Here is a 57,671-nt window from a genome sequence, read left to right on the forward strand (position 1 = left end):
TGACAGCGGCGAGGCCAGTTTTACGGCCGAGACCATCACCGGCACTTATGGTTCACTGACCATTGATGGCAGCGGGAACTGGAGCTATTCCGCCAGTAACAGCCAGGCCGCCATTCAGGCCTTGGGCAATGGCGACAGCCTGACCGAGACCGTGACGGTGAAGTCTCTGGATGGGACTACTCACGATATCGTTATTACCCTCAACGGTACCAATGACGCTCCCACCGCAGCGGACAACAACCTCAGTCTTAGTGAGGCGGGACAGCATACCTTTACGAACGCTGAATTCGGGTTCAGCGATGTGGATTCCAGTGATAGCCTGGCTTCCATTACATTGACGTCTCTGCCCGCTACGGGAAGCCTGACGTTGAATGGCAGTGCTGTCACTGTTAACCAGGTGGTCAGCGCTAGTGATATTCCCAACCTGGTATTTACCGCCGATGCCAGTATCAGTGGTAGTCACCACGGTAGTCTGGGCTTTAAGGTGAGTGATGGTGCGCTGGAGAGCAGCATCCATAGCATTGACTTCTATACACCGCCCAAAATCGACTCGGTTGTGCTGGATGGCAGTTTTCAGCCTGTGATGACCGGTACCGGTCAGCCGGATGCCACTCTCAATTTCACTATTAATAACAACAGCTACAGTGCAACGGTCGGCAGCGATGGTAACTGGAGCTTTACGCCCTCGCTGACGTTGAATAACGGTGATCCGCTGAATATCAGTGTTACCTCGACGGATGCAGGGGGGGTTGCGAGCTCAGCGACCACTTACAGCGCGGATGTCAGCCGGGGAGATGCACAGGGCAATACGGTAACCGGCGGTAATGGTACTGACTTTATCTACGGTGAAGCAGGTGCCGATGTTCTGACTGGTGGCAAGGGTGATGATTGGTTAACGGGTGGCAGCGGTCAGGATCGGCTGGTCTGGCAGGCTGGCGATGGTGGTAGTGCTGCTGCTCCAGCCGTTGATCGCATTACGGACTTTTCCGTAGGTGCCGGTGGCGATATTCTTGATTTGCACGCTCTGCTCAGTGGTGAGGAAAGTACGACAGCCGATCAGTTTATTCAGTTCCGTACAGAAGGTAGTGACACCATTATTGATATCAGCATCGTTGCCGGTGGCGATGTCGTTCAGCAGATCATTCTGGAAAACACAGATCTCTCGCCTTTGGGCAATACCGATCAGGAAATTATTGAGCAGCTGCAGAGCGATGGGCAGCTGATCCTGACCCGCACCCTTGCCATTGATGACACTATAATGGGCGACGACCAGATCAGTGCCGCTGAAGAGGGTGCTGTTCTGGTTTCTGGTGTGGGCGAGCCCGGAGCTTCGATTCAGGTCAATATTGAGGATTCGTCGGCTGCCACCGTCTCTGCGACTGTCACGGTTGGTGTGGATGGCACCTGGAGTCTGGCAGGCAATGAGTTGGATGTCAGTACCCTGTCTGATGGCGAGTTGGATATCACGGTGACCCAGACCGACATTGCGGGTAATGTCACAACGGACACTTCAACTGTCACTTTCTCTGGTACTGCTCCCACACTGTCTTCCGCTGAAATTGTGGCTAATACCCAGAATCTGGTTCTGACTTTCAGTGAAAACATGGACAGGGACAATATTCCGGATCTGGCTGACTTTGATGTGGCCATCGACGGTAGTGCCGTCAATGTTCTTAATGTCTCCTACCTTAATGATACCCAGATACGTCTCAGTCTGGATACGGTGGTCAGTCCCTCGGGCACTGTTTCGCTTGATTACACACCGGGCAGTAGTCCCCTTCAGGAAGAGGTGGGGATTAACCCGTTTGCGGCATTAAGTGGTTTTTCTGCTACAGTGACGCCCGATGTTTCCGCAGCGGTCCGCCAGAATATGACCGTAGAGGGCGACCAGCTGATTATTGATTATAACGAAGCGCTCGACCCTGGTAGTATTCCTGATACCAGTGCCTTCAGTCTTTCTCTGGTGGGTGGTGGCAGCCGCACGGTATCAAGTGTCAGTATTTCTGGCAGTCGGATGACCCTGACCCTGGACAGCCCGGTCGGCGATGCAGATATTGTCCAACTGTCTTACAGCGTGGTGGATGCCAGCAATAATGGGGGGGGCCCCATTCAGGATGACCAGGGTAATGACAGCAGCGGTTTTAGTAGCGCTCTGGTAGAGAATAATACCGATACTTCAGTACCCACTCTCAACAGTGCCGTGGTGGACGGTGACACCCTGACCCTGACTTATTCGGAGGACCTGAATGACAGTGTCAGCCTCAATGGCATTCTGAATGTTGAGGTGGCGGGTGCCAGCAGATCGGTCAGCAGTGCCTCGGTCAGTGGTAACCAGGTGACGGTTCAGCTGGCCAGTGCGGTGGCCGATGGGGAGTCGGTGACGTTCAGCTACAGTCCGGCAAGTGCGGATAGCAGCACTAACAACGACCGGATCGAAGACCTGCGGGGATTTGATGCCGTTGCCCTGAACCATGGCGATGTGACCGTCAACAATATCACTGACACTATCTCTCCCACCCTGTCCACTGCCGAGGTGGATGGCAATACTGTGACATTAACCTTCAGTGAGGAGCTGAATAGTAATGCCACCATCAATCCTTCCCTGTTCAGTATTACTGTGGACGGGCAGGTTGAGCCGGTCAGCAGTCTTGCCATCAATGGCCAGCAACTGACCCTGACGCTCTCCAGCTCCATCACGGATGGTCAACAGGTCACCATGGATTACACCCCGCCTGCTGCAGGCGCCGCCCTCGACAATGATCGTCTGGAAGACCTTATCGGCAATGACACGGCTGCGCTATCCGGGTTCTCGGTCAACAACCTGACTAACAGTGGTGGTAATCCCGAAGTCTTGCGTCTTTATAGCGATGATGCCAACCAGTGGTACAAGGATGGTGATAGTATTACCGTGAAGGTAGAGTTTTCCGAGCCAGTTCAGGTGACAGGGAGTCCTACTCTGCAACTGGAAACCGGTATCATTGATCGCTTTGCCACTTACAGCGGTGGTTCAGGAACTAATGTACTGTCGTTTACTTATACGGTGGCTAACCCCGATGAGTCTGCCGACCTCAATGCGTTATCCACCTCCGCACTCGATCTTGATGGTGGCACAATCACTGACCTGTTGGGCAATAATGCTGATTTGCTGCTTCCGGATCTGAATGAAGCCGGTTCTCTGGCTCAACAAAATGATATCAGGATTGACACAGTATCACCTACCGTAGGACTCAGCAGCAGTTCCGCCAGTGCAGCGGGTATTCTGACGCTCTCCGGTAATGGTTTCAGCTCCTTGCTGTCACCGGGTGAGACAACCGATACCGATCTGACTGGCAGACTGGACTGGTCAAAACTTTCATGGCGCGTTGTTGATAACAGTGGCAGCAACACGGACATCAGCTTCAGTGCTGCCGATATTGAATCTGCCCTGGCCGTGAACGATCAACAATTGAACATCAAGATCAGCAGTAGCAAGCTGTCCAGCATGCGTGCCACTTCCGGTTTTGGTAATGAGGAAGGTCAGGACTTGATCCGGATTACCAGCGATGGCTTCTTCCAGGATGCCGCTGGTAATACGATGACCGATGGTAATAGTGCTGGCGTTGAGATTTTTATCCTGCCCCCTGACGGTATTGCACCTTCGATTACCACTATCACCAGCCTGACAGCCGATGGTGAGTATGCGACGGGTTCGGTTATCCGTTTGCAGGTGAGTTTTGACGAAGCGGTGGAGGTGACGGGCACGCCGGTACTGTTGCTGGGCACCGGTGGCAACATCTCTGCTGCCCGATTCAGCTCCGGGTCTGGTACCCAGGATCTGGTGTTTGAGTATACCGTGCGGTCTGGTGATGAGGCTCCGGATCTTGATGTACTCAGTGCCAGTGCCTTACAGCTCAATGGCGGCAGCATCAAAGACTTGTCGGGCAATACCGCTGTGCTGACGGTTCCTGTTGCTGCTAACAGCGACTCACTGGCCAGCACAGCCGATCTCATGATTGATGGTTCCGCCCCTGATGTTTCTATTACGGGTGTCAGCCTGGCTCCTGAAGGCGCCAATGATCAAAAGCTGACCATCAATGGCAGTGGTTTTGATGGCTTGTTGGGTAGCGGCGAGTCTGCTGGCCTGACCCTGACGGGAGACGACCTGTCACGCTTTGACTGGGGCAAGCTGTCTATAGAGCTGAAACAACCCGATGGCAGTTTTGACAGCGTTAGTCTTGACGCCTCCGACATTGGTTCAGTAGCCATTCACAACAACCGGGTTGAGATTGTCATTGATGAAGGGGTCAACAAGGTACTGGACAACAATGGCTTCAGCACTACATCGGGTGATCTAACTCTCGATATCAGTCAAGGCTTTATGGCTGACCGGGCGGGCAACCGATCCACTACCGATGCGCTCGCTGATGAGGTGATTAATGTCACCAGTAGCGGTGCTACGGTTGTTAATGTTTCTGCCGACACCGTGGACGGAAGCTATCAGGCCGGTGACGAGATTCTGATTCGGGTACGGTTCAGTGAAAAGGTCTCGTTGCAAAACTACGATCCCAGCGGTGACCCCCTTTTATTATTGCTGAATGACCGGCAACCCACCCAGGCTGATCCGCATGGGGGTAATGCGGTTTATGTGTCCGGTGATGGCACCAGAGAGTTTGTGTTCCGTCATACTATCAGTGCCGGGGAAAACATTGATGACCTTAACTATCGTGACACCAGTTCCCTGACATTCAATAACGGCGTGTTGGGGTTGCCGGCTACTAGCGCGCTGGTTAACGGCGCGGGCAGTAGCGTCAGCCTGACGTTGCCCGGCACAGCCAGTGCTGAGTCGCTGGCAGGCAGCAGCGAAATTGTGGTGGACACGGATGCCCCTACGACCACAATTACCAGTGCGGCCTACGATGAAAACAACAACCAGCTGCTGCTCAAGGGAGCTGATTTTGACCAGCTGCTGAACAACAGTGAAAGTGCCACCGCTGATCTTTCGAGTCGACTGGACTGGAGCAAGCTGGTTATTGATATTGACAAGGATGATGGCATCACACAGAACGTCAGCTTCACTGCCGGTGATGTCACGGTCGCTCGTTTGGCAGGAACGGATACCTTATCGATCCTGCTGTCTGATGCCAAAGCTGCCGAACTTGAGGGCATTTTTGGTTATAAAGGCTCAGAGGATGGCGTTGATATCCAGGCGGGATTCCTGAGAGATCTGGCGGGTAACGAAGGTACAGCGACCACCAGTGACCTGACTCTGGATTATTCCGACATTGCCGCACCGACGGTATTGCAGGTTCGCCTTGAAGACCCCGGTCGATTCATTAATGGCGATGAGGTGGTCATTCTTGTCCAGCTCAGTGAGTCCGTCAACGTGAGTGGTATTGATGTCTCTGATGCCAGCACCTACCCAACCCTGGCATTGGATAACGGTGCCGTGGCCACCTACGACAGTGGTGCAGGTAGCGATACCTTAAGGTTTGTTTATACCGTCGGTTCAGGCAACAGTGAAAACACCCTGGGACTCAACTACGCCTCTGATACGGCACTGACCATACCTGCCGGAGTCATGATTTTTGATTCCGCAGGGAATAACATGCTGCCCACGCTGCCTCCGGTTAACAGTAATGATGCCCTGGCCCAGACGGGCAATGCCATTATTGATGTCAACGCCCCGGAAATTACTGCAATCAACAGTCTGACCTCGGATGGCCCTTACAATGAGGGCAAAGTGATCCAGCTTGAGGTGTCTTTTAGTGAAGCTGTCGATATAACAGGAACGCCGGTACTCAATCTGGATACCGGCGGTCAGGCCACGTACTCCAGTGGTGCGGGGACGGACAAACTGGTGTTTAGTTATACGGTGGGCAGTGGTGAAGACAGCGCAGATCTGGATGTCAGTAGTCTGGATCTGTCAAGTGGCAACATTACCGATCTAGCCGGTAATTCGGTTGATGTCAGCACTTTACCGACGGGAGCGCAGGCTAACTCCCTGGCTACCAATGCGGCACTTGAAATTGATACGACAGGTCCTTCATTACCGGGTCTGGGCGCGGTTAACTTCTGGGTTGGCAACAGCAGTGAAAATACGCCGGGTCGGATATTTATTTATTCAGATGGTCAGCAAGCACTGAATGCCAGCGAAGTTAACCAAATGACACCGGACTGGAGCAAGCTGTACGTTGAAAATACAGAAACCGGTGACCGGCACTACTTTAAGTCCGATGACTTCTCGGTCAGCAGCTTTGAACGGCATCCAACCATAGCTCACGAGATGAAAATAGATCTCAACCAGAGCGGGGCTGATGCGTTTGAAAAAGAGTTCCGGGGATACAGTGACTGGCCAGATATCATGGTTGTTCACGTTGAAGAAGGGTTTCTGGTAGACCGTGCTGGTAACGGATATGCCTTTTCATCATCTTCAAGCGGTTTGGATATGGAAATTCTCTCACCTACGGATCCGATAAGCGCATTTGGGAGGCAAGGCAATAAAATCACGGATGTTCGTGTTGTTTCTGTGAATGACACCTATAAAGCGGGTGAAGAGTTGCTGATTCAGGTGGATTTCAACCATGTGGTGAAACTGGATTACAGTACAACACCTGAACTTCGGTTTGACATTGGTGGCACGCAACAGACAGCAGTATTGGACACGGCTGCTCATTCGTCCGGTGAGTATAACAACAGCTTTTTATACCGTTATACGATTCAGAGTGGCGATAATGTTACCGGCAGCATCTCACTTGCGGCGTCCAACCCTATTGATACCGTATTTAAGGAGCCTGCAACCTCCTCATGGTCTAACGGCGCTATTACCGTCAATTCGGAGCAGAATATCACTCTGACAGCACCCACAGGAGCTGGCTCTCTGGATAACAGCAGCTCGGATCTGATTATTGATACAACCGCTCCGCTCACCACCATTGCTTCGGCCAATTATGACCCCGATACCAATCAACTGGAATTAACGGGTACAAACTTCAATGATATTTTGAGTGGCAACACCGCTGCCGACAGTGCTGAGTTAAGGCTGGTGCTGGACTGGAGCAAGCTCAGCTACAAGGTCAACGGCTCACTGACTGAGAGCTTCAGTGAAGATGATGTCCTGTCCGTCAAAGTGATTGACAATAACAAACTCATGATTGAACTGGCGGCGGCGAAGGCTGACAGTATCGAGGCCAGCTCCGGTGGTGATTATAGCGATGATGAGCTGGATATTTCTGCCGGGTTTATCAAGGATCTTGCAGGGAACGCTTCAACCACTGATTCACTCTCTGCAGGTAGCGTGAGCCAGTCGGACCTGAAGGCGCCTGATTTAACCTCATCTCTGGCTGCCAATAATGAACTGGTGCTGGGCTTCTCCGAAACTCTTTCTGGCTCGCCTTCCACTTCTGACTTTACGGTTCAGGTTGATGGCAGTGCCCGTCTGGTAACTGGTGTGGCTGTGAATGGACAAGAAGTCACCGTCACCTTTGACGGAGCCCAGATTGACAGCTCAGAACAGTTACTCTTCAGCTATACCGGCAGTAGTCTGAGCGATAGCAGTGGTAATGATGTGGTTAGCATCAGTGACCGGGTAGTAGGCTTTGACCATAGTTCCAGTGCTGGTTTGGATACTCTGATTGGAGATATTGGGGACGATATTTTCACCATTGACCATGATGACGTCACCGCTTCTGGCGGCCTGGGGGCTGATATCTTCGATTTCAATGCCAGCGGCACGGCGCAAAACCCTGCCGAGCTTATCATTACCGACTTCAGCACTGATGAAGGTGACATGCTGAAGCTGGATGATATTCTGGTGGATCCCAGCGACAATCTGGACGAGCATTTCCATTTTGTTGCCAGCGGCAATGATACGGTGATGGAGATCAGTGAAACTGCCAGTGGCGATGTTACGAAGAAAGTGACCTTTAAGGATGTTGACCTGTTTGCCCTGGGTGGCAGTGATGCTGATATCCTTAATAACCTGATGGATAACAATAATCTGGATCATGGTACCGGTATTTAGGAGGTTATTGTCGTGTCGAACACTTTTACGAATCTAAACAATGATTCTTTCCCATTTCCGGGTCTGCCAGACCATAACAAAAGCCAGTGAGCTGATCAGTCTCTGTAAAGCCTGAACGAGCCAGATGGCAGTCAAACCCAGACCCAGCACAGGCCCAACCAGCCAGCACAGTGGTAGCAGGATTAGCCATTGTCCGGCAGCTCTGATACCCAGTACCGTGCGATTGGCACCGGCACCCAGAAGAGCCTGTGTGAATACGAGGGAAGCTGCATCAAGGAAGATACTCATACCGGTCAGCTGAAGAGGAATCTTTCCCATCTCGACAAGAGGTTCCTGATGAAGAAAGAGACTCAGCAGGAACTCGGGAGTAAAAAGTAAAGGGAGACTCAGAAATAGCAGCACAGTGGCTGCCACCATGACAATATCCCAGCCCCAGCGCCAGGCTTTATGAGGTTTTCCGGCTCCCAGGCTCTGACTCACCAAGGTATTAGCGGCCATACCCATACCCATACCCGGCAAAATCAACAACAGAGAAATATTCATTAGAACATGGGCTACGGCCAGCTCACTGGTTCCCATCCGGGCAATGATGGCAAATAGCACCATAAAGCCAAGAGAGAACAGGATCTGTTGAAGAGAATCGGGAACAGCCAGTCGAATCAGTCGAATGGTCTGGCTGAAGTCAAGTTTCATAAAAAACTTGAAGTCCATGAACCCCTGTTTTTTGGCGACCCCCAAAAGGCTGAACAAATTTAGCATGGCGGCGAGGTACATAGCCAGGAAGGTGCCAAGCGCTGCTCCGGCAACACCCATTGCAGGTAATGGGCCTACGCCATAGATAAGGCAGAAACTCACCAATGCGTTGAACAGATGGGAGATGATCAAAATACGAAGAAATCCTGAAGGTCTACCGGTGCCATTCCAGTAGCCTCTGAAAGATAGGCAAAGAGCCGCTGCAGCCAGAGACATGACACGAATTCGAAAATAGATAACGGCAGTGTCGTGCACCAATTCACCCTGGTTAAAAATTTGCAATATCCAGGGGGCCAACAACATCAGTATCAGACTGACGGGCAAGGCAAAGAAAAGCGAGATGATGATGCCATGGTTGACGGGTGTCGCACATAGAAGGCTATGACCAGCCCCCAATCTTCGAGCTACCTGAGCCTGTACTCCGGCAGAGAGTCCTGCAACAAGGGAGAGGGCGACAAAGTTTGCGTAACTGGCGGCACCCACTGCGGCAAGTGCTTCTTTTCCGAGAGGGCCTACAAGGGCAGCATCGACAAGGTTGAGGAGGCTTTGAGACAGCATCGCGATGATGATGGGGGTGCTCAATTTCAGTATAGTTGTAACGCGCTGTTTCAAGCAAACCTCAGGCTTTATAGATGGTTATATTAGATTGTATGCGTACAGAAGTGTCTGTGTCACCTGTCAAAACCGGAAGTTTTTTCTTGCTCAAGTGATCCGAGGCTGGGTTCTCACGATAATATGTCTGGGCTGAAGACTGACAGTAAAAATGATGTAATGGATTAAACATTTCGGTGACAGGAACGGATCCCTGAAAACATAGACCTGTCCCTGCTGATTCAAAAGAACCGGATTATTCAAGATTTGGGCGCAACCAGCGTTCGGCTTCTTCCAAACTCATACCTTTTCGTTCGGCGTAAGAAGCAAGCTGATCTCTGGCAATCTTACCCAGACCAAAGTATTTGGACTCCGGGTGAGAGAAGTACCAACCACTGACACTCGCTGCCGGCATCATGGCAAAGTGTTCTGTCAGATTGACACCGGTATTTTCCTCTCCATTCAGCAGTTCAAACAGTACTGCTTTTTCTGTGTGGTCAGGACAGGCAGGGTAGCCGGGGGCAGGACGGATGCCTGTGTACTTCTCCTTGATCAGTTCTTCGTTACTCAATACTTCATCCGGCGCGTAGCACCAGAATTCTTTACGTACTTTCTCGTGCATATACTCAGCAAAGGCTTCAGCCAGCCGGTCAGCAAGTGCTTTCACCATGATGCTGTTATAGTCATCACCTTTATCTTCATAGGTTTTGGCCAGCTCATCCGCACCAATACCCGCCGTAGTGATAAAACCGCCCACATAGTCTTTCAGTCCAGTCGCTTTTGGAGCCACAAAGTCTGACAGGCAGTAGTTTGGTTTATCATCCGGTCTTGGGTTCTGCTGACGAAGATGATGCAGCACGGTTTTGATGTCAGAACGATCTTCGTCGGTGTAAATTTCAAGGTCATCGTTGTTTACCTGGACCGCTGGCCAGAAGCCAATAGCCGCACGAGCAGCAATCTTTTTGTTCTCAACAAGATCTTTCAACATGACCCGGGCATCATTGAAAAGGTTGGTGGCTGCTTCACCGACCACTTCATCTTCCAGAATATTTGGGTATTTGCCTGCCAGATCCCAGGTGATGAAGAAAGGAGTCCAGTCGATGTAATCCACCAGTTTTTCCAGCGGGTAATCATTAAACACTTTTACACCCGTAAAGGTTGGAACGGGCGGTTGATAGTTGTTCCAGCCTGCATCAAAACGATTATCAACAGCTTCCTCATAAGTCAGTAGTTGTCGCTTATTGCTGCGTTTCTCGTGGCGTACCCGAATTTTTTCGTACTCGGCACGGGTCTCCTCGACCAGTCTTGGTTTGAGTTCCTTACTCATCAGTCGAGTGGCAATACCAACACTGCGTGATGCATCGGTCACATAAAGTGCCAGATCATTTTGAAACTGTGGCTCTATTTTGACAGCCGTATGGGCTCTTGAAGTCGTTGCACCGCCAATTAACAGGGGGAGGTGCATGTCCTGTCGCTGCATCTCGCTGGCGACATGCACCATTTCATCCAGTGACGGAGTGATTAAACCACTGAGGCCAATGATGTCAACGTTTTCTTCCTTAGCTGCCTGCAAGATTTTTTCACAGGGCACCATAACACCCAGGTCGATCACCTCGAAATTGTTACAAGCCAGTACGACGCCGACAATATTTTTGCCAATGTCGTGTACATCGCCTTTAACGGTAGCCATCAAGATCTTGCCATTAGACTGTACGTCGCCGTCTTTCTCTTCTTCAATGAAGGGAATCAGGTGGGCAACGGCCTGTTTCATCACACGGGCACTTTTGACGACCTGGGGTAGAAACATTTTACCGGCTCCAAACAGGTCGCCGACCACGTTCATACCATCCATTAATGGACCTTCGATGACGTGAATGGGGCGCTCTGCCCGTTGGCGGGCTTCTTCGGTGTCTTCAACAATGAAGGTGGTTATTCCCTTCACGAGAGCGTGTTCAAGACGTTTGTTGACATCCTGCTCACGCCAGGAAAGGTCTTCTACTTTCTTTTGTCCCGTGCTGCCACCGCGATAGTTTTCTGCAATGGCCAGCAATGCTTCTGTGGCTTCGTTGTTGCGATTAAGAATGACATCCTCAACCCGTTCACGAAGCGCTTCGGGAATTTCTTCGTAAATTTCCAGCTGTCCGGCATTGACGATACCCATGGTCAAACCATCTTTGATGGCGTGATACAGAAAGACTGCGTGAATGGCCTCCCTGACCGGGTTATTACCACGGAATGAGAAGGAGACATTGCTGACGCCACCCGAGATCATTGCATGGGGCAGGTTTTCCTTGATGTAGCGAGTCGCATTGATGAAGTCCACTGCATAATTGTTGTGCTCATCAATACCGGTAGCGACAGCGAAGATATTCGGATCAAAAATGATGTCCTGGGGGGGGAAGCCCACTTCATTAACCAGAATATCGTAAGAACGCTTGCAGATTTCGATTTTACGGGCTTCGGTGTCTGCCTGGCCGGTTTCGTCAAAAGCCATGACAACGACAGCTGCGCCGTAATTACGGCAAAGCCTTGCCTGATGGCGAAAAGCCTCCTCACCTTCTTTCAGGCTGATGGAGTTAACAATACCTTTGCCCTGAATGCATTGCAGTCCGGCTTCGATGACCTCCCATTTAGATGAGTCCACCATGACAGGTACTCTCGAGATGTCAGGTTCAGAGGCAACCAGATTCAAAAAGGTGGTGATGGCCTTTTTGGCATCCAGCATCCCTTCATCCATGTTGATGTCGATGACCTGGGCACCGTTCTCAACCTGTTGACGGGCTACGTCGAGCGCTGTGTCGTAATCTTCTTCAATAATCAGGCGTTTGAATCGGGCAGAGCCAGTTACATTACAACGCTCACCGACATTGATGAACAGAGAGTCTGCAAAAATATTAAAGGGCTCAAGGCCGCTGAGACGACAGGCGACAGGGATTTCAGGAATCTGACGTCTTTCAATGGACGTCATCTTTTCAGCAATCGCTCTGATATGAGCAGGAGTACTGCCGCAACAACCACCGATAATGTTCACCAGGCCGGATTCGGCAAACTCGGCAACAATGTCTGCCATTTCATCCGGAGCCTGATCGTACTCTCCAAATGCATTGGGCAGGCCGGCATTAGGGTGTGCGCTGATATAGGTGTTGGCAATGTTGGAAAGTTCTTCCAGGTAGGGTCGCAGTTCACTGGCACCCAGGGCGCAATTCAGGCCTACAGAGATGGGGTTGGCATGCTGAACAGAGTTCCAGAAAGCTTCCGTGGTCTGTCCTGAAAGGGTGCGGCCGGAGGCATCGGTAATGGTGCCTGAAATCATGATGGGCAATTCATAGCCAAGTTCGTCAAAAAGTTCTTTTACGGCAAAGATGGCGGCTTTGGCATTCAGGGTATCGAAGATGGTTTCAATCAGGAGGATATCGGAGCCGCCCTCAATCAGGGCAAGAGCTGCTTCCTTGTAGGCAACAGCCAGTGCTTCAAAGCTGGTGTTGCGATAGCCTGGATTGTTGACGTCAGGTGAGATGGAAGCTGTTCTGTTTGTTGGGCCCAGCACCCCAGCTACGAAACGTGGCTTATCAGGGTTCTGAGTGGTCGCTGCATCGGCGACCTCTCTGGCTAAACGAGCTGATTCCCGGTTGATCTCCGGTACCAGATGTTCCATCTCGTAGTCAGCCATGGCAATGGTTGTGGCGTTAAAGGTATTGGTTTCCAGAATGTCCGCACCGGCATCCAGATAAGACTGGTATATCTCCTTGATGATCTCAGGACGTGTCAGAGAGAGAAGGTCATTATTGCCTTTGAGGTCGCAGTCGTGATCAGCAAACCGTTCACCACGGTAGTCTTCCTCATCCAGTTTGTAGCCTTGAATCATGGTGCCCATGGCACCGTCGAGCACCAGAATCCGTTTCTCCAATTGCTTTTTAAGAAGGTTTGCTCTTGGAAAGTGTGCTCTTTCTTGACTGTTAGGCATGGGTACAGATTCCGGGCCAGTTCTCTCTATAGCCATGAAACAGGTTGTCAGGCTTTTAGTTTGACGATTCATGACTGCTTGAAGGTATTGTCAGGAGAGCGATGGTATCAGAAATACGCCTTGGAGTGTCTACTTCAAATTGCACATATCTACTGGAAAAATAAGAGAGTGGCACATAAGAGTAGACTTAAGCAATCTCGGTGGATTTGCAAAAAGAGACTGGAGCTTCTTTTGTTGTTTTGAAAGTCAGGCTGCTTATACTGAAGCCTGAATATTTTCACGGGTATTTTTGCGAAGACAAAATCCTGCAACCAGGGTGGCTATCATCGTTACGCTGGCAAGCGTCAGTGTTCCCATCTCAGGCAGTGAACTCATCAGTCCACTGACCACTGTAGCCAGCAACATTTCTATGAAGAAAATCAGGCCAGCGGCGGTGCCTGTATGTTTACTCATGCGCTCGATGGCTCTGGCCTGACATAGAGGCATAAAGAGACCCAGACCCAGCTCAAAGACAATGATGCCTACCATGTAACCCAGTATAGAACTGCCATGACTCCACCAGGCAGTGGCAAAGGAAACGTTTGCGCCTGCAGCCAGAGTGATCCAGGCCAGTCGAGTACTTTTTTCACGCCCTAACCGGTCATTCAATTTAGGGCCAAATGATGCGCTAAAAAGGAAGCCTGCAATGGCCAACGAAAAAAGAAATCCATAAAATTTTGGAGCCAGACCTAATTGGCTGATCATGACAAAAGGCCCACCGGCGACAAATACAAAAGCGCCAGAGAATGCCGTGCCAGTTGCGATTGTGAACCGCAGATAACGCCAGTCAGTTAATACCTCTTTGTAGTCTGAAAGAATAGGGTAGCCAGAACGCTCGGAGGCTTGATGTTTTTCAGGGATAAGCAGCAGGCTGAACATCGCCATAACGGCCATTGCACCCATGGCCAGAAAGTTGCACCTCCAGCCTGCATATTCTTGAATAAATCCACCCGCGACGGGAGCCAGCAGAGGGGCTATGGTCAGGCAGGCGCTGATGTAGGACAGCATCCGTACTTCCATTTGGTCTTGGAAGTAATCTCTGGCCAGGATTCGGGCAACGGCAGTGCCAAAACAACCAAACAGGGCCTGAACAAAGCGTGCGGCTATGAACAGAGCAATGTTGTTGGTCTGCAAAGTGACGGCAGTGGCAAACAAGTAAAGGGTATAACCTAGCATCAAGGTTCTTTTTCGACCCAGGCGATCAGCCAGTGGACCTACTATCAGCATGGATAGCGAAAAACCCAGCATAAAGATACCGACACTCCATTGGGCCGTTGCACTGTTACTGCCAAAGTACTCTGTAATAGCCGGCAGCGATGGTGAGAATATATCGATAGAGACCGGACCAACTACGGCAAACAGTGTCAGTATCACCAAGACAGCATTGGAGTGTTTTTCTGTATCTAATGCGCTCATGGCTGCGACTCGTTCCACTGAAATTTATGCTTGAAGGGATAAGTTTGACAGGCTCACAGGAGTCAATTGATCTCTGTTACAGGGCAAAATCCGCCTGTACCTCAGAAAAAGAGCGCAAAGGGTACAGGCTTGTGAAAAGGGTAGCAATGGTACAATTCCACATCTGGCTGAGGACTCGCGAAGTATCAGGCAGGCATCGACCGCAATGGGGTATAACCCTCCGAAGTTCAAGTACATGTCTTTAATACCTGACTGGCCTGCTGGGGATTTCAACATAGCGCCTAATGGCATAGAATATCGGCAGAATGACAAGAGGGTTCTTGAGTTGAATATTACATTCACGGAAGCAGCACAAAAGTACCTGGTCACGCTGTTGGAGAAACAGAATGTCGAGGGTATTGGTGTGCGCCTGTTCGTTACCCAGCCTGGTACTCCTTACGCGGAAACCTGCCTTGCCTACTGTAAGCCGGGTGAGGAGAAGGAAGGGGATCTGATTCTTGAGCTGGAATACTTTAACTGCCGTGTGGAAGGAAAAAGTGAGCAGTACCTGGAAGACGCCGTTGTTGATTTTTCCGAAGACAAGCTGGGTGGCCAATTGACCATCAAGGCACCGAATGCCAAGCTGCCTCAAGTCAGCGAAGATAGCCCGCTGGACGAGAAGATCAATTATTTCCTGCAGACCGAAATCAATCCGGGGTTGGCTTCACATGGTGGTGTGGTTTCCCTGGTTGAGATTGATGAAGGTGTCGCTGTCTTGCAGTTTGGTGGTGGTTGCCAAGGATGCAGCGCAGTCGATTTAACGTTGAAAGATGGTGTAGAAAAAACTTTGATTGAGCGAATTCCTGAGCTTAAAGGTGTCAGGGATGTGACAGATCACAGCATTACCGAGAATGCCTACTTCAAGTAATATTATCTTCAAGGCCGGTTTATAGGCTGATATTACTCTGTTTCAGAAAGAGTGTATTAGCCCGTAAGCCGGTTTTTTTGTGCACTGGATATGAGCGAAGGTCTAAGTCGTATCATCTGGTATTTATTTATATTATACAATCATATTTGGCTTTTTGGTTATTGTTTGCAAAACTCATTTCAAATTTTGAGATTGAATAAAAACGAATGATTAGTTGTTAATTAGCTCGGATTTATCACTGAGGATATGACTTTTTTTTGCTTAAGTTGTTCAATTAACTCATTATTTTCGCTGGAAATTTACGGATTGGTATTCAATGAAATCGAATCTTATTACTCAGGCTGGCAAAGAAAAGCTTAAAAAAGAATTGCATTACCTCTGGCGGGATAAGAGACCTAAAGTAACTCAGGCGGTTTCTGAAGCAGCGGCATTAGGTGACCGAAGTGAGAATGCTGAGTATAAGGAAGGTAAAAGGCTGTTGAGAGAAATTGATCGAAGAATTCGCTTTCTCACCAAGCGGCTCGACATTGTAAAAGTAGTGCATTATTCACCGGAACAGGAAGGTAAAGCCTTTTTTGGTGCCTGGATAGAGCTTGAAAATGAGGAAGGAGAGATTCTTCATTGCCGGATTGTGGGGTCTGATGAAATTGACGTCAAGCGTGGGCACATAACCGTGGACTCGCCAATGGCAAGGGCTTTAATCGGCAGGCAGGTTGATGATGAGGTTATGGTCAGGACGCCGGAAGGAAATAAAGTCTGGTATATCAATAAGATACAATATGAACCTTTCCATTCACTTTGATGGCTTTGTCGGCTCCTGACCTTGTAATCAGGGTGAAAAACCTGTTGCCGTATTTTTACCTAAGATGGTTTTTGGGTGTATAACGGTCGGCCATAAACGTATAACATAATACGCCATTTTTTCTTGGTGTTTCTGGCTTTTCCAGTAGATAAAAGACCTGTGAAGCGGTACAAACAAGCCATACTGTCAAATTTTTTCGTTGCTCAGATTATCAAACCCTGTGGCTCCCAGTATATGCATTTGGTAGAAGCCAATCTTGATATTGAGTCTCGCTCTGACCGGACACTGTGTACAGAAGTATTACACGGTGCGTATCGTTACGAAGTGTTAACCAATCAACTGCTATCGGAAATATGCCCCATATGTGCTGCTATTTTAGATAGAAGAATCAGTAATATGCCAAAAAGCCGGAAGGTTTCTTCCGGCTTTCTCGGTGAAGTGGGTATGGAAGCGCCAGAGTCGCAGATGGATCTGTTATCTGTTTTGAAAGTAGAGAGTGGAGAATCTGAGACTGACGAGGTGACGCAAGGGTATCAATTTGATTTATTTTAAAGGTTTCTGACACAGTCATAACCTGACCATGTCAGACTGTTTATTATTCTGCAATTCTCGCAGGAAGCACGTTTTTCAGCTTTTCTCTCATATCACGCAGGGTTTTCTCCGTCGTTTCCCAGTCAATGCAAGCATCAGTGATGGATACACCGTATTCCAGATCTTCCAGATTTGCAGGCACCTTCTGGGCACCCCAGCCAATGTTACTCTCAATCATTAGCCCTACAACAGACTTGTTGCCTTCGATAAGCTGGTTGGTGACGTTTTCCATAACCAGAGGCTGAAGCGCTGGATCTTTGTTAGAGTTAGCATGAGAACAATCTACCATAATGTTTGGCATAATGTCGGCATTCTCAAGTTCCTGCTCGCACAGGGTTACGCTGACAGAGTCATAGTTGGGCTTGCCGTTACCACCACGGAGAACGATATGACCATACTTGTTCCCCTTGGTACGGGTAACAGCTACCTGACCATTGCCATCAATGCCCAGAAAACGATGAGGGTTAGCTACGGAGTTCAGAGCGTTAATCGCTACTTCCAGACCACCGTCTGTACCGTTTTTGAAACCCACAGCTGAAGACAGGCCACTGGCCATTTCACGATGAGTCTGAGATTCAGTGGTACGAGCGCCAATGGCAGACCAGGACACCAGATCCTGCAAATATTGAGGGGAAATAGGGTCCAGGGCTTCGGTGGCAGAAGGCATACCCAGCTCAGCGACATCCATCAGCAGGCGACGGCCAATGTGCAGGCCTTCTTCAATCTTGAAGGAATCATTGAGGTGTGGGTCGTTAATCAGGCCTTTCCAGCCAATAGTGGTTCGTGGCTTTTCAAAATAGACGCGCATGACCAGATAGAGAGTATCGCTTAGCTCGTCTGCCAGTTTCTTCAGACGCCCGGCATAATCCATGGCAGCTTCAACATCGTGGATAGAGCAGGGACCTACCACTACAAACAGACGATGATCCTTGCCATCGAGAATGTTGCGGATAACTTCACGGCCTTCGGAAACGGTACGCTCAGCAGCTTCGCTCAAGGGAATTTCACTTTTCAGCTGCTCTGGAGTGACCAGTAAGTCCTGAGATTCAATGTTCAGGTTTTCAATTGGTAATATGGCCATTGATTGCGCTCTCAATTTTGATTGTTGCTCCCTCACGGGTTTGCGCCTGAGATTGCCTGCCCGGGTAAGGATAAGTCGGACTTGCAGGGATCAGCGACGGTCGTCCACTCTAATCAAGAACCATGGTTGCTACAACCCCATGAATAATAATTTTGCTTAATTTTAAGTCGTTGCAATTATTGTAGAATCTTGTTGGCTCATATCAGATAGTGAATACCCAGTACCAGCAGAATAATAGCAAGAATCATGCGCATGACTTTTTCTGGCAGGTACTTGCCAATTTTAGTGCCAAAATAAATGGCCGGTACAGAGCCGATCATCAGGCTTCCCAGGAGGTTAAAGTCCACATTGCCCAAGAGTGTATGACCGAGACCAGCGACAAGGGTCAGTGGTACTGCGTGGGCCAGTTCAGTGCCGACTACTCGCACAGGAACCAGTGTGGGGTATATCAGTAAGAGAATCGCTGTGCCAAGTGCCCCGGCTCCTACAGATGACAGAGTGACCAATACGCCAAGCACCATCCCCATTAACACTGTAAAGTATTTCAGCCTGTTTCCGGACAGGATTTTGCGGTTGTAAAACTGCAATTTGCTGAGTTTGTTGCTAAATATAAGCACCAGCGCTGTCAAAGTGAGCATAAAGCCAAGGCAGGTAGTAAGTATCGGGCTATAATGATCGCTTCCGGTGAAAAGATATTTCAACAGGAATACTGTAGCCAAAGTGGCTGGAATACTTCCCAGGCACAGGAGCTTTACGAGTTGCCAGTTAACACTTTTTTGTTGGTGATGAACCCAGACGCCGCTGACTTTGGTCAGGGCGGCATACAACAGGTCCGTTCCTATTGCTATGTGGGTCGGAAATCCGAATAAAAGGAGCAGTGGAGTCATCAGAGACCCGCCTCCTATGCCGGTTAAGCCAACGGCAAAACCCACGCTGGCACCCGCTGAAATGTAGAGCAATGTGTCCATCAAATATGGTCTAAAGTTATAAGTAGCTCAGGCGATGTTTGAAATCATGATTAAAGCTGCATGATTCGCTGGTAACTGTAGCGACCGGCTTGTATTCTTGGAAGTAATTAAATGATATTCTCTTATGCCGCTATGAACTAAGAGTACTCATATTTTTTTCACACTATGGGTAGACGTTAGCTCGACCGGAGGCCATCAATGAAGCTGCAACAACTGCGCTATATCTGGGAGGTCGCTCACCATGATCTCAATGTATCCGCCACAGCGCAGAGTCTATATACCTCGCAACCCGGTATCAGCAAACAGATCCGCCTGCTGGAGGATGAACTGGGTGTAGAGGTGTTTGCCCGCAGCGGCAAGCATCTGACCCGAATCACCCCGGCTGGTGAAAAAATTATAGAGACTGCAGGTGAGATTCTCAGAAAAGTCGAAAGCATCAAACAGGTGGCACAAGAGTTCAGTGATGAGCGTAAAGGTTCCCTGTCTATTGCAACGACGCATACCCAGGCTCGCTATGCACTGCCTGATATCATCAACAAATTTATTTCTCAGTATCCAGATGTGTCCCTGCACATGCATCAGGGAGCGCCCATCCAGATTGCTGAGATGGCTGCAGACGGCGTGGTTGATTTTGCCATTGCAACAGAAGCGCTCGAACTTTTTAACGATCTGGTCATGATGCCCTGCTATCGCTGGAATCGCTGTGTGCTCGTTCCGAAGGATCATCCGCTGGCACAAATATCTGAGTTGACACTGCAGGATGTTGCCCGGTATCCCCTGGTGACTTACGTCTTTGGCTTTACTGGCCGTTCCAAACTGGACGAAGCTTTTATGAATGAAGGTTTGTCACCCAGAGTTGTATTCACCGCAACCGATGCTGATGTCATCAAAACCTATGTAAGATTGAAGCTGGGTGTGGGTATTGTTGCGAAGATGGCTTACGATCCGGAACTGGATTCTGATCTGGTTCCTCTGAATGCAGACCATCTGTTTGAGCCCAGTGTCACTAAGATTGGTTTCAGAAGAGGGACCTTCTTGCGCGGATTTATGTACGACTTCATTCAGCACTTTGCACCACATTTGTCTAAAGAAGTCGTGCAGGAAGCGATTTCAAGACATAACAAAGTAGAAGTGGATGAGTTGTTTTCTGGTATTCAGCTCCCCGATCACTGACTTTTCTATCCTTTGAAGCGGCAGCTGCATCACGCAGCTTGCCGGTTCAGTACTTCCTTGACCAGCTTGAAGTAAACTGTGTAAATTTTCGGTTCCTGACCTTCTTCCTCGACCACAAAGAAGGGGGCCTTGTTCACTTTGTAGAATTCGGCCAGACGAGCCCCTTCGCTTGAAGCATCACCTTCTTTGGCGATCAGTACCTGGTCAATTTTCCCAAAGTGGCCGGAGCTTTCGAGCCGCTCCAAAACTTCGCTGCATTTTTTGCAGGGGCTGCCATCTGCCATTATTTTTTTGACCATGGTGATCTTCATCAAGAGTCTCCTGTAGGTGGCTTGCGGTTTATTTTATTACGAAAATGCTGTTTTTTCTTCGCCCATAGTTCTTTACCTGCAGAAAGTCTCGAGAGCTGTCATCAGGTTTTTAACCTTGGTTATGGATTCCTGATACTCTTGATGGCAGTCTGAATCTGCAACAATGGCTCCTCCACCCCAGCAGTGAAGTTTTTGATTCTGGGCAACCAGAGTTCGGATGGTAATGCTGGTATCCATCCTGTCGTTGCAGCTGATATAGCCTATTGCTCCGCAGTATACATTCCTGGCAACAGCTTCAAGTTCACGAATGATTTCCATGGATCTGATTTTAGGTGCACCGGTGACTGAACCGCCCGGGAAGGCAGATTCCATCAACTCAAGAATGCTGTGTTCCTGACTGAGTTCACCGGTCACTGTGCTGACCAAATGATGGACATTAGCATAACTTTCCAGTTCAAACAGTCTTGGAACGTTAATGCTTCCGGGTTTGCAGACTTTACCAAGATCATTTCTCAGAAGGTCAACAATCATCAGGTTCTCAGAGCGATCTTTTTCGCTGGCCAGTAATTCTTCAGCGTGGGCGAGATCTTCTTCAGGTGTTTTACCACGAGGTCTTGTACCTTTTATGGGGCGAGTTTCTACCTTGGAATCAGTCACTTTTATAAATCGCTCCGGCGAGTGACTCAGGACAGTAACATCAAGATGGGAGAGGTAAGCAGAATAGGGCGCGGGACTGACTTTTCTGAGATATTTGTAGGCCTGCCAGCAATCGCCATGATATCGACTGGTGAATTCCTGAGTCAAATTGACTTCATAGGTATCACCGGCAAGTATGTAGTCCTGCACTTTCTTAAAGGCCGATTCATACTCTGCTTCATTGATGGTGGTAGAAAATTTTTCCTGCAGTTGGAATGGCGCCGCACTCTCGGGCTTTGCTTTGTTATGAATGCGAGCAACAATGCTTTTCCGGTCATTGTCTGGCATATCAGGGTGACTGAAAAAAATGGTTTTTTGCTGTTGGTGATCGGAAATAATGGCCCAGTGGTAGAGGCCTACACTCATTAAAGGCACTTCCAGCTGTCGCGGCTGAATTTTTTCTGGCTCGGTCAAGCCACATAGTTCATAACCCCAGAATCCCAGTGCACCACCCGTGAAGGGTAAATCAGGATGCTCCACTTTTGACATGGTGGCCAGTAAATCATTCAGAATCTTGAACGGGGATTGATCACTCTGAATCCGACTTTCGCCGGATAGACGATTGATGGTCTTAGTGTGGTAATTGCCGTCAACAGTAACAACGGCCCAGGGGTCAGCCGTGATAATGTCATAGCGATTGTGTTGCTCTTTTGTGAAAGAGGGAGAACAGCTGTCAAGATAACAGGCCCAGGGTTGCGCGGTAAAAAGCTCGAAATAAGGGCTGGAGTCACTCATGTACTCCAGTTCAACGATGAATAGCTCTTTCATAGAAGGCATGAAAATCCCGGGTCAGATCAGACGCGCATTCTACCTTCAGAGTGTTGTCGGCGCTACGGACTTTTCTGCTGTTTTATTGTTCAGGAGTGCTTTTAAGAGGCGAGTCGGGCTCTCAGAAAGCAGTTTTAGTTGATTTAGAAGCAATTTCTCTGGCAAGAATATTTGCCAATTACTGGATTGTTAACAATAGTCTGTATATTAAAGCTTGACTGATGTATAAATGGCTTTAAAAAAGAATATTGTAAACAATTATCATGACTGAAACGCTCAGAAACAACGACCCGGTTCGTGTCGGCACTCAGGCGCAAGAAGTTGCGGGCCTGCTGATCGGAGATATTATTTCGGGTCGCTTAAGTCAGGGCTGCCGGATCTCTGAGCCAGAGCTCTCAAGAAAGTACGGAGTCGGGCGTGGTCCTCTTCGTGAGGCTATTTTGAAGCTTGAAGGTACCGGTCTTGTTGTTCGTGCGCCTCATGTCGGCGCCACGGTAGTCACCCTTAACCAGAGTGACTTGTCAGAAATATTTGCCATTCGGGAGGCGCTTGAGGGAATGGCTGCTCGTCTGGCAGCGATCCATATGTCTGATCAGCAGCTGCTGGATCTCGAATCTCTGCTGAAAACACACGCCAGCCATATTCATGAGCAGAATGGTCAGTCATACATTGATCAAGAAGGCGATCTGGATTTTCATTATCGTGTGATCAACGGCTCCTGCAACCAAAGGCTGATACGGTCGCTCTGTGATGAGCTCTATTATCTGATTCAAATGTACCGGAAAACGTCAGGTCGTCCTGCTCGTCCTGAGGAAGCGTTGACTGAGCATCAGATGATCTTCAGGGCTCTGAAAGAGCGTGATGGTGAACTGGCCGAAATATTAATGCGCCGTCATATTGCCCGGGCCAGAAAAGAAATTGAACAATGCATCGACTCCGGTCACCAGCATTAGCAAATGAAGTAACCCTGACCTCAGGGGGGCGAAACGTTTTTCTGGATAAGAAGAGGAAGTCAAATGACTGATAAAAACAACGCGCTCAATCAACTGATTGCTAAAGAAGGCATTGTTACCGCACCCGGCGTATACGATGGTATCTCTGCCCGCCTGGGTGAGGAGGCGGGTTTCTCTGCCTTATACGGAAGTGGTGGTGCTATAGCGAGAAGCACAGGTGTGCCTGATATTGGTCTGCTGACGTTAACTGAAGTGGTCGATCGTGTTCGTCAAATCTGTGAAGCCACTTCACTTCCTGTGATTGCCGATGCGGATACCGGTTTTGGAAACGAAGTTAATGTCAAGCGCACCGTAAAACTGTTCAGAAACGCCGGCGTGTGTGGCTTTCATCTGGAAGATCAGGAGTTTCCAAAGCGCTGCGGGCATCTGGATGGCAAATCCCTGGTTTCCATTGAGGAGATGTGCAAGAAAGTGTCCGTTGCTGCCAGGTACGCCGGTAATGTCACTGTCATAGCAAGAACGGATGCTATTGCTGTAACCGGCTTTGGCGATGCGATCGAACGAGCCAAGGCGTATGTTGAAGCTGGAGCGGATATGTTGTTTGTTGAAGCGCCCCAGACTATTAAGCAGATTGAAGAGATTGCCAAACAGGTTACTGGTCCGAAACTGATCAATATGTTTTACAGTGGCAAGACCCCATTGGTACCTACAGAAGCTCTGAAGGCAATGGGTTATCAGCTCATCATCATTCCGTCTGATCTTCAGCGAGCGGCAGTGACCGCGATGCGTGAAGTGCTTGAAGTCATCAAGCGCGATGGCAACAGTGGTGCGATTGCCGATGGCATGATGACGTTTCAGGAACGTGAGCGTCTGGTTAAGACCCAAGAGTTTCTTAATCCTTAACCGTAACACTCATTCAATAAGAAAAACGGAGAACGATCATGGCAGAAAAGATGCTTTCCAATAAGAAACCGGGCGGCGCCGGCCTGCGTGGTCAGTCTGCTGGTGAAACCGCACTGTGTACCGTTGGTAAAACCGGTTCTGGTCTGACTTATCGTGGCTATGATATCAAGGAGCTGGCTGATAAAGCACAGTTTGAAGAAGTCGCTTATCTGTTACTTTATGGCAAGCTGCCGAATCAGACCGAGCTTGATGCTTACAAAAACCGTCTGAAAAGTATGCGTTCACTGCCCGATGCCCTGAAGGTCGTTTTGGAAGAGATTCCTGCCGGTGCACACCCAATGGACGTTATGCGCACCGGTTGTTCAATGCTGGGTAATCTGGAAACTGAGCAGGATTTCTCCGAACAGCTGGATCACATCGACCGTATGCTGGCCCTCTTCCCGGGCATGATTAATTACTGGTTCAACTTCAGTCACAACGGCATTCGAATTAATGTTGATACTGAAGCAGACTCCATTGCTGAGCAGTTTCTGTGGACCTTGCATAACAGGAAGCCGAAACCTCTGCATGTAGAGGTAATGCATGCCTCCCTGATCCTTTATGCTGAGCATGAATTTAATGCTTCTACCTTCACCGGCCGTGTTTGTGCTTCCACTCTCTCTGATGTTCACAGCTGTGTAACCGCTGCAATCGGCTCACTGCGTGGACCTTTACATGGCGGTGCAAACGAGGCAGCTATGGCAATGATTGAGAACTGGCGCTCTGCCGATGAAGCGGAGCAGAACATTATGACCATGCTGGCTCGTAAAGAAAAAATTATGGGCTTCGGTCACGCGATTTACCGTGAGTCTGACCCTCGTAACGATATTATTAAAGAGTGGTCAAAGAAACTGTCTGAGCATTCAGTTGATGAATACCTGTATGCTGTTTCCGAACGTGTTGAGGCGGTCATGTGGCGTGAGAAGAAATTGTTCTGTAATGCTGATTTCTTCCACGCTTCTGCCTATCACTTCATGGGCATTCCAACCAAACTGTTTACACCGATCTTTGTTTGTTCACGTGTTTCTGGTTGGACTGCACACGTCATGGAGCAGCGTGCTAATAATCGTATTATTCGTCCTTCTGCGGACTACACCGGTCCAGAAAGTGTTGACTGGGTGGCGATCAAAGATCGTCCATAAAACTGAAGGACTGATGTTATGAACAGTGCATATCGCAAACCATTACCGGGCACCCGACTGGACTATTTCGACACTCGTGCAGCCATCGAAGCCATTCAGACTGGTGCCTACGCAAGGCTGCCTTACACCTCTCGCGTTCTGGCTGAGCAGCTCGTTCGTCGCTGTAATCCTGCAATCTTGACAGAGGCCCTCAAGCAGATCATAGAACGCAAGCGCGATCAGGACTTTCCCTGGTATCCTGCTCGTGTCGTGTGTCATGATATTCTCGGTCAAACAGCTCTGGTTGATCTGGCTGGCCTGCGTGATGCGATTGCTGAGCAGGGGGGTGACCCTTCCGAGGTCAATCCAGTTGTTCCAACACAGTTGATTGTTGATCACTCACTGGCTGTAGAGTCCGGTGGTTCTGACCCTCTGGCTTTTGAAAAGAACCGTGCCATTGAAAATCGTCGTAATGAGGATCGTTTTCACTTTATTGAGTGGACCAAAACGGCCTTTAAAAATGTTGATGTTATCCCGGCGGGTAACGGTATCATGCACCAGATTAATCTGGAGAAAATGTCTCCGGTTATTCAGGTCCGTGAAGGTGTCGCTTATCCGGATACTTGTGTAGGCACTGACAGCCATACGCCCCATATCGATGCGCTGGGTGTTATTGCGATGGGTGTAGGTGGGCTGGAAGCTGAAACGGTTATGCTTGGGCGTCCTTCCATGATGCGTCTTCCAGAGATTATTGGTGTTGAGCTGGTAGGCAAGTGTCAACCTGGTATGACAGCAACCGATATTGTTCTGGCCATTACAGAGTTTTTGCGAAAAGAAGGTGTTGTTTCTTCTTACCTCGAGTTCTTTGGTGAAGGTGCTGTAGATCTGACCATTGGTGACCGTGCCACTATTTCCAACATGACACCGGAATTTGGTGCTTCCGCGGGCATGTTTTACATTGATGAACAAACCATCGATTATCTGAAGCTGACTGGGCGCAAGCCGGAGCAGGTGGCGCTGGTTGAAAATTATGCCAAGGTCAGCGGCCTCTGGGCAGATGATCTGAAAACGGCTGAGTACGAGCGTGTTCTCACATTTGATTTGTCCACTGTTGTTCGAAACATGGCGGGGCCATCCAGCCCGCATCGTCGTTTGCCCACCTCGGAACTGGCTCAGCGTGGCATTGCTGTCGATCTGGATAAAGCTCAGACCCAAGAAAAAGCAGGTCTTCTACCCGATGGTGCTGTGATTATTGCTGCCATCACCAGCTGTACCAATACCAGTAATCCTCGAAATGTTGTGGCTGCAGGCCTTATTGCTCGCAAGGCCAATAAGCTCGGTCTGGTTCGTAAGCCCTGGGTTAAATCCTCTTTTGCGCCAGGCTCCAAAGTTGCGAGGCTTTACCTTCAAGCCTCAGGATTATTACCTGAGTTGGAGAAACTGGGTTTTGGGATTGTCGGTTATGCCTGTACGACTTGTAACGGTATGAGTGGTGCCCTGGACCCGGACATTCAGAAAGAATTGATTGATCGCGACCTCTATTCTACAGCAGTATTATCCGGTAACCGCAACTTTGACGGCCGTATTCACCCTTATGCCAAGCAGGCTTTCCTTGCTTCTCCGCCTCTGGTAGTCGCTTATGCCATTGCCGGTACCGTACGTTTTGATATAGAAAAAGATATACTCGGTACGGATAAAGAGGGTAATGCTGTCACACTGAAAGACATTTGGCCAAGTGATGAAGAGATCGATGAGATCGTTGCTGAGTATGTGAAACCTGAGCAGTTCAACGAAGTTTACATCCCCATGTTTGACTTGGGTATGACAGAAGAAGCCAAGAGTCCTCTTTACGACTGGCGTCCAATGAGTACCTACATACGGCGTCCTCCATACTGGGAAGGAGCTCTGGCCGGAGAGCGAACTTTGAAAGGCATGCGCCTTCTGGCTCTCCTGGGTGACAACATTACTACCGATCACCTGTCACCATCAAATGCCATCCTGGCAACTTCTGCTGCGGGTGAATATCTTTCGAAAATGGGATTGCCTGAAGAGGATTTCAACTCTTATGCCACACATCGTGGTGACCATCTAACCGCACAGCGAGCGACTTTTGCCAACCCTAAACTGCTGAACGAAATGTGCCTCGATGACAGGGGAGCAGTGAAACAGGGTTCTCTGGCCCGTATTGAGCCTGAAGGTAAAGAAACCCGAATGTGGGAAGCGATTGAAACCTACATGAACCGCAAGCAGCCACTGATTATTGTTGCAGGTGCCGATTATGGTCAGGGGTCATCCCGTGATTGGGCTGCGAAAGGTGTACGTCTAGCCGGTGTTGAAGTCATCGTGGCTGAAGGTTTTGAACGTATCCATAGAACCAATCTGGTGGGTATGGGGGTTCTGCCGCTGGAATTCAAGGATGGCACCACCCGAAAGACTCTGGGTCTGGATGGTACTGAAACCTATGATGTAGTCGGCAGGCGTAGGCCACTAGCGAACCTGACGCTGCTGATTCACCGTGCCAATGGAAAAAGGTTGGAAGTGCCCGTCATTTGTCGTCTTGATACGGAAGAAGAAGTGTCTGTATACGCTGCTGGTGGTGTACTGCAACGATTTGCCAAGGACTTTCTGGAGGGCAAATAAGAATGTCGCATGAGCCTCAGATCAAGGTGCCCGCTAGTTATATTAGAGGCGGCACCAGTAAAGGCGTTTTCTTTAGTCTGGAAGATCTGCCTGAGCGCGCACAGGTTGCCGGCGAAGTCCGGGACAACCTGTTGTTGCGTGTGATTGGTAGCCCTGACCCCTACGGGAAGCATACTGACGGTATGGGGGGGGCTACTTCAAGCACCAGTAAAACTGTCATTTTGTCGAAAAGCAGCCAGCCGGATCACGATGTTGATTACCTGTTTGGTCAGGTTTCCATTGATAAGCCCTTTGTAGACTGGAGTGGTAATTGTGGCAACCTGACCGCTGCTGTCGGTGCGTTTGCAATCAGTAAAGGTCTGGTTGATCCCGTTCGTGTACCTGTAAATGGTGTTTCTGTAGTGCGCATCTGGCAGGCCAACATCAAAAAGACCATCGTTGCTTATGTGCCCATCACTAACGGAGAGGTCCAGGAAACTGGAGACTTTGAGCTGGATGGTGTCACTTTCCCGGCGGCAGAAGTTCAGGTGGAGTTTCTTGATCCAGCAGACGACGAAGGGGCTATGTTTCCAACGGGTAACCTGATCGATGATCTGGAAGTTCCTACTCATGTTGTGGAGTGTGCGAGGCTAAAAGTGACGCTGATTAATGCGGGTATTCCAACTGTTTTCCTGAATGCGCAGGAGTTGGGCTATACCGGAACCGAGTTGCAGGAGGCCATAAATGGCGACCAAGAGGCGCTGGCTCGTTTTGAAACTATTCGCGCTCATGCTGCGGTTAAGATGGGGCTCATTGACCATATAGATGAAGCTGCGCAACGTCAGCACACTCCCAAGATAGCCTTTGTGGCTAAGCCCACCCCTTATACCGCATCCAGTGGTAAAGAGATCAAAATGGATGATATTGATCTGTTAGTGAGAGCCTTGTCTATGGGTAAGCTTCACCACGCGATGATGGGTACCGCTGCGGTAGCCATCGGTATTGCTGCTGCTATTCCCGGAACACTGGTGAACCTGGCGGCAGGTGGCGGTGAACATAAAAGGGTTCGTTTCGGACACCCTTCCGGAATTCTGCGTGTTGGAGCCGAACCTGTCTTGGAAAACGGAGAGTGGAGGGCGAAAAAAGCCATTATGAGTCGCAGTGCCCGAGTTCTCATGGAAGGCTGGGTAAAGATCCCCGGAGATTCTTTTTAAATTCGTGAGTCCGTTAAATACTACTTCAGTCGTCGTTTCAGTTGAGCAAGATCCATGATACGAGTAGAAATTTCTTCAACGGAGTAATCAGTACTGTTGATATAGGGAATACGCTCCTTGCGATAAATCCGCTCAATCGTGTGGATTTCAAACTGACATTGCTGACTGGACGAATAACGTGAGTTCGGGCGTCTCTCGTTACGAATACCAGCCAGTCGGCCGGGGTGTATCGTCAGTCCGAATAGTTTGTCCCTGTGTGGTTGCAAGGGTTTGGGAAGCCTGAGTGGTTCATCCAGATCTTCTTCTGTGATGGGATAGTTCGCTGCAAAGATACCAAACTGCAGACCCAGGTAAATGCAGGACGGAGTTTTGCCACTTCTGGATGCTCCCAGCAGAATAATATCCGCTTTGTCATAATTTCTTGTTTTTGCTCCGTCATCATTATCAAGAGCAAATTGAACGGCTTCTATACGTCGGTGGTAACTGTGGCTGTGAGTTGTGGAACGTTTCTTGCCTGTTCTATAGAGAGGGTGTTGACCAAACTCATGCTCAAGGCCCGGTAGAAAAGTTTGGAAGAGGTCTATTATATAGGCACCACTCGTGTGGAGTATGCGACTAACGTCTTCATTCAGTACTGTCATGAAGACGACAGGTCTAATTTGTTCTTCTTTGTGAATACTGTGAATCTTCTCAATCAGCTGAATGGTTTTTTCAGTTGAATCTATATAAGGGAAGGTAACGTGTTGAAACTCATGACCTTCAAATTGCGCGAGGAGGCTCTGTCCGAACGACTCTGCAGTGATTCCGGTACCGTCTGAAACAAAAATTGCCGTTCTTTTCACTTTTTTTCCTTCAAGGTATTTCATTTTATAACAAAATCTAACATAGTGTACCTGCCGAAACACGGAAGCGATAGGCTGGACTGAATTTGGTATATCAGACGGTTGTCTTTTGTACAAGAAAGCCAAGCGCCGGCCATAAGCATACAAGCGCACCTGGCTAGCCGAAACAGCCATAAGCAGATAGAAAAGAGCGGGGAATGCTGCTTTGAATAATTTTGTAGTGGGCCTGGAAACTCTGGGCATGGGTGACGTCGAAAAAGTAGGCGGGAAGAACGCCTCTCTGGGCGAGATGATCAGTGGTTTGAGCAAAGTCGGGGTAAAAGTCCCTGGTGGTTTTGCAACAACGGCAGAGGCTTATCGGGACTTTCTCGATGGCAATGGACTGTATCAAAGAATTCATAGCCTTCTGGATGACCTGGATATCAATGATATCAGGGCACTGACCACGGCTGGTGCAAAAATACGTCGCTGGATTATGGATGAGCCTTTCAGGCCGGAACTGGAAGAGTCCATTATCAAAGCTTACCAGTCTCTTTCCGGAGATGATGATCTGCCAGTGGCGGTTCGCTCCTCGGCAACGGCGGAAGACCTTCCAGACGCCTCTTTTGCTGGTCAACAAGAGACTTTCCTGAATATTCGCGGCGCAGAAAACGTATTGGTAGCTGTTCGCGAAGTGTTTGCTTCACTTTTTAATGACCGAGCTATTGCTTACCGTGTTCATCAGGGCTTTGATCACAGGAATGTGGCGCTGTCTGCCGGTATTCAGAGAATGGTACGCAGCGAGACCGGTTCTTCCGGGGTTCTCTTTACTCTGGATACTGAGTCTGGTTTTGATCAGGCTGTATTTATTACGGCTTCTTACGGTTTGGGGGAGACGGTCGTACAGGGTGCCGTCAATCCGGATGAATTTTATGTCTACAAGCCTGCAGTCAAAGCCGGACGCCCTGGTGTTTTGAGGCGTACCCTGGGCAGCAAGGCGATTAAGATGGTATACGGCCGGGGCAGTTCTGCAGGGCGTTCGGTAGAAACAGTTGATGTGGATCTGGATGCCAGAGGGCAGTTTTCTATCAGCGATGAGGACGCCACCGAATTGTGCCGTCAGGCCATGGCTATTGAAGCGCATTACGGCTGCCCAATGGATGTCGAGTGGGCTAAAGATGGTGATGATCAGCAACTCTATATTGTACAGGCTCGCCCTGAAACCGTGCAAAGCCAGAATAGTGGCAGAAAACTGGAAAGTTACATCCTTAGAGAGAAGGGGGAATTGCTGGTTGAAGGTCGCAGTATTGGTCAGAAAATCGGTCAGGGCAAGGTTCGCCTGATTGAAGATATTGATGAGATGGACAAGGTTCAGCAAGGCGATGTGCTGGTTACTGACATGACTGATCCTGATTGGGAGCCGGTGATGAAACGGGCATCTGCCATCGTGACGAATCGGGGTGGCAGAACCTGTCATGCGGCTATCATTGCGCGTGAGCTGGGCATTCCTGCTGTTGTGGGTTGCGGCGATGCGACTTACAGGCTCAGGGAAGGTGCTTTGGTAACGGTCTCCTGTGCAGAAGGTGATACGGGTTTTATTTATGAGGGCTTGTTGAACTTTGAACATAAGGTCAGAGATCTGGATGTTATGCCGGAACTGCCTTTTAAGCTGATGATGAACGTGGGAAATCCAGACCGTGCTTTCAGCTTCTCTCGACTGCCAAATAAGGGAGTAGGTCTGGCCAGGCTTGAATTCATCATCAACAAGATGATTGGTGTGCATCCCAAAGCCCTGCTGAATTTTGAGCGGCTGCCTGCGGATGTGAAGCGTCAGGTGGGGGAGCGCATTTCAGGCTATGGCAGTCCGGTAGACTTTTATGTTGATAAGCTGGTGGAAGGCGTCTCTACCATTGCCGCAGCCTTTGCTCCGGAAAAAGTCATTGTTCGCTTATCTGACTTCAAGTCCAATGAGTACTTCAATCTGTTGGGTGGCCATCTCTATGAGCCCCATGAAGAAAACCCGATGCTGGGCTTCCGGGGAGCGTCACGTTATATCTCTGAAGATTTTCAGGATTGTTTTGAACTGGAATGCCGGGCCATGAAGCGGGTTCGTGATGAAATGGGGCTGGCCAATGTTGAGCTGATGGTGCCATTTGTTAGAACGCCGAACGAAGCAGCTCAGGTGACTACCATCATGGAAAAGTTGGGTCTGAAACGAGGTGAAAACGGTCTGCGAGTCATCATGATGTGCGAGCTGCCTTCCAATGCGTTGATGGCAGAGGACTTCCTTCAGTACTTTGATGGTTACTCCATTGGTTCCAATGATATGACTCAGCTAACTCTGGGTCTGGACCGGGATTCTGGCTTGATTGCCCATCTCTTTGATGAACGTAATCCGGCCATCAAGCAGTTATTGTCGATGGCTATTCAGGCTTGTAGAAAGCAAGGTAAGTACATAGGTATTTGCGGTCAGGGCCCCAGTGACCACCCTGATTTCGCCAAGTGGCTGATGGAGGAGGGTATTGAGACAGTATCCCTGAATCCGGACTCTGTGCTGGAAACCTGGTTGTACCTTGCTGATAATGGATCTCAATAGTTTGATGCAAAGATGAAGCTCGCAATGCGGGCTTCATCATCTCTGTTTATACTGACTATTCAATTCCCTTGTCTTCTTTACTCTCCTGATTCCTGTAGACTTTTTGCCATCAGATCCTGTCTGTAAAAATAAGGAAAGAAGAATGACCCGGTTTACTACCCCTGATCTTTGTGATGAATTTCCCGAACAGGTTTCCGTTGCTGAATCTGGTTTCAGAAACTTTGGTGGCGTTAATGCTTTTCATGGGCAAGTCGTGACCCTGAAATGTTTTGAAGATAATTCCCTGGTGCGTGAGTGGGTAGGTCAGCCAGGAGAGGGCAGGGTGCTGGTAGTTGATGGCGGGGGGTCCATGCGCAGAGCCATGCTGGGCGATATGCTGGCAGAGCGAGCCGTTGAAAACGGTTGGGCAGGGATTATTATTTATGGCTGCATCAGGGATGTCGATATCATTGCCGATTTGTCATTGGGCGTTCAGGCACTGGGTTGTCATCCCATGAAAACGGATAAAAAGGGGGTGGGTGAAAGTAATCTGGTGGTCTCTTTTCATGGTGTTGATTTTGCACCCGGGGGTTATGTCTACGCCGATAATAATGGAATTCTGTTCTCTCAGGAAAGGTTGATTTGATAAGCTTCTTCGCTTTTAGATTACCATAAGATTTATGAGCAGCGAAGTTTTATCCCTGATAATGAAAGAGCAGAGCAGAGCAGAGCTTTTTTAATAAAAAAAGCTCTTCAGGTATTAATGTTGTAAATAAGTCTCATGAGTTAGCTGGAATAAGTAAAATTGTTAAGAGATAATTTAATGGGTTCTTGAGAAGTAAATATTCAACAGGGTTCTGTTCAGCAAAGGCCTACCTCTTGGAATAGTTACCTCAATTCAGGGTGCAGACCCTTATACTTTGACAATTTCCGGTAGAGCAGGTCATGCAGTGGCAGTCCCTTTGGGCTTTCGTAAAGATGCTATGCATAAAGCATCAATATTAATAAATCGCTCATATGAGCTGAGTTGCAATAATGATTTTATGCTGCCAGTAGGTAGGATTATTACTCCTATTGCTATGATATTTTTGCCTTTTTTTGAAAAGCCAAGTCATGTTTCTGAAGAGAATGTAAAATATTCAGGTGTTGAAAAGGCTGTGCATTTATTAACAAAAACTCTGATAGTTTTAAGAGAAAAATAATGGGTTTTGAAGTTTGGGTTTTATACTTGGTTTCAATTTTTCTGGTCATTATGATACCAGGTCCTTTATCCTTGTTGATGGTTTCCAATTCTTTACGTTATGGAATTATTAGATCATATCCCTCTTTTTTAGGTGGAACTGCTGCATCATCCTTGTATTTAGTTGTGTCCGCAACTGGGTTAGGCGTCATAATTACTGCTTCTGATCATTTATTTATGATGCTGAAGGTTTTAGGTGCAGTTTATTTAGTATATCTGGGATTTATGACTATCAGAGGATCTATTAATAAAATACCTGAAAGCACAACGGATTTTGAGTCTGGCGAATCTCCAAAATTTAATAATTTATTTAAAAAATCATTTTTTTAGGGGTAAGTAATCCAAAAGATATTATCTTTTTCATGGCCTTCTTGCCTCAATTTATTTCATCAGAAAAACCATTGTTGGATCAAATTGTAATTGTTGTTGTGACTTGGATGCTGGTAGATTTAGTTTGCAAATTACTCTACGGTCTTCTAGCTATAATCATAAAGCCTATTCTAAGAACAGAAAAGAGCAAATCTATATTTGATAGATCTACAGGTGCTTTCTACATAATAGCGGGCATTGCAGCAGTATTGATTGTTTAGCTGCTTTTTTCAGATTCTAAAGCCTTATTTTAATGAGGTGATATCTGATCTTTACAGCAGGATCGGGTCATTGTTGAATGATTCTGGCGTACTCTTCAATATCGATGTTTCCTCCTGAGGCAATGATCACGGTTGTCTTTTCTCTGAACTTTTCTGAGTGCTGTAACAGTGCTCCGAGTCCGATAGCGCCGCTGGGTTCGAGGATAAGTTTCATATTAAATGCAGCAAATCTAATGCCTTCATTTACAAACGCTTCATCAACGGCCAGCCCTGCGACCTCAGAATTCTGTACGATCAAGAAATTGGTTTCACCGGGGCTCAGGGCTTGAAGAGCGTCACAGGAGCTGACGAGATTGCCATTTGCCCTGGCCCGACGACCTTCTTCAATCGACAAGGTCATTCCTTCATATCCGGACGGTTCAATAGCCAGTACCTGAGTTTCAGGGTAGTTGACGGTGTTAAAGACCATACTTGAGCCTGCAACCAGACTGCCTCCACCGGTTGGACATAACAAAAAGTGGCAAGTCTCTCCAAGCTGCTCAAGCTGTTCGGAAGTTTCCATAGCGACAGCGGACTGACCTTGTATCAGGGTGGCATCATCAAAAGGGTGAAGAAGAGAGTAGTTATGCTGTTGGGAGAGTTCAACGGCCTCCGCAGCAGCTGCCTCCTCTCTGGATGGTTGAGATTCATCACAGAGTTTGACTTCGGCGCCGTGGGCAAGGGCACTGTCTATTTTGTTCTTGGGGGCATCGGCGGGCATAACAATGTGAACATCAATGCCCAGAATTTCGCCTGCTGCGGCCAGCCCTCTGGCAAAATTGCCGGAAGAGTAGGCAACGACGCCGCGTGATTTCTCCTGTTCAGTCAGCTGCAGCAGTCTGTGAAGGGCTCCCCTGAATTTGAAAGCGCCGGTTTTTTGCAAAGATTCAGCTTTCACAAATACTTTGCCCTGGACTCTTGCTCCCAGCTCTTCGCAGTGAATCAGAGGTGTCTTTCGAGTGTAGCTCTGCTGGCTTTGGTAGATTTTCTTCAGGGTTTTCAAACCAGGGGTAGACAGGGGGGTCGGCATAGGGGTTCCATTTTGTACAACTCTGTACAGGATAGACACTATGCAGGAAGAAGGGGTTCCTATCGGTTTGGAAAATTGTGCGTGATCAGAAGCAGCTCTTCATCTCTTGAGAGATTAAGAGCTGCTGTCAGCTGGTAAACATCGTGGGAAATCCAAAAACTCCCCATAATCGGTTGAGTGACTAGCGGTCTTTTTGAATCACGTGCGTGATATGGTCAAAGTAACCTGTACCCACTTCTTTCTGGGGGCATAAGAAGGTGTAACCTCGTTCAAATGCCGCCTGCTCTGGTTGCTGAACCATCTCCGCATAATGTTTCATGCCCTGCCCCTGACCATAGTGGTAGGCCAGATCGAACATGTTGTGCCACATGCTATGAATACCCGCCAGTGTGATGAACTGAAATTTGTAGCCCATCTCACTCAGTTCATCCTGGAAGCGGGCAATAGTTTTATCGTCCATGTTCTTTTTCCAGTTAAAGGAAGAAGAGCAATTGTAGGCCAGCAATTGATCCGGGTATTCGGAACGGATAGCCTGGGCAAAGGTTCTGGCCTCATCCAGATCCGGTGACGCCGACTCGTACCAGAGAAGATCAGCAAAAGGTGCGTAAGCCAGTCCTCGGGCAATTGCCTGTTCAATTCCCTTGCGGGTGCGATAGAAGCCTTCTTTGGTTCTCTCACCCGTCAGGAAAGGTCGATCATAGTCATCAATGTCGGAGGTGATCAGATCAGCCGTGCTGGCATCGGTTCTTGCCATAAGCAGAGTGGGCACTCCGGCAACATCGGCAGCTAGTCGGGCAGAAATCAGTTTGTCGACAGCTTCCTGAGTAGGGACAAGCACTTTGCCACCCATGTGGCCGCACTTTTTGACGGAAGCCAGCTGGTCCTCAAAGTGAACGCCTGCAGCGCCGGCTTCGATCATGCTTTTCATTAGCTCATAAGTGTTACGGACTCCGCCAAAGCCATCTTCACCGTCGGCAATAATAGGGGCGAACATATCTGTGTAGCCTTCATCGCCGGGTTCGATGCCGTTTTTCCATTGGATCTGGTCTGCTCTCATGAAACTATTGTTCATTCTTTCAATTAACGCCGGTACTGAGTCTACCGGGTAGAGAGATTGGTCGGGATACATAGAACTGGCTGAATTATTGTCCGCGGCCACTTGCCAGCCGGACAGGTAAACGGCTTCCAGTCCCGCCTTAACCTGTTGCAGTGCCTGACCCCCTGTCAGTGACCCCAGACTGTTAACGTAACCCTTGCGTGATTTATTTTCGTAGAGTAAAGTCCAGAGCTTGTTTGCTCCCATTTGCGCAAAGGTATTTTCTACCTTTATAGAACCGCGCAGACGGACCACATCCTCAGCTTTGTAGCTGCGTTTTACGTTGGCCCAACGAGGATTTTCTGACCAGTCCTTTTCGATGCGGGCAATCTCTTCAGCGCGATTATAAGTAGACATTGTATCGCCTCTCCTGAAAGTCAAACGGTTGTTTGTCAAGGCAATTTCAATCTATAACAAAAGATAACAAACTTGATAATTTATTATCGTTATAGTGGATATTCTCATCGAAAATACCACTTTACCCCTTCTTTAAAGGCTGAGTCTTTTACTAAAGGAATGCTTTCCAATAGACAGAAAGTTGCTTTCAAAGGCTATAAAACCGGCCTTTCTGGGTTCGGTTGTCCTGAGAAGGCCGTCAAAGCAGTTATCACCGCTCATAACAGTGAATGAGGGCGGTTTTTAGAATCAAGCGATTGTTTGACTTTGTGGCGGGGATATCTCTATTCTTGGCCGTCTGGCGAACCGCTTCAGGATGTAAACAAAAAATATGAACTTGGCTCGTGTCGATCTGAACCTGCTAGTGTATCTGGATGTGCTTCTGCGAGAAAGAAGTGTCACCAAAGCGGCTGAGCAATTGGGCATAACCCAGCCAGCTATGAGTAATGGGTTGAAAAGACTCAGAAGTCTGTTTAATGACCCTTTGTTGGTAAGAACCAGTGAGGGTATGTCGCCTACAGAGAGGGCTCTCGCCCTGAAACCTCAGATTGCAGACGCCCTGAAACTTTTGGAGCAGGCTGTCCTGCCCAGGGATGCTTTTAATCCCGGAGAAAGTTCCAGAGTGTTTCGTGTTATGGCCAGTGATTATTCTGAATCTACAGTGATCCCGATGGTGCTAAAAAAGCTCAGGTCTGAGGCTCCGGGCATCACCCTTGATATTCTCACACCCAGTGATGTGACCTTTCATGATGTGGAACATGGTCGTGTTGATATGGCCATTAACCGCTTCAGTCATATGCCGCAATCTTTTCATCAGTCACTGATCTGGGAAGACTCTTTTTCCTGTGTTCTGAGTCGGGACAATCCGGTTATTAATAATTTCACTCTTGAGAGTTATCTGTCTGCCCAGCATATTTGGGCAAGTAAAACAGGTATGGGTGTTGGGGTGGGTATTGATCCAAAAGATGTTCAGCAACTCGGGTGGGTTGATGAGGCACTGTCGGCAATCGGTCACAAACGTGATATCAGGGTTCTGACGAGGCATTATCAGGTAGCCATGTTGCTTTCCTCTCAAAATGACCTTATTGCGACTCTGCCCAGTAAGTTGGCTGAATTACACCGTCATGAAGATGAGTTGGTGGTTTTGCCGCCTCCGTTTGAGATTCCAGCTATCCAGCTTCGTATGGCCTGGAGTCCTTTGTTGCATCACGATGCAGGGCACAACTGGTTACGGCAGGTTATCAAAGCGACTACTCAGCAATCTCATCAAGAAGCTGAGTCTGCTTGATAACATATGATAATTTGTGTGAAATAATTCACCGCATTGTATGGAATATCATGTTAACTGGTGTTAATCTTTGACTGCCTCTGAGCGATGAAGGCTTGTTGACTGTTCTGCCTGTCGAAATCCTGATCGCACCTACACGAGACTCACCGAAAGGTAAAACAAAATGAACTGGTTAACACAACTGGACACAGAGCATACTCTCTTCGCAGTGGCTGATGAGTGCATTGAGAATACATCAGAAAGCTACTACCTGATCATTGCCGAGCAAAAGCAGGAATCCCATCCGGACGATTAAGTCCCGGAATGTAGAAAGGCCGCCATTGTGCGGCTTTTCTGTGCATAAGCTTTGTTAATAATTGCTATTTATTGAAAAAATATCATATATAACTGAGTTGAATTGGTCATCACTTGTCGGTTCAAACAGAATAGTGTCAGGCTTGAGCTGTCGGGTTTTTTGCTGAAATCGGGCGGTTTGTCTCAAGAATAACAGCGTGTAGAAGGAAGGCGTATGGCTGATCGTATTCAGATCGGAGGTTTGCAGGTAGCGGCCCCTATCCACAATCTTTTGGTTGAAGCTATCGAGGGCACTGGGGTGACTCCAGAGGCCTTCTGGTCAGGTTTTGAGCGTGTTTTGGATGAGTGCGTCGTTGAAAACAGGGCTCTGCTGCAGAGGCGAGAAGCTCTGCAAAATCAAATTGATCAGTGGCACAAAGAGCATAAGCAGCAGCCACATGATCCTTCTGCCTATAAACAGTTTTTGTTGGAAATTGGATATCTGCAATCTGAAGGCGGAGACTTTGAGATTGCGACGGAAAATGTTGATACAGAAATTGCATCTCAGGCCGGACCTCAGCTGGTTGTTCCAGTGATGAATGCTCGTTTTGCCCTGAATGCAGCGAACGCCCGTTGGGGAAGCCTTTACGACGCGCTGTATGGTACCGATGCTATTCCGGAAAATGATGGTGCTGAACGCGGCAAGGCCTACAACCCCGTCCGGGGGCAGAAGGTCATTGCTTTTGGTAAGGCGTTGCTTAATCAGGCGGCACCTCTGGTCAAAGGAAATCATTCCGAGGTAACTGGTTATGCTATTAAGGAAGGCGAGTTGGCACTTTCTCTGGGAGATGGTAGTGTCACGGCGCTGGCTCAGCCTGAAAAGTTTGTTGGCTACACAGGGAGTGAAAATGATCCCGGCAGCGTTCTGATCAAAAACAATGGCCTCCATATTGAGATTCAAATTGACCGTCGATCCCCAATTGGGGTGACCGATGCTGCTGGGGTGAAAGATCTGGTGGTAGAAGCAGCTCTTACAACCATCATGGATTGTGAAGATTCCGTGGCTGCCGTAGATGCCGAGGATAAAGCACTGGTTTATCGGAACTGGCTCGGATTAATGAAAGCTGACTTGCAGGAAACGTTTGTTAAAGGTGACAAAACCTTAACTCGCAAGCTGGTGGCTGATCGCAACTATACATCCCCTGCAGGTGAAGCGTTTTCTCTGCACGGTCGGAGCCTGATGTTTGTTCGAAATGTCGGACACCTGATGACCACTGATGCCATTCTGGATCATCAGGGGAATGAGATTCCGGAAGGCATTATGGACGGCATGTTCACTTCACTGATTGCCATACACGATCTTAAAAAGCAGAAAGGTATCAGAAACTCTCGCACGGGCAGTGTTTATATTGTTAAGCCAAAAATGCACGGACCTGAAGAGGTAGTCTTCACCAATAGGTTGTTTGGTAAGATTGAGGAGGTTTTGGGTCTGAGGGAGAATACCCTGAAAGTTGGTATAATGGACGAGGAACGTCGTACTTCTGTTAATCTCAAAGCTTGTATCCGGGCTGCCAGAGATCGCGTAGTCTTTATTAATACAGGCTTCCTTGATCGTACCGGAGATGAAATTCACACCAGTATGGAAGCTGGTCCAATGATTCCAAAAGGTGAGATGAAGCAGTCTGCCTGGATCAATGCCTACGAGGATCAAAATGTTGAAGTAGGTCTTGATTGTGGTCTGGCCGGTCGAGCCCAGATTGGTAAAGGTATGTGGGCTATGCCGGATGAAATGGCCAAGATGCTGGCGACTAAAATCGGACATCCCCAGTCAGGAGCGAATACGGCCTGGGTGCCTTCACCTAATGCCGCGACGCTGCACGCAACACACTATCATTCCGTATCTGTCATTGAAGTTCAGGAGTCTATAGCTGAGCGTCAGAGAGCGAGTCTGGATGATCTTCTGACTATACCTCTGCTGCAGGACAGGTCTTCTCTGACAGAAGATAGGATTCAGCAGGAGCTGGACAACAATGCCCAGGGTATTCTCGGTTATGTCGTTCGTTGGGTAGATCAGGGTGTGGGTTGTTCAAAAGTGCCAGATATCCATGATGTAGGCTTGATGGAAGATCGTGCAACACTGCGCATTTCCAGTCAGCATATGGCTAACTGGATGAGGCATGGTGTTTGCTCTGAGGAGCAGGTAATGGATGCCTTGAGGCGAATGGCTAAAGTAGTCGATGAGCAGAATGCCGGGGATCCTGAGTACTGCCCTATGGCTGTCGATTATGATGCCAGTGTCGCTTTTAAAGCGGCGTGCGAGCTGGTCTTGAAAGGTTGTCAGCAGCCCAATGGTTACACTGAACCGGTGCTGCATGCGAGAAGGCGTGAGTTTAAAGCCGCTGCAAAATGAAATAGCTGAACGGTTATCAACAAGGCCCTCAACTGAGGGCTTTGTTGATTTGAAACAGTCTGCTTCACTTCGCTATCGTCAGATCAGATTGCTTTGGCTTGAGTGGCTGCGTTACCCACATAGTTGCCAGGTGTCAGCTTCTTCAGTTCTGCTTTTACCTCAGTTGGCATGTCCAGCTCATCAATAAAGGTTTCCAGAGTCGTCCGGGTGATACCGTCCTGACCACGAGTCAGAGCCTTGAGTTTTTCGTAAGGCTGGTCGATGCCATAGCGGCGCATGACGGTCTGGATAGGTTCTGCCAGAACTTCCCAGGCATTATCCAGGTCTTCATTCAGACGGTCGGCATTGGCCTGAAGCTTGCCAATACCTTTCAGAGTGGAAGCGTAGGCAATCAGGCTGTAACCCAGGCCGGCCCCCAGGTTGCGCAGAACGGTTGAGTCTGTCAGGTCACGCTGCCAGCGGGAAACAGGCAGTTTCATTGCCAGATGCTGCATGACGGCATTAGCAATGCCCAGGTTGCCTTCAGAGTTTTCAAAGTCAATTGGATTGACTTTGTGGGGCATAGTAGAAGAGCCTACTTCGCCGGCCACGGTTTTCTGCTTGAAGTATCCCAGAGAGATGTACCCCCAAATGTCACGATCAAAATCGATCAGGACGGTGTTAAAGCGACAAATGGCATCAAAAAGTTCAGCGATGTAGTCGTGAGGCTCAATCTGGGTGGTATAGGGGTTCCATTCCAGGCCCAGGCTGGTGACAAACTTTTCAGCATGATGCTGCCAGTCAACTTCAGGGTAGGCGGACAGGTGAGCATTGTAGTTACCTACGGCGCCGTTGATTTTGCCCAGTGGGGTGATCCGGATTATTTGCTGAACCTGACGGCGTAGACGGTAGGCTACGTTTGCCATCTCTTTGCCAAGCGTAGTGGGAGAGGCTGTTTGTCCGTGGGTGCGGGACAGCATCGGTTGATCGCTATGCTGATAAGCAAGGTTTTCGATTTCTTTGATGATTTGTTGCATCGGCGGCAGTACCGCTTGTTCCATGCCGGTCTTCAGCATCAGTCCGTGGGACAGGTTGTTGATGTCCTCGGAAGTGCAGGCAAAGTGAACAAACTCACTGATAGCAGACAATTCGTTGTCATCTTGTACCTTTTCTTTGATCAGATACTCAACGGCTTTAACATCATGGTTGGTGGTGCGCTCAATTTCCTTGACGCGCTGGGCATCTTCAAGGGAAAAGTTGTCGATCAACTGGTCCAGGAGGGCGCTAGCTTCGTTGGAAAGCGCCGGAACTTCACAGATTTCGGGGTGACTGGCCAGTGCCTGTAACCATTTAACTTCAACAGTTACCCGGAAGCGGATCAGGCCATACTCACTGAAAATGCTTCTCAGGCTTTGGGTTTTGTCCCCATAGCGACCGTCGACGGGGGAAACAGCAGTCAGTGCAGACAGCTCCATGTTTAACATGCCTTATGCTCGTAGAAAGGGCGCATCATAACGGAAAACCGCCAACGATGCAGGGTGGATGATTCGGTTATAGCTGATTCAAGCCATTCAATAGTTTTTTTCTGCTGAATAATAACTGCCAACGGCTACCACCTGTCTGGCGCCACAGGATGGCTGACCGTATCCCGGCAAATAAAATGGCGCGTATCTTGTCAGCATTGCCAGGGTTTTGCAGGTGTTGGATATCGCCTGAAACCTGTACTCTTGTTTTAAAAGTACTGATGGTATCGAGATAAATACTGGCAAGGTTGGCAATTACATTCTCATGAAGGATGCCAAAGTGGTTGGCCTGTTCCTTGCAGCGCTCCAGGCGCTGGGAAATCTTACTCAGCATATTGCGATTGCGGGAAAGTTTGCGTTCGAGGTGTATCAGGGTCAGTGCGTAGCGGACGGTGTCGGCCTGGATTGCGTCGGCCTGACGCTGGAGGACGTCGTTTAGAATTTTTCTGCCAGCGAGTAGACTCTGGTAGCCATTGAAGACATCTTCGACACGGTCAGGAGTGGTGACAAACAGGCTGCCAATCAGCGGCTCCAGCGACTCTTGACTGATTTGCCCGCTTTTGGCCAGACGTTCTACAAGGCCAGCAGCCTGGAAAATGGCTGAGAGGGCAGCTGCCTGTTCCTTTGTTGTGTATTGCACCTGAGTTTCTCTACCTTATGCGTGCTTTCTCTATCCGGAAGGTCGCCTGCTCCCGGATTTGGAGAGTTGAATTCGTAGAACCGATTGATGGCTTATTGAATGTGGGCTTCACTCAGAGAGTGGTGCCTGGTTTCAATGACTCCGCCGCCCAGACAAATATCATTTTGGTAAAAAACGACAGATTGTCCCGGGGTAACTGCTCTTTGGGGTTTGTCAAAAATCACAAAATATCTTCCGTCTGTCTTTTGCTCAAGGCGGCAGGCCTGGTCCTGCTGGCGATAGCGGATTTTGGCGGTTAACCTGGCTGGCAGTTCGGGCGCTGAACCTGCGATCCAAAATATTTCACAAGCAGTCAGGGCTTCTGAAAACAGCATGGGGTGATTATTGCCCTGTGCAACGATTAGCCGATTGTTCTCAAGGTCTTTATCAACGACATACCAGGGGGATTCTGAAGCGCCTTTCAGTCCACCAATGCCAAGGCCCTGTCTTTGGCCAATGGTATGGTACATCAAGCCCAAATGCTCGCCAATTATTTCACCCTGATCGGTCGCAATGCTACCTGGCTGAGCCGGAAGGTATTGTTTCAGGAAGTCACGGAAGCGGCGTTCACCAATAAAGCAGATGCCGGTACTGTCTTTCTTGTTGTGGGTGGTTAGACCGTGTTTTTCTGCAATGCGGCGAACTTCAGGCTTTGCTATTTCTCCCACTGGGAACAGGGTTCTGGCCAGCTGTTTGCTGCCAACCTGATGCAGGAAATAGCTTTGGTCTTTGTTGGTGTCAAGACCCTTTTTTAGACAAGCCTGACCATTAGTGCTGTCGCTGCGAGCGTAGTGGCCCATGGCGATATAGTCAGCTTCCAGTGTCTGGGCATAATCCAGAAAAGCCTTGAACTTTATCTCCTTGTTGCAGAGGATGTCAGGGTTAGGGGTACGTCCGGCCTTGTATTCCTGCAAGAAGTGCTCGAAGACGTTGTCCCAGTACTCAGCAGCGAAATTAGCTTTATGGAGTTTAATGCCGATTCTGTCACAAACGGCTTGAGCATCTTCCAGATCGGTCATGGCTGTACAGTATTCAGTGCCGTCATCTTCCTCCCAGTTTTTCATGAACAGGCCTTCTACCTGGTAACCCTGCTCTTTGAGCAGAAGTGCAGATACGGATGAGTCTACACCACCGGACATGCCCACGATTACACGGGTGTCCTTGAAGCTTTTTTCAGAAAAATTGGTACAAGTGTCTATCATGGTTACTGTATGGCTGGATCAGGAAGCCGGGCATTGTACCTGTCCGGCAAATTCACTTCTATAGAGTCTTTCGATGCGCAAACAGAAGATTGTGTAGCAAAACTACATTTATTCCTTACGCTCATTGGTATATCTTATAGGCGATAACGTCAAAAGCGTTACGGGGCTGTGCAAATAAAGTGATAAATAGTGGTCGTCAAACTCCACTTAAACCCCTCCGCAGAGGCACCACAGCCAGTTGTTTTTTGGAGATAACATGACAACAGATACAACCAGAATTATTTACACTATTACCGACGAAGCTCCCGCCTTAGCCACCTATTCACTGCTCCCAATCATCAAGGCTTTTACCCGAGCCGCTGGCGTAGCTGTTGAAACCAAAGATATTTCACTGGCTGGTCGAATCATTGCTAATTTTCCTGAGAAGCTGAGTTCAGAACAAAAACAGAGTGATGCCCTGTCTGAGCTGGGTGAACTGGCCAAGGTGCCTCAGGCAAACATCATCAAGTTGCCAAATATCAGTGCTTCTATTCCGCAACTTACGGGCGCGATCAAAGAGCTTCAGGAGCACGGTTATGACATTCCGGATTTTCCTGTAGAGCCTGGGAATGCTGAACAAGAAGCGATCAAAGCTCGCTACGCTAAGGTGCTTGGTAGTGCGGTAAACCCGGTTCTCCGTGAAGGGAATTCAGATCGCCGTGTTGCAGCTCCTGTCAAAGAGTATGCGAAGAATAACCCTCATTCTATGGGTGTCTGGTCTGCTGATTCTAAATCTCACGTTGCTCACATGCAAAGCGGTGACTTCTACTCCAGTGAACAGTCAGCTGTTATGCCCGAGGCAACAGATGTAAGAATAGAATTTGTTGGCGAGGACGGCTCTGTTTCTGTACTGAAACCGGTCACGAGCCTGCTGGCTGGTGAAGTTATTGACAGTGCTCTCATGAGTGTGAAGGCTTTGAGAGCATTCTATGAATCTTCTGCTCAGGAAGCTAAAGAGCAGGATATTCTTCTGTCACTGCACCTCAAAGCCACCATGATGAAGGTTTCTGACCCGATCATGTTTGGTCATGCAGTCACAGTCTTCTTTAAAGATGTGTTTGAGAAGCACGCTACCTTATTTTCAGAGCTGGGTGTTGATCCAGACAACGGTCTCGGTGACGTTTATGCCAAGATTGCCAAACTACCTGCTGACCAACAGGAAGAAGTAAAAGCGGATATTCAGGCTGTCTACAACACCCGTCCTGAGTTGGCAATGGTAGATTCCGATAAGGGTATCACTAACCTGCACGTACCGAACGATGTCATTATCGATGCGTCTATGCCTGCCGCCTTGCGCTCTTCAGGTCAGATGTGGGGTCCCGATGGCAAGCTGCATGACACTAAAGCCATGATTCCTGATCGTTGCTATGCAGCCATCTATCAGGAGGTCATCGATTTCTGTAAGAAAAACGGTGCTTTCGATGTTGCCACCATGGGCAATGTTTCCAACGTAGGTCTGATGGCTCAGAGAGCAGAAGAATACGGTTCTCATGACAAAACCTTTAAGGCGCCTGCAAACGGCATTATCCGTGTTGTAGAAGAGTCCGGCAGCACAGTGTTTGAGCACAATGTTGAAGAGGGTGACATCTGGAGAATGTGTCAGACCAAAGATGCGCCGATTCGCGATTGGGTCAAGCTGGCTGTTAACCGTGCCCGAGCAACAGGTGCTTTGACTCTGTTCTGGTTGGACCAAAACCGTGCTCACGACGCCAACCTGATTGCCAAGGTTAACGAATACTTGAAGTTTCACGATACTAAGGGCTTGGATATCCGTATTCTGTCTCCGGTAGAGGCTTGCCGCCTCAGCATGGAAACTATTCAGGCGGGTAAAGATGCCATTTCCGTAACCGGTAACGTTTTGCGAGATTACCTGACCGACCTGTTCCCGATCCTGGAGCTGGGGACCAGCGCCAAAATGCTCTCTATCGTACCTCTGCTGGCTGGCGGTGGTCTTTTCGAGACCGGTGCTGGCGGTTCTGCGCCCAAGCACGTCCAACAGTTTGTTAAAGAGAATCACCTGCGTTGGGACTCTTTGGGCGAATTTCTGGCTATCGCTGTATCGCTTGAAGACATTGCGGTTAAAACCGGAAATATCAGGGCCCAGATCTTGGCTGACACATTGAACGCTGCAATTGGTCAATATCTGGATGCTGACAAGTCACCTTCGAGAAAAGTGAAAGAGCTGGACAACCGCGGAAGTCATTTTTACCTGGCTCAGTTCTGGGCAGAAGCACTAGAGGCGCAGGAGGCGGATCAGGATCTCAGCAGTAAGTTTTCCGTTCTGGCAAAAGAGCTTGTTGAGAAAGAAGAGCAGATTGTCTCAGAACTGACAGCTTGCCAGGGTGGTGCTGTTGATCTGGGTGGCTACTATGAACCGGCTCCAGCTAAAGTCACTGAAGCCATGCGTCCAAGCGCTACCTTTAATGCAGCAATTGATGGTCTGATTTAGTTTTTGATCTTCTTTCTGTGCATAAAAAATGGCTGCAGACTTTCACTGTGGTCATTTTTTTGCCTGTCAGATCAACTGATTATTTTTCTGATTCTTTGTCTGTTTTATTTCGGCTGTCAGTCGATGGTATTAACGAAGTCAATAGCTTTTGAGATGACGATTGAAGTAAATAGTTTTTCTTTGCTCTCAGCGTGTTTAGAATGGAGGTCAGGGCGTTGTGCTTTTGACGTTTGTACGTCTCGACACCTGGTTACAGGCGGTCCAGAGCCTGGTTAATTAAGCTGTAAATTCACCTGGAAGCGAGTGCAATGCAGCAGATAGCAGTTCATCAATACATGAGTAATTTTGAGTGGCTTCGTCTAAGCTTAGAAAATGAAGGGACAGAGCAGGAAGGCGATCATGATGTCGCACTGGCACCAGCTAAAGCCAGAGTCAAACCGCCCGCTATGTATCAGGTACTGCTCTTGAATGATGATTTTACACCGATGGATTTTGTGGTTGAGGTCCTGGAGAAATTTTTCAGCATGAATAGTGAACAGGCGACACAGGTCATGCTGATGGTTCATACGCAAGGCAAGGCTGTATGTGGATTATTCAGCAAGGATGTGGCTGAAACCAAAGCCCGGCAAGTCAACGAGTACTCCAGAGAATTCCAGCATCCCCTGTTGTGCAAAACAATTAAGGCCGATTAGTGTTCTCAGGGTAATATCATATGCTCAATAAAGACCTCGAACTGACTCTTAACAGTGCTTTTCGTGATGTAAGAAGCAAGCGGCATGAATTCATGACCGTAGAACATCTGCTCCTAGCACTGCTTGATAATGAATCCGCATCCCGAGTATTGTTAGCTTGCGGTGTGCAGACCGAAAAGCTGCGTAAGGAGTTGATTGAGTTTGTTGATTCAACAACCCCATTAATACCTGCCAATGATACAGAGCGAGAAACCCAACCCACTCTCGGTTTTCAGAGAGTTCTGCAACGAGCTGTTTTTCATGTGCAAAGTTCAGGAAAAAAAGAAGTCACTGGTGCTAATGTTCTGGTCGCAATATTCAGTGAGCAGGAGAGTCAGGCAGTTTATTTTCTGAAGCAGCAGGACGTTGCCCGAATAGATGTCGTGAATTATATCGCTCACGGTATTTCCAAAATGCCTGGTAATGAGCTGGAAGAATTGGGTGGTGAACTCATGGAGGAAAACACCGACCCCGAATCTGCCGGAAAAGACCCGCTTAAGAATTATGCTACCAACCTGAATGAGCAGGCACGTCTGGGTAAGATCGATCCGCTGGTAGGTCGTGCAGAAGAGGTTGAGCGTGTTTCCCAGATATTGACACGCCGTCGTAAAAATAATCCTCTACTGGTTGGCGAAGCTGGTGTTGGTAAGACAGCCGTTGCTGAAGGTCTGGCAAAAAGAATAGTGGACGGAGAAGTGCCTGAAGTGCTCTCCAGAGCGGTGGTTTATTCCCTGGATCTCGGCTCCTTGTTGGCGGGAACCAAGTACCGTGGTGATTTTGAAAAGCGATTCAAAAAGCTGCTCAGCGAACTTAAAAAGCTCGATAACGCCATTCTCTTTATTGATGAGATTCACACCATTATCGGTGCAGGTGCTGCATCCGGTGGTGTTATGGATGCTTCCAATCTCTTAAAGCCGCTTCTGACTTCCGGTGATCTTCGTTGCATTGGTTCAACGACATTTCAGGAGTTCCGGGGTATTTTCGAAAAGGATCGTGCTCTGGCCCGTCGCTTCCAGAAAGTGGATATCAGTGAACCGAGTGTTGAAGATACCATCGATATTCTCCGCGGCCTCAAGAGCCGCTTTGAAGAGCATCACACTATTGAATACAAGGATGATGCTTTGAAAGCCGCAGCAGAGTTGGCCAATCGTTATATCAACGATCGTCATATGCCTGATAAAGCAATTGATGTTATTGATGAGGCTGGAGCTTACCAACGTCTGTTACCAGAAGAAGAGCGCAAGAAGATCATTGAGGTGGGCGATGTCGAAAGTATTGTTGCCAAGATTGCCCGGATTCCGCCTAAATCTGTCTCTTCTTCTGACAAAGAGTTGCTCTCCAAGCTTGAAAGGAATCTCAAGATGGTGGTCTTCGGTCAGGATGAAGCAATTGTTTCTCTTTCAACCGCGATTAAATTGTCACGTGCTGGTTTGAAGGCACCTGATAAACCGGTAGGGGCTTTCCTGTTCTCTGGGCCGACAGGTGTAGGTAAAACAGAAGTTTGTCGTCAGCTGGCCAAGTCCATGGGGGTTGAGCTGGTTCGTTTTGATATGTCGGAGTATATGGAAGCTCATACAGTATCAAGGCTGATTGGTGCTCCCCCGGGTTATGTCGGGTACGATCAGGGTGGTCTTTTGACAGAAGCGATCAATAAGACACCTCATTGTGTTCTGTTGCTCGATGAAATTGAGAAGGGGCATCCGGATGTGTTTAACCTGCTTCTGCAGGTGATGGATCATGGTACCCTGACAGACAACAATGGTCGTAAAGCTGACTTTAGAAATGTTATCCTGATTATGACGACCAATGCCGGTGCTGAAACCATGACTCGCAGTTCTATTGGTTTCACTGAGCAGGATCATACGACAGATGGTATGGAAGCTATCAAGAAAACCTTTACACCGGAATTCAGGAATCGCCTTGACTCTATCATTCCCTTTGACTCACTGACCGAAGATACCATCAAGCATGTTGTTGATAAGTTCCTGACAGAGCTTCAGGCACAGCTTGATGAAAGAATGGTTCAGATTGATGTTGATGATGAGGCACGTGAGTGGCTGGCAGAAAAAGGTTATGACCGCGCGATGGGTGCTCGTCCGATGGGGCGTGTTATCCAGGAGCACCTCAAGAAGCCCCTGGCGGAACAGATCCTTTTTGGCAAACTGTCTGAGAACGGTGGTTTTGTTCGCGTGACTGTCAAGAAAGGAAGCCTATTCCTGAAGTTCGAACCCGCTAAAAGCCTGGCTTCGGATCTTGAAGTAGTGGATGGTGAGCAGGGCTGAAAAATGCCAAGAGAGGGACAGGGGTGAGGGGCCCCTGTCAGCGGGAACGGTAGGTGATGCGGCCTTTGGTCAGGTCATAAGGGGTTAGCTCAACTTTGACCTTGTCACCTGTCAGAATACGGATGTAGTTTTTACGCATTTTGCCTGAAATATGCGCGGTCACAACGTGGCCGTTTTCCAGTTCTACACGGAACATGGTGTTAGGCAGGGTGTCGATGACAGTGCCTTCCATTTCAAGACTTTCTTCTTTCGCCATTTAAAGTTTGACCTCGGGAATAGAGCGTTGGCTGAATAAATCTGGCAGCATTCTGCCTGAAAACCAACTTTAAAGCAAAGTGAACCCGCTTTTATCCATCTAAATTTATTCTCAGTGTGGGGTGGGCCAACTACTTCAGAGTAACCCAGTGGTTGTTAACATAGACTTCCAGAGGGCGGTATTGAATTTTGTAACTCATTTTTTTGCAGTTTTTGATCCAATAACCCAGGTGAAGGTGCTTAAGGCCCAACTTTTTGGTTTCTTCTATCTGCCAGAGAATACAGTAACTGCCCAGACTTCTGTTTTGGCTGACTTCAGGATCATAGAAGGTATAAATAGCAGAGAGTCCATTCGACAGCTCGTCGGTGACAGCAACAGCCACCAGTTTTTCGTCCAGCCAGAATTTGTAGTAGCAACAAAATTCAGGACAACCTACGAGGAAGGACTGAAACTGTTCCATAGAGGGAGGGTACATGTCGCCATCGCGATGCTGTATGGCGATGTATTTTTTGTAAAGCTGATAGGTTTCATCATCGTATTCGGCTTCGGATCGAGTGACTACGATATCCTGATTTTTTCTGATCAGCTTTTTGTGCTTGCGTTTCGGGTCAAACAGATTAACGACGACTCTGGCCGGAATGCAGGCATTGCAGCCTTGGCAGTGAGGCCTGTATACGTGACGACCACTTCTTCGAAACCCAATGTCGGCCAGGTGTCGGTAGAGTGCCGGATCCAGATCTTTGTCGGGATCCATAAATAATGTTATAGCCTGCTTGTCCTCCAGGTAGCTGCAGTTGTGTGGCTGGGTTGCGTAGAATTTAATATCTTTAAGTGCGCTCATCAGCTTCGGCCGTCCATTGCCCTATCTATTTCCAGTGTGCACTGGTTGCGGGCGTTCGGCAACCGTCTTTCAATGCATTGAGAAATGCATCCCGGCTGATCATTCTTGCACCCAGAGACTCCAGATGGGGGCTGTATACCTGGCAATCGATCAGATGGAAGTTTCTAATCAGTAATTCTTTGCATAGCATAATCATTGCAAGCTTTGAGGTGTTGGTTTTGAAACTGAACATGGATTCGCCAAAGAATACTTTGTCAATTGCGACACCATACAGTCCGCCCGCTAACTTATCGCCTGACCAGACTTCCACCGAATGGGCCAAACCTTCTCTAAAAAGCGTTGTGTAGGCTTCTTTCATTTCTTCGATGATCCATGTGCCTTCCTGGTTGTTTCGCGGAGACGAGCAGGCCGTCATCACCTCACTGAAGGCTTCATCAAAGCTGACTCGATAAGGGTGCTTTTTCAGAAAACGTTTCATTGAGCGGCTGATGTGCAGCTGGTCTGGATAAAGTACCATTCTCGGGTTGGGAGACCACCAGAGAATGGGTTCGCCTTCGTTGAACCACGGAAATATACCCTTCATGTAAGCTTCAGCCAGTGTTTCAGGTGCAAGGTTACCTCCCATCGCCAGGAGACCATCAGGGTAATCCAGAGCCTCATGAACGGCAGGGAATTGAGGTTTATCGGGATCAAGTAGAGGAATCGTTTTGTGCATTATTTCAATAATCGGGTTAAAAAATAGACTAGATTTTCGGCTATTCAACGGATCGGTACGGTAATCTCAGTCTTTGATGGGTGTATTCACTAATGGGCGCTCGTTCTCTCAGAGATTATTTTCATATACTCCTTACCTCTCATCAACAGGAGATAGCTGTGACCCAGCTTGTTGAATTATCCCCTCAACCCATTTGGCGACACTTTCAAGCGCTTTGCAAGATTCCCCGCCCCTCCCGGCATGAAGATGCTGTTCGTGCCTATGTAAAGCAGTTTGGTGAGAGTCTTGGTCTGGATAGTCTGGTAGATGAAGTGGGCAACGTGATCATCCGAAAGCCAGCGACTCAGGGCATGGAAAATCGCCGTGGAGTAGTTCTCCAAAGTCACTTGGATATGGTGCCTCAAAAAAACGCAGATACGGAACATGATTTTACCAGAGATCCTATCGAGGCATACGTCGATGGCGACTGGGTTACTGCAGAAGGAACCACTCTGGGGGCGGATAATGGTATTGGTGTTGCGGCCGCTCTGGCAGTGCTAGAGTCGACGGATATTCCTCATGGTCCAATTGAAGCTCTCTTTACGGTTGATGAAGAGAGTGGTATGACCGGTGCTCACGGCCTGCAGCCCGGCTTGATGAAGGGTGAGATCATGCTGAACATGGACTCTGAAGACGAAGGAGAGCTCTATGTTGGCTGCGCTGGCGGTGTCGATGTTTCTGTTTCTCACAGCTATCGGGAAGAGCACCTGGAAGAAGGCTACAGCAGTTTCAGTCTTTCTCTGAGAGGCCTGAAAGGCGGTCACTCTGGCGTTGATATTAAACTGCAGCGAGGTAATGCTAACAAACTGATGGTGAGGCTACTGAAAGCGTTATCTGAAGTAGGTGCCAGAGTGGCATGCTACTCCGGCGGTACGCTCAGAAATGCAATCCCGAGAGAAGCCTTTGTGCAGCTGGCTATCCCTTCAGACAGTTGCGAAGAAGCGGTCCGTATTGTTGATGAGTGCCTGAGTGTATTCAGTGCAGAACTGGCAGAAGTAGAGTCAAATCTGAGTCTTATTATGCAAGCGTCAGAACCTGTTCAGAAGGTAATGACCCGGGCGGAACAGAGTCAGTTGTTGAATACCCTGCATGTCTCTCCAGATGGTGTTCACCGAATGAGTCTGAGTGTGGAAGGTGTGGTGGAAACGTCAAATAATCTGGCGATCATCAAGATAAAAGATGGCCAGATTACCGTTGAAAATATGGTGCGAAGCCTGATTGACAGTGCCAGGGAAGAACATGCCGAGAGCATTGCCGGTTTATACCGGTTAATGGGGGCTGAAGTCAAAAAGCAGGGGGCTTACCCGGGATGGAAGCCTAATAACGAATCCGCTATTTTGAAAACTATGGTGGACATTCATGAGCAGCTTTTCGGCTACGAGCCTGAGATTAAAGTAATTCATGCTGGCCTGGAGTGTGGACTGCTGGGCAGTGCCTATCCAAACTGGGATATGATTTCATTTGGTCCAACCATTCGGTTTCCTCATTCACCGGACGAAAAAGTCCATATTCCGGCGGTTGAAAATTTCTGGAACTACCTGATAAAAACACTGGAAGCCGTGCCAGAGGCCTGATTGACCCATAATGCCATCAGAATGAGCAAATAAACTGGCAGTATTGTAAAAAATTGTGTAGATTGCTCTTTCCTATGAGGGGTAAGTGTAATAAACTTGCCCCCGTCTAAAGTCAGTCTGCTTTTGCCAGCCATTGAATGAAGAACAATTGATCTCATTATCAAATATTCCCCATACATGTGTGGATGCCCTGCGCTGGCAAGGGCTGCTTCCTATTGTCATCACTTCAAACTCTTTCCGGAGGTAGGTAATTAATATGGGTACCCTGAGCGCGGGAGGCCGTTTCTTTAAAAATGAAGAACTGGACGTTATTGAGCAACAGCGCCTGCAAGCTCTCCTTGAAATCACTGATCAGCACGATAAAGAAGTGACTCAGCTGAAGTCACGTCTTGATGCGGCTGAGCAGAAGGCTGAAAAGCTGAATAAGCAAGTCAAGAGCGCTGATAACGAGCTGAAAACGCTGCGAGCCAGCAATCCTGATCGCATGAAGAAACAGATCAAACGTCTGCAGGAGCAGAATCGAACTCTGACCACAGAGAATGGGACACTGAAAACCAAGCAAAAGCAGCTCACTCAGCAGCTCAATGCCAGTAAGCAGGAACTGGAACAGCTCCAGGCTGAAAAGGTTGATCAGGAAGAAAGCGAAGAGGCTTGATAAAAGGCTCTTTATTAGTTGCAGCAGGCTGTGCAGCGTATGGATATGAGGCTCACACGCCATAAGGCAGTTATGTCTTGAACAGATATATACTGTATAGCCCTTGCTGGTTCCCACATTTACTCATACGGTTGTCATTTCCTTCCGTAGAGGATTCGATCAAAGTCCAAAATTCATTTATTCTTCTGTGGTTAGCACTATAAACTCCGTTTTATCATCAGTGTGCTTTTTCGCCATGAGCATTCGGTTGAACAATAAACCATCAAGAGGGCAATTTATGAGTAACTGGTCATTGTGTCAGTACGAAGGCATTGATCACCTTGAGAAATCCTATACCTTCAAAAAATATTCAAGGTCTCTCTGTTTTCTAAACGCCGTTGCTGGACTGGCGGAATCCTACGTGCATCATCCGAGAATGGTGGTTGAGTGGGGCAAAGTAACGGTTGCATGGGGTACTCATGAGTCTGATGAAGGTTCAGGAGTATTGGCCAGAGATCGCCATCTTGCCCAGGAAACGGACCGATTATTCGAGCTTTTGCAGGTCAAACAGATATCGGACGATATCCGGTTATAAGTACTTCTGGATAGACAGCTTGAACCAGAAACATTGACGTGCTTTATAATCGCCGGAGATGGTCTTTAACTAATAGCTACCTGACACCGCTTCTGTTGAATGTCATGTTCAGCATTACGACGATGAGCATTTTGAGCTATTCTTGCAGGCTTGGATTGGAGCGTAAGCGCCATGCACAGGGAATTGTTGTATGAATCGAGTAGCCCGTATCAGACAATAACAAAAAAGCCGTTAATGCCTCTGAATTTTTGATTCAGCCTCGCGTTGTCAGCAAAGGGCTAATCTTGTTCTCTGTCAAGAAAAGATGCTATCCCTGATATTGAGGTACTAACTGTATTAAATGAATTGATTTGTAGAAAAAGGCAACATCCCGAGCTTCAAAACTAAACACTACCTGCGATCGTTCAACAAGGTATTGAAAAGTTTCTTCTGAGTAATAACAGGCATAGGTAGGTTCATTCTTGTATTGCCATCGGGAAAAGGCTTCCTTATCAATCATCAGTTTGGTCATGAATGCCAGTATTTCACCGGGCTTGATCATACTCCAGAGTTTGGACAGCCAGGCAGCGGGTTGATGGATGTGCTCTATGACTTCAGTCGCCGTAATAAGGTCGTATGTTTTCTCCAAAACTCTCTCATCCGGGAACACGAGATCATACAAAGCCATAGGCCAACCGGCTTCAGCCATAATCAAAGAAAGTGTGGGGCCCGGGCCCGCAGCCAAAGTCCAGCCCCCGCGCTGGATGATATGTGAGTACTCAGAGCACCTGAAATAGTCTCTATGTTTATCTGGCAAGGTCATGGGGTATGGTATTGCACAGTGGGCATTGACTGTTTTCAGGTGTTGCAAATAGTGTATTAACCACTTTCGTGACTGCCTTCAGCGAATTTGGAAATTGGCACCCAGCCCATTTGTTTCTGTTGGTTTTCTACCCAGGCCCAAGCATTAATCTCGCGAACGATTATCAAGTCTTCTCCCATGCTCACACTGAGCTCTCTCGCTGTGTAGTCTTCCAGAGCCATTCCCTGTTTCTGGTTCAAACGTCTTATCAGGGGCAAGGGAGCCCAACCCTCTTTACCTGAGGTGGCAGTGACCCAGATCCATCCGGGAAATTCATTATCACTTTTACCCAAGGTCAAATGGTCGCCTTTACTGAAAGTCACTGGGTCTGGGTAGCATGCCTTATAATCTTCAATAACCTTGACTGTTTTCATAGCTCAGCTTTTAGAGGACAGTTCTTTCATACCCTCTTCCAGACCCTTGATCGTCAGAGGAAACATTCTGCCCTCGAACTGTTCATGGATGATCTTTGTAGAATGGGTGAAAGGCCAGCTGTCTTTATTGATCGGGTTCAACCAGATAGCGTTGTCAAAATGATCCAGAACACGCTGCATCCAGTTGTGCCCCGGTTCATCATTCCAGTGTTCAACGCTCCCGCCTGGTGAGGTGATTTCATAGGGTGACATCTGGGCATCACCCACAAAAATTACTTTGTAGTCTTTGCCAAAGCGATGAACGATGTCCCAAATTTCGGTCTTTTCAGTTTGTCGACGAACGTTGTTTTTCCAGACCCACTCATAGAGATAGTTATGGAAGTAGAAAAACTCCATATGCTTGAATTCAGAGCGGGCACAGGCAAACAGAGCTTCACAGTCTTTGACGTGAGCATCCATCGAACCACCGATGTCCATAAAAAGCAGTACTTTTGCTGAATTGCGTCTTTGCGGAACCATTTTAATGTCCAGCAACCCTTTATTAGCCGTGGATCGAATGGTAGCTTCAAGGTCCAGCTGATCAGGAACACCCTGTCGTGCAAACTTTCTGAGCCTGCGCAGCGCCATTTTCATATTGCGATTGCCCAGTCTTTCGTCGTCATCCAGATTCTGAAACTCCCGTTTGTCCCAGACTTTGGTGGCGCTCTGGTTTCTGCTCTCGTGTTGCCCTATGCGAACCCCCATTGGGTTGTTGCCGTAAGCACCAAAAGGGGAGGTGCCGCCGGTACCTATCCATTTATTCCCCCCGGCATGACGTTCTTTTTGCTCTTGCAGACGCTTCTTCAGTGTCTCCATTAGTTCTTCAAGACTGCCAAGGGCCTTGAGTTTTTCCCGCTCTTCTTCGCTGAGCTGATTGATGAATTCTTTTCTGAGCCACTCTTCCGGTATGGTGGCTTCAAGCAAGTCTTCAACACTCTCGATACCGTCGAAAAAAGCTTTGCAGGCTTTATCGAAGCGATCATAGTGACGTTCATCCTTTACCAGTATGGCCCTGGACAGTTGATAGAAAGCTTCGGTATCCGCAAACACCACATGGGCCTGCATCGCCCTGAGCAGGTCAAGATATTCCCGGGTACTGGCCGGGACACCAAAGGCGCGAACTGTATCGAAAAAGTGAGTCAGCATCGGTTCACCTTATCGACGGGTCATAAAGGCGAGTCGTTCCAGTAGTTGAACATCCTGTTCGTTTTTAACCAGAGCTCCATAGAGTGGTGGTATAGCGCTGCGAGTGTCACGGTTTCTGAGTACATCGGCAGGTATGTCGTCAGAGTTAAGTAACTTGAGCCAGTCAATTAGCTCAGAGGTAGAAGGTTTTTTCTTCAGGCCGGGGATATCCCTTAATTCAAAGAACATCTGCAGAGCTTCGGAAACCAGACCTTGCTTCAGAGTGGGGAAGTGAACATCGACAATCTGCTTCATGGTGCCCGGATCAGGGAAGCGGATATAGTGGAAGAAACAACGTCTCAGAAACGCATCCGGCAGTTCTTTTTCATTGTTACTGGTGATGATCACGATGGGGCGTTGTCGGGCCTTGACGGTTTTTCGGGTCTCGTAAACAAAGAACTCCATCTTATCGAGTTCCTGAAGCAGATCGTTGGGAAACTCAATATCAGCCTTGTCGATTTCATCAATGAGCAGAACCACCTGTTCATTGGCTTCAAAGGCTTCCCACAATTTACCTTTGACAATGTAATTACTGATGTCGTGTACTTTTTCATCACCCAGCTGGGAGTCACGCAGTCTCGAAACCGCATCGTATTCATACAATCCCTGTTGAGCCTTGGTGGTAGACTTGATGTTCCATTGCAGCAGTCGTTTTCCCAGGGATTCTGCCACTTCTTCTGCGAGCATGGTTTTTCCGGTTCCGGGTTCGCCCTTGATCAGCAGAGGACGTTGCAGGGCAATGGCGGCATTCACAGCGGTTTTCAGTTCACTGGTTGCGATATAACTGTCGGTAGAATCGAATTTCATGATCACAATCGGATTTCTTGATGTTAGAGTTCTGTCAGCACTCTAACGAGGTTTGTAGCTGCTGTGAATACTTATTTTATATTTTGTCTGATCGGCGATGGCATCGATCAAGGATCTCTCTGTCCTTTGAGAGAACGACAGATTTAGGACATTGCTGATTTTTTCTGTCAGACTGTTTGCTGGATTGATCATACTTTTCAGGTGAAGGAGCGACTAAATGG

45 protein-coding genes (1 of these 45 running past the window's edge) are annotated in these 57,671 nt (G+C 48.4%); 25 read left to right on the forward strand and 20 right to left on the reverse strand.

Annotated elements, in window-relative coordinates:
- Positions 1–7,999: SwmB domain-containing protein (locus KBW69_RS00005; RefSeq protein ID WP_257279486.1), on the forward strand; the 7,999-nt coding region annotated here is incomplete at its 5' end.
- 33 nt (positions 8,000–8,032) lie between these two features.
- Here KBW69_RS00005 and KBW69_RS00010 read toward each other — a convergent pair.
- From KBW69_RS00010 to KBW69_RS00020, 3 genes are all read right to left on the reverse strand, one after another.
- The gene (locus KBW69_RS00010) at positions 8,033–9,364 is read right to left on the reverse strand and encodes an MATE family efflux transporter (RefSeq protein WP_257279487.1); all 1,332 of its coding nucleotides are present in this window, start codon (positions 9,362–9,364) and stop codon (positions 8,033–8,035) included.
- A gap of 235 nt (positions 9,365–9,599) precedes the next feature.
- Positions 9,600–13,307 carry a methionine synthase gene (gene metH / locus KBW69_RS00015; RefSeq protein WP_257279754.1) on the reverse strand — a complete coding sequence of 1,236 codons (3,708 nt, stop codon included), beginning with the start codon at positions 13,305–13,307 and terminating at the stop codon, positions 9,600–9,602.
- A gap of 255 nt (positions 13,308–13,562) precedes the next feature.
- Positions 13,563–14,762 carry a multidrug effflux MFS transporter gene (locus KBW69_RS00020; RefSeq protein ID WP_257254878.1) on the reverse strand — a complete coding sequence of 400 codons (1,200 nt, stop codon included), beginning with the start codon at positions 14,760–14,762 and terminating at the stop codon, positions 13,563–13,565.
- A gap of 325 nt (positions 14,763–15,087) precedes the next feature.
- Here KBW69_RS00020 and nfuA point away from each other — a divergent pair, with 325 nt between their 5' ends.
- From nfuA to KBW69_RS00035, 3 genes are all read left to right on the forward strand, one after another.
- Positions 15,088–15,669, forward strand: coding sequence for a Fe-S biogenesis protein NfuA (gene nfuA / locus KBW69_RS00025; RefSeq protein WP_257254880.1), 582 nt, complete (start codon positions 15,088–15,090; stop codon positions 15,667–15,669).
- 316 nt (positions 15,670–15,985) lie between these two features.
- The gene (greB, locus tag KBW69_RS00030) at positions 15,986–16,471 is read left to right on the forward strand and encodes a transcription elongation factor GreB (RefSeq protein ID WP_257254877.1); all 486 of its coding nucleotides are present in this window, start codon (positions 15,986–15,988) and stop codon (positions 16,469–16,471) included.
- Between the two features lie 234 nt (positions 16,472–16,705).
- Entirely contained in the window at positions 16,706–17,023 is a 318-nt protein-coding gene (locus KBW69_RS00035; protein ID WP_257279488.1) for a hypothetical protein, read from the forward strand.
- Between the two features lie 43 nt (positions 17,024–17,066).
- Here the strand turns inward: KBW69_RS00035 and KBW69_RS00040 are convergent, their stop codons facing one another.
- Positions 17,067–18,143, reverse strand: coding sequence for a 3-deoxy-7-phosphoheptulonate synthase (locus tag KBW69_RS00040; RefSeq protein ID WP_257254875.1), 1,077 nt, complete (start codon positions 18,141–18,143; stop codon positions 17,067–17,069).
- A 197-nt stretch (positions 18,144–18,340) separates the two neighbouring features.
- Positions 18,341–19,111 (reverse strand): sulfite exporter TauE/SafE family protein, encoded by a 771-nt coding sequence (locus KBW69_RS00045; protein ID WP_257254874.1) that lies wholly within the window; start codon positions 19,109–19,111, stop codon positions 18,341–18,343.
- A 198-nt stretch (positions 19,112–19,309) separates the two neighbouring features.
- Between KBW69_RS00045 and cysB the strand changes: the two genes are divergently transcribed.
- Positions 19,310–20,284 carry an HTH-type transcriptional regulator CysB gene (gene cysB, locus KBW69_RS00050; protein WP_257254873.1) on the forward strand — a complete coding sequence of 325 codons (975 nt, stop codon included), beginning with the start codon at positions 19,310–19,312 and terminating at the stop codon, positions 20,282–20,284.
- A gap of 29 nt (positions 20,285–20,313) precedes the next feature.
- On the opposite strand, the gene KBW69_RS00055 is transcribed toward cysB, so the two are convergent.
- Together KBW69_RS00055 and pabB are read right to left on the reverse strand one after the other, a co-directional pair.
- The gene (locus KBW69_RS00055) at positions 20,314–20,595 is read right to left on the reverse strand and encodes a hypothetical protein (RefSeq protein WP_257254872.1); all 282 of its coding nucleotides are present in this window, start codon (positions 20,593–20,595) and stop codon (positions 20,314–20,316) included.
- Positions 20,596–20,667: 72 nt separating this feature from the next.
- Positions 20,668–22,068 (reverse strand): aminodeoxychorismate synthase component I, encoded by a 1,401-nt coding sequence (gene pabB, locus KBW69_RS00060; RefSeq protein ID WP_257279489.1) that lies wholly within the window; start codon positions 22,066–22,068, stop codon positions 20,668–20,670.
- A gap of 254 nt (positions 22,069–22,322) precedes the next feature.
- Here pabB and KBW69_RS00065 point away from each other — a divergent pair, with 254 nt between their 5' ends.
- The 5 genes from KBW69_RS00065 (at position 22,323) to prpF (ending at position 28,908) form a co-directional block, all read left to right on the forward strand.
- Positions 22,323–23,012 (forward strand): GntR family transcriptional regulator, encoded by a 690-nt coding sequence (locus KBW69_RS00065; RefSeq protein ID WP_257254870.1) that lies wholly within the window; start codon positions 22,323–22,325, stop codon positions 23,010–23,012.
- Positions 23,013–23,075: 63 nt separating this feature from the next.
- Positions 23,076–23,915, forward strand: coding sequence for an oxaloacetate decarboxylase (locus KBW69_RS00070; protein ID WP_257254869.1), 840 nt, complete (start codon positions 23,076–23,078; stop codon positions 23,913–23,915).
- A gap of 50 nt (positions 23,916–23,965) precedes the next feature.
- On the forward strand, positions 23,966–25,096 hold the full coding sequence (gene prpC, locus KBW69_RS00075; RefSeq protein ID WP_373690661.1) for a 2-methylcitrate synthase: 1,131 nt from the start codon (positions 23,966–23,968) through the stop codon (positions 25,094–25,096).
- A gap of 18 nt (positions 25,097–25,114) precedes the next feature.
- On the forward strand, positions 25,115–27,715 hold the full coding sequence (acnD, locus tag KBW69_RS00080) for a Fe/S-dependent 2-methylisocitrate dehydratase AcnD (RefSeq protein WP_257279490.1): 2,601 nt from the start codon (positions 25,115–25,117) through the stop codon (positions 27,713–27,715).
- Between the two features lie 2 nt (positions 27,716–27,717).
- The gene (gene prpF / locus KBW69_RS00085) at positions 27,718–28,908 is read left to right on the forward strand and encodes a 2-methylaconitate cis-trans isomerase PrpF (protein WP_257254866.1); all 1,191 of its coding nucleotides are present in this window, start codon (positions 27,718–27,720) and stop codon (positions 28,906–28,908) included.
- Positions 28,909–28,928: 20 nt separating this feature from the next.
- Here the strand turns inward: prpF and KBW69_RS00090 are convergent, their stop codons facing one another.
- On the reverse strand, positions 28,929–29,750 hold the full coding sequence (locus KBW69_RS00090; RefSeq protein ID WP_257254865.1) for a pyruvate, water dikinase regulatory protein: 822 nt from the start codon (positions 29,748–29,750) through the stop codon (positions 28,929–28,931).
- A 205-nt stretch (positions 29,751–29,955) separates the two neighbouring features.
- Here KBW69_RS00090 and ppsA point away from each other — a divergent pair, with 205 nt between their 5' ends.
- From ppsA to KBW69_RS23560, 5 genes are all read left to right on the forward strand, one after another.
- Positions 29,956–32,325, forward strand: a complete 2,370-nt coding sequence (gene ppsA / locus KBW69_RS00095; protein WP_257279491.1) for a phosphoenolpyruvate synthase — start codon at positions 29,956–29,958, stop codon at positions 32,323–32,325.
- 142 nt (positions 32,326–32,467) lie between these two features.
- Positions 32,468–32,950, forward strand: coding sequence for a ribonuclease E activity regulator RraA (rraA, locus tag KBW69_RS00100; RefSeq protein WP_257254863.1), 483 nt, complete (start codon positions 32,468–32,470; stop codon positions 32,948–32,950).
- Positions 32,951–33,224: 274 nt separating this feature from the next.
- Positions 33,225–33,506 carry a hypothetical protein gene (locus tag KBW69_RS00105; protein ID WP_257279492.1) on the forward strand — a complete coding sequence of 94 codons (282 nt, stop codon included), beginning with the start codon at positions 33,225–33,227 and terminating at the stop codon, positions 33,504–33,506.
- Positions 33,506–33,874 (forward strand): LysE family translocator, encoded by a 369-nt coding sequence (locus tag KBW69_RS00110; RefSeq protein ID WP_257279493.1) that lies wholly within the window; start codon positions 33,506–33,508, stop codon positions 33,872–33,874. The genes KBW69_RS00105 and KBW69_RS00110 overlap by 1 nt, the downstream gene beginning before the upstream one ends.
- 32 nt (positions 33,875–33,906) lie before the next feature.
- Positions 33,907–34,134 (forward strand): hypothetical protein, encoded by a 228-nt coding sequence (locus tag KBW69_RS23560; protein ID WP_373690654.1) that lies wholly within the window; start codon positions 33,907–33,909, stop codon positions 34,132–34,134.
- A 67-nt stretch (positions 34,135–34,201) separates the two neighbouring features.
- On the opposite strand, the gene KBW69_RS00115 is transcribed toward KBW69_RS23560, so the two are convergent.
- Together KBW69_RS00115 and aceA are read right to left on the reverse strand one after the other, a co-directional pair.
- The gene (locus tag KBW69_RS00115) at positions 34,202–35,203 is read right to left on the reverse strand and encodes a threonine/serine dehydratase (RefSeq protein ID WP_257279494.1); all 1,002 of its coding nucleotides are present in this window, start codon (positions 35,201–35,203) and stop codon (positions 34,202–34,204) included.
- Between the two features lie 181 nt (positions 35,204–35,384).
- Positions 35,385–36,656: an isocitrate lyase gene (aceA, locus tag KBW69_RS00120; protein WP_257279495.1), complete on the reverse strand. Its 1,272-nt coding sequence runs from the start codon at positions 36,654–36,656 to the stop codon at positions 35,385–35,387.
- Between the two features lie 370 nt (positions 36,657–37,026).
- Between aceA and KBW69_RS00125 the strand changes: the two genes are divergently transcribed.
- The 3 genes from KBW69_RS00125 (at position 37,027) to KBW69_RS00135 (ending at position 40,666) form a co-directional block, all read left to right on the forward strand.
- Entirely contained in the window at positions 37,027–37,983 is a 957-nt protein-coding gene (locus tag KBW69_RS00125; protein ID WP_257279496.1) for a LysR family transcriptional regulator, read from the forward strand.
- Positions 37,984–38,146: 163 nt separating this feature from the next.
- Complete coding sequence (locus tag KBW69_RS00130) at positions 38,147–38,278, forward strand: hypothetical protein (protein ID WP_257254857.1); 132 nt, start codon at positions 38,147–38,149, stop codon at positions 38,276–38,278.
- A 213-nt stretch (positions 38,279–38,491) separates the two neighbouring features.
- On the forward strand, positions 38,492–40,666 hold the full coding sequence (locus KBW69_RS00135; RefSeq protein WP_257254856.1) for a malate synthase G: 2,175 nt from the start codon (positions 38,492–38,494) through the stop codon (positions 40,664–40,666).
- Between the two features lie 83 nt (positions 40,667–40,749).
- On the opposite strand, the gene purB is transcribed toward KBW69_RS00135, so the two are convergent.
- The 3 genes from purB to mnmA all read right to left on the reverse strand — a co-directional run bounded on the left by purB (position 40,750) and on the right by mnmA (position 44,049).
- The gene (purB, locus tag KBW69_RS00140) at positions 40,750–42,120 is read right to left on the reverse strand and encodes an adenylosuccinate lyase (protein WP_257279755.1); all 1,371 of its coding nucleotides are present in this window, start codon (positions 42,118–42,120) and stop codon (positions 40,750–40,752) included.
- A gap of 76 nt (positions 42,121–42,196) precedes the next feature.
- Complete coding sequence (gene hflD / locus KBW69_RS00145) at positions 42,197–42,808, reverse strand: high frequency lysogenization protein HflD (protein ID WP_257254854.1); 612 nt, start codon at positions 42,806–42,808, stop codon at positions 42,197–42,199.
- A 92-nt stretch (positions 42,809–42,900) separates the two neighbouring features.
- Positions 42,901–44,049 carry a tRNA 2-thiouridine(34) synthase MnmA gene (mnmA, locus tag KBW69_RS00150; protein ID WP_257254853.1) on the reverse strand — a complete coding sequence of 383 codons (1,149 nt, stop codon included), beginning with the start codon at positions 44,047–44,049 and terminating at the stop codon, positions 42,901–42,903.
- A 256-nt stretch (positions 44,050–44,305) separates the two neighbouring features.
- Here mnmA and KBW69_RS00155 point away from each other — a divergent pair, with 256 nt between their 5' ends.
- The 3 genes from KBW69_RS00155 to clpA all read left to right on the forward strand — a co-directional run bounded on the left by KBW69_RS00155 (position 44,306) and on the right by clpA (position 49,550).
- A complete protein-coding gene (locus KBW69_RS00155; RefSeq protein ID WP_257279497.1) occupies positions 44,306–46,537 on the forward strand; it encodes an NADP-dependent isocitrate dehydrogenase in 2,232 nt (743 codons plus the stop codon).
- Between the two features lie 308 nt (positions 46,538–46,845).
- The gene (clpS, locus tag KBW69_RS00160) at positions 46,846–47,229 is read left to right on the forward strand and encodes an ATP-dependent Clp protease adapter ClpS (protein ID WP_257254851.1); all 384 of its coding nucleotides are present in this window, start codon (positions 46,846–46,848) and stop codon (positions 47,227–47,229) included.
- Between the two features lie 20 nt (positions 47,230–47,249).
- Complete coding sequence (gene clpA, locus KBW69_RS00165) at positions 47,250–49,550, forward strand: ATP-dependent Clp protease ATP-binding subunit ClpA (protein ID WP_257254850.1); 2,301 nt, start codon at positions 47,250–47,252, stop codon at positions 49,548–49,550.
- A 37-nt stretch (positions 49,551–49,587) separates the two neighbouring features.
- On the opposite strand, the gene infA is transcribed toward clpA, so the two are convergent.
- The 3 genes from infA to aat form a co-directional block, all read right to left on the reverse strand.
- Positions 49,588–49,806, reverse strand: coding sequence for a translation initiation factor IF-1 (gene infA, locus KBW69_RS00170; protein ID WP_252180026.1), 219 nt, complete (start codon positions 49,804–49,806; stop codon positions 49,588–49,590).
- 130 nt (positions 49,807–49,936) lie between these two features.
- Positions 49,937–50,647: an arginyltransferase gene (locus KBW69_RS00175; protein ID WP_257254849.1), complete on the reverse strand. Its 711-nt coding sequence runs from the start codon at positions 50,645–50,647 to the stop codon at positions 49,937–49,939.
- A 25-nt stretch (positions 50,648–50,672) separates the two neighbouring features.
- Positions 50,673–51,362, reverse strand: coding sequence for a leucyl/phenylalanyl-tRNA--protein transferase (aat, locus tag KBW69_RS00180; protein WP_257254848.1), 690 nt, complete (start codon positions 51,360–51,362; stop codon positions 50,673–50,675).
- Positions 51,363–51,520: 158 nt separating this feature from the next.
- On the opposite strand from aat, the gene KBW69_RS00185 reads away from it, so the two are divergent.
- The 3 genes from KBW69_RS00185 (at position 51,521) to KBW69_RS00195 (ending at position 54,204) form a co-directional block, all read left to right on the forward strand.
- A complete protein-coding gene (locus KBW69_RS00185) occupies positions 51,521–52,975 on the forward strand; it encodes an aminoacyl-histidine dipeptidase (protein WP_257254847.1) in 1,455 nt (484 codons plus the stop codon).
- A gap of 256 nt (positions 52,976–53,231) precedes the next feature.
- Positions 53,232–53,630, forward strand: coding sequence for a hypothetical protein (locus KBW69_RS00190; protein ID WP_257254846.1), 399 nt, complete (start codon positions 53,232–53,234; stop codon positions 53,628–53,630).
- Between the two features lie 277 nt (positions 53,631–53,907).
- Positions 53,908–54,204, forward strand: coding sequence for a 4a-hydroxytetrahydrobiopterin dehydratase (locus KBW69_RS00195; protein WP_257254845.1), 297 nt, complete (start codon positions 53,908–53,910; stop codon positions 54,202–54,204).
- Between the two features lie 307 nt (positions 54,205–54,511).
- On the opposite strand, the gene KBW69_RS00200 is transcribed toward KBW69_RS00195, so the two are convergent.
- From KBW69_RS00200 to KBW69_RS00215, 4 genes are all read right to left on the reverse strand, one after another.
- Positions 54,512–54,928: a class I SAM-dependent methyltransferase gene (locus KBW69_RS00200; RefSeq protein ID WP_257279498.1), complete on the reverse strand. Its 417-nt coding sequence runs from the start codon at positions 54,926–54,928 to the stop codon at positions 54,512–54,514.
- A 134-nt stretch (positions 54,929–55,062) separates the two neighbouring features.
- On the reverse strand, positions 55,063–55,419 hold the full coding sequence (locus KBW69_RS00205) for an SH3 domain-containing protein (RefSeq protein WP_257254843.1): 357 nt from the start codon (positions 55,417–55,419) through the stop codon (positions 55,063–55,065).
- Positions 55,420–55,422: 3 nt separating this feature from the next.
- Complete coding sequence (locus KBW69_RS00210; RefSeq protein WP_257254842.1) at positions 55,423–56,604, reverse strand: VWA domain-containing protein; 1,182 nt, start codon at positions 56,602–56,604, stop codon at positions 55,423–55,425.
- Positions 56,605–56,613: 9 nt separating this feature from the next.
- Positions 56,614–57,450, reverse strand: coding sequence for a MoxR family ATPase (locus KBW69_RS00215; protein WP_257254841.1), 837 nt, complete (start codon positions 57,448–57,450; stop codon positions 56,614–56,616).
- Positions 57,451–57,667: 217 nt separating this feature from the next.
- On the opposite strand from KBW69_RS00215, the gene KBW69_RS00220 reads away from it, so the two are divergent.
- Positions 57,668–57,671, forward strand: partial view of an SPFH domain-containing protein gene (locus tag KBW69_RS00220; protein WP_257254840.1) — the beginning only. Its footprint extends 911 nt past the window's final position; 4 of the gene's 915 nt are visible here — the first part of the coding sequence; it begins with the start codon at positions 57,668–57,670; the stop codon falls past the right edge of the window.

Origin of the sequence: Endozoicomonas sp. ISHI1, assembly GCF_024606225.1 — a bacterium.
In the GTDB taxonomy this organism is placed as follows: Bacteria; Pseudomonadota; Gammaproteobacteria; order Pseudomonadales; family Endozoicomonadaceae; genus Endozoicomonas_A.

Excerpts from the sequence above, each read along its gene's own strand:
- KBW69_RS00020 (WP_257254878.1), bottom strand. The coding sequence starts at position 14,762 with ATGAGCGCATTAGATACAGAAAAACACTCCAATGCTGTCTTGGTGATA.
- aat (WP_257254848.1), bottom strand. The coding sequence starts at position 51,362 with ATGCACAAAACGATTCCTCTACTTGATCCCGATAAACCTCAATTCCCT.
- KBW69_RS23560 (WP_373690654.1), top strand. The coding sequence starts at position 33,907 with ATGGCCTTCTTGCCTCAATTTATTTCATCAGAAAAACCATTGTTGGAT.
- purB (WP_257279755.1), bottom strand. The coding sequence starts at position 42,120 with ATGGAGCTGTCTGCACTGACTGCTGTTTCCCCCGTCGACGGTCGCTAT.
- infA (WP_252180026.1), bottom strand. The coding sequence starts at position 49,806 with ATGGCGAAAGAAGAAAGTCTTGAAATGGAAGGCACTGTCATCGACACC.
- KBW69_RS00115 (WP_257279494.1), bottom strand. The coding sequence starts at position 35,203 with ATGCCGACCCCCCTGTCTACCCCTGGTTTGAAAACCCTGAAGAAAATC.
- KBW69_RS00135 (WP_257254856.1), top strand. The coding sequence starts at position 38,492 with ATGGCTGATCGTATTCAGATCGGAGGTTTGCAGGTAGCGGCCCCTATC.
- prpC (WP_373690661.1), top strand. The coding sequence starts at position 23,966 with ATGCTTTCCAATAAGAAACCGGGCGGCGCCGGCCTGCGTGGTCAGTCT.
- KBW69_RS00175 (WP_257254849.1), bottom strand. The coding sequence starts at position 50,647 with ATGAGCGCACTTAAAGATATTAAATTCTACGCAACCCAGCCACACAAC.
- clpA (WP_257254850.1), top strand. The coding sequence starts at position 47,250 with ATGCTCAATAAAGACCTCGAACTGACTCTTAACAGTGCTTTTCGTGAT.
- greB (WP_257254877.1), top strand. The coding sequence starts at position 15,986 with ATGAAATCGAATCTTATTACTCAGGCTGGCAAAGAAAAGCTTAAAAAA.
- KBW69_RS00130 (WP_257254857.1), top strand. The coding sequence starts at position 38,147 with ATGAACTGGTTAACACAACTGGACACAGAGCATACTCTCTTCGCAGTG.
- prpF (WP_257254866.1), top strand. The coding sequence starts at position 27,718 with ATGTCGCATGAGCCTCAGATCAAGGTGCCCGCTAGTTATATTAGAGGC.
- aceA (WP_257279495.1), bottom strand. The coding sequence starts at position 36,656 with ATGTCTACTTATAATCGCGCTGAAGAGATTGCCCGCATCGAAAAGGAC.
- KBW69_RS00040 (WP_257254875.1), bottom strand. The coding sequence starts at position 18,143 with ATGGCCATATTACCAATTGAAAACCTGAACATTGAATCTCAGGACTTA.
- KBW69_RS00215 (WP_257254841.1), bottom strand. The coding sequence starts at position 57,450 with ATGAAATTCGATTCTACCGACAGTTATATCGCAACCAGTGAACTGAAA.
- KBW69_RS00110 (WP_257279493.1), top strand. The coding sequence starts at position 33,506 with ATGGGTTTTGAAGTTTGGGTTTTATACTTGGTTTCAATTTTTCTGGTC.
- clpS (WP_257254851.1), top strand. The coding sequence starts at position 46,846 with ATGCAGCAGATAGCAGTTCATCAATACATGAGTAATTTTGAGTGGCTT.
- KBW69_RS00065 (WP_257254870.1), top strand. The coding sequence starts at position 22,323 with ATGACTGAAACGCTCAGAAACAACGACCCGGTTCGTGTCGGCACTCAG.
- pabB (WP_257279489.1), bottom strand. The coding sequence starts at position 22,068 with ATGCCTTCTATGAAAGAGCTATTCATCGTTGAACTGGAGTACATGAGT.
- KBW69_RS00195 (WP_257254845.1), top strand. The coding sequence starts at position 53,908 with ATGAGTAACTGGTCATTGTGTCAGTACGAAGGCATTGATCACCTTGAG.
- acnD (WP_257279490.1), top strand. The coding sequence starts at position 25,115 with ATGAACAGTGCATATCGCAAACCATTACCGGGCACCCGACTGGACTAT.
- rraA (WP_257254863.1), top strand. The coding sequence starts at position 32,468 with ATGACCCGGTTTACTACCCCTGATCTTTGTGATGAATTTCCCGAACAG.
- metH (WP_257279754.1), bottom strand. The coding sequence starts at position 13,307 with ATGCCTAACAGTCAAGAAAGAGCACACTTTCCAAGAGCAAACCTTCTT.
- KBW69_RS00205 (WP_257254843.1), bottom strand. The coding sequence starts at position 55,419 with ATGAAAACAGTCAAGGTTATTGAAGATTATAAGGCATGCTACCCAGAC.
- KBW69_RS00125 (WP_257279496.1), top strand. The coding sequence starts at position 37,027 with ATGAACTTGGCTCGTGTCGATCTGAACCTGCTAGTGTATCTGGATGTG.
- mnmA (WP_257254853.1), bottom strand. The coding sequence starts at position 44,049 with ATGATAGACACTTGTACCAATTTTTCTGAAAAAAGCTTCAAGGACACC.
- KBW69_RS00045 (WP_257254874.1), bottom strand. The coding sequence starts at position 19,111 with ATGGACACATTGCTCTACATTTCAGCGGGTGCCAGCGTGGGTTTTGCC.
- cysB (WP_257254873.1), top strand. The coding sequence starts at position 19,310 with ATGAAGCTGCAACAACTGCGCTATATCTGGGAGGTCGCTCACCATGAT.
- KBW69_RS00070 (WP_257254869.1), top strand. The coding sequence starts at position 23,076 with ATGACTGATAAAAACAACGCGCTCAATCAACTGATTGCTAAAGAAGGC.
- KBW69_RS00155 (WP_257279497.1), top strand. The coding sequence starts at position 44,306 with ATGACAACAGATACAACCAGAATTATTTACACTATTACCGACGAAGCT.
- KBW69_RS00035 (WP_257279488.1), top strand. The coding sequence starts at position 16,706 with ATGCATTTGGTAGAAGCCAATCTTGATATTGAGTCTCGCTCTGACCGG.
- KBW69_RS00190 (WP_257254846.1), top strand. The coding sequence starts at position 53,232 with ATGGGTACCCTGAGCGCGGGAGGCCGTTTCTTTAAAAATGAAGAACTG.
- KBW69_RS00210 (WP_257254842.1), bottom strand. The coding sequence starts at position 56,604 with ATGCTGACTCACTTTTTCGATACAGTTCGCGCCTTTGGTGTCCCGGCC.
- KBW69_RS00055 (WP_257254872.1), bottom strand. The coding sequence starts at position 20,595 with ATGAAGATCACCATGGTCAAAAAAATAATGGCAGATGGCAGCCCCTGC.